At 66.1% G+C, this 56,996-nt stretch carries 44 protein-coding genes and 1 pseudogene; 15 read left to right on the forward strand and 30 right to left on the reverse strand.

What is annotated here, in order from left to right:
* The first annotated feature begins 27 nt into the window (after positions 1 to 27).
* Entirely contained in the window at positions 28 to 321 is a 294-nt protein-coding gene (locus HOP12_00950; GenBank protein ID NOT32715.1) for a hypothetical protein, read from the forward strand.
* Positions 322 to 353: 32 nt separating this feature from the next.
* On the opposite strand, the gene HOP12_00955 is transcribed toward HOP12_00950, so the two are convergent.
* Both HOP12_00955 and HOP12_00960 read right to left on the reverse strand, forming a co-directional pair.
* Positions 354 to 1,421: a DJ-1/PfpI family protein gene (locus HOP12_00955; GenBank protein ID NOT32716.1), complete on the reverse strand. Its 1,068-nt coding sequence runs from the start codon at positions 1,419 to 1,421 to the stop codon at positions 354 to 356.
* On the reverse strand, positions 1,418 to 2,461 hold the full coding sequence (locus HOP12_00960; GenBank protein ID NOT32717.1) for a GlxA family transcriptional regulator: 1,044 nt from the start codon (positions 2,459 to 2,461) through the stop codon (positions 1,418 to 1,420). Before HOP12_00960 ends, HOP12_00955 begins: the two co-directional genes overlap by 4 nt.
* Before the next feature lie 333 nt (positions 2,462 to 2,794).
* Here HOP12_00960 and HOP12_00965 point away from each other — a divergent pair, with 333 nt between their 5' ends.
* Positions 2,795 to 3,247, forward strand: a complete 453-nt coding sequence (locus tag HOP12_00965) for a hypothetical protein (protein ID NOT32718.1) — start codon at positions 2,795 to 2,797, stop codon at positions 3,245 to 3,247.
* 40 nt (positions 3,248 to 3,287) lie between these two features.
* Here the strand turns inward: HOP12_00965 and HOP12_00970 are convergent, their stop codons facing one another.
* On the reverse strand, positions 3,288 to 4,475 hold the full coding sequence (locus HOP12_00970; GenBank protein ID NOT32719.1) for a vanadium-dependent haloperoxidase: 1,188 nt from the start codon (positions 4,473 to 4,475) through the stop codon (positions 3,288 to 3,290).
* Positions 4,476 to 4,479: 4 nt separating this feature from the next.
* The gene (locus HOP12_00975; protein NOT32720.1) at positions 4,480 to 6,876 is read right to left on the reverse strand and encodes a hypothetical protein; all 2,397 of its coding nucleotides are present in this window, start codon (positions 6,874 to 6,876) and stop codon (positions 4,480 to 4,482) included.
* A gap of 195 nt (positions 6,877 to 7,071) precedes the next feature.
* Between HOP12_00975 and HOP12_00980 the strand changes: the two genes are divergently transcribed.
* From HOP12_00980 to HOP12_00990, 3 genes are all read left to right on the forward strand, one after another.
* Entirely contained in the window at positions 7,072 to 8,955 is a 1,884-nt protein-coding gene (locus HOP12_00980; GenBank protein ID NOT32721.1) for a hypothetical protein, read from the forward strand.
* Between the two features lie 19 nt (positions 8,956 to 8,974).
* Positions 8,975 to 11,089, forward strand: coding sequence for a hypothetical protein (locus HOP12_00985; GenBank protein ID NOT32722.1), 2,115 nt, complete (start codon positions 8,975 to 8,977; stop codon positions 11,087 to 11,089).
* 86 nt (positions 11,090 to 11,175) lie between these two features.
* Positions 11,176 to 11,778, forward strand: coding sequence for a transcriptional regulator (locus tag HOP12_00990; protein ID NOT32723.1), 603 nt, complete (start codon positions 11,176 to 11,178; stop codon positions 11,776 to 11,778).
* Between the two features lie 583 nt (positions 11,779 to 12,361).
* Here HOP12_00990 and HOP12_00995 read toward each other — a convergent pair.
* On the reverse strand, positions 12,362 to 12,880 hold the full coding sequence (locus tag HOP12_00995; protein ID NOT32724.1) for a T9SS type A sorting domain-containing protein: 519 nt from the start codon (positions 12,878 to 12,880) through the stop codon (positions 12,362 to 12,364).
* 179 nt (positions 12,881 to 13,059) lie between these two features.
* Here HOP12_00995 and HOP12_01000 point away from each other — a divergent pair, with 179 nt between their 5' ends.
* The gene (locus tag HOP12_01000; protein NOT32725.1) at positions 13,060 to 16,113 is read left to right on the forward strand and encodes a hypothetical protein; all 3,054 of its coding nucleotides are present in this window, start codon (positions 13,060 to 13,062) and stop codon (positions 16,111 to 16,113) included.
* Positions 16,114 to 16,270: 157 nt separating this feature from the next.
* Here the strand turns inward: HOP12_01000 and HOP12_01005 are convergent, their stop codons facing one another.
* Together HOP12_01005 and HOP12_01010 are read right to left on the reverse strand one after the other, a co-directional pair.
* A complete protein-coding gene (locus tag HOP12_01005; GenBank protein ID NOT32726.1) occupies positions 16,271 to 16,711 on the reverse strand; it encodes a hypothetical protein in 441 nt (146 codons plus the stop codon).
* 295 nt (positions 16,712 to 17,006) lie between these two features.
* Positions 17,007 to 17,366: a hypothetical protein gene (locus HOP12_01010; protein ID NOT32727.1), complete on the reverse strand. Its 360-nt coding sequence runs from the start codon at positions 17,364 to 17,366 to the stop codon at positions 17,007 to 17,009.
* Between HOP12_01010 and HOP12_01015 the strand changes: the two genes are divergently transcribed.
* Positions 17,365 to 18,198: a hypothetical protein gene (locus tag HOP12_01015; GenBank protein ID NOT32728.1), complete on the forward strand. Its 834-nt coding sequence runs from the start codon at positions 17,365 to 17,367 to the stop codon at positions 18,196 to 18,198. The genes HOP12_01010 and HOP12_01015 overlap by 2 nt on opposite strands.
* Positions 18,199 to 18,255: 57 nt before the next feature.
* Here the strand turns inward: HOP12_01015 and HOP12_01020 are convergent, their stop codons facing one another.
* Positions 18,256 to 20,403 (reverse strand): hypothetical protein, encoded by a 2,148-nt coding sequence (locus tag HOP12_01020; GenBank protein NOT32729.1) that lies wholly within the window; start codon positions 20,401 to 20,403, stop codon positions 18,256 to 18,258.
* A 211-nt stretch (positions 20,404 to 20,614) separates the two neighbouring features.
* On the opposite strand from HOP12_01020, the gene HOP12_01025 reads away from it, so the two are divergent.
* Both HOP12_01025 and HOP12_01030 read left to right on the forward strand, forming a co-directional pair.
* Complete coding sequence (locus tag HOP12_01025) at positions 20,615 to 20,791, forward strand: hypothetical protein (GenBank protein ID NOT32730.1); 177 nt, start codon at positions 20,615 to 20,617, stop codon at positions 20,789 to 20,791.
* Positions 20,791 to 21,346, forward strand: a pseudogene (locus HOP12_01030) (ATP-binding protein). Before HOP12_01025 ends, HOP12_01030 begins: the two are co-directional and overlap by 1 nt.
* A gap of 56 nt (positions 21,347 to 21,402) precedes the next feature.
* On the opposite strand, the gene HOP12_01035 reads toward HOP12_01030, so the two are convergent.
* The 15 genes from HOP12_01035 to HOP12_01105 all read right to left on the reverse strand — a co-directional run bounded on the left by HOP12_01035 (position 21,403) and on the right by HOP12_01105 (position 44,225).
* The gene (locus tag HOP12_01035; GenBank protein ID NOT32731.1) at positions 21,403 to 21,858 is read right to left on the reverse strand and encodes a hypothetical protein; all 456 of its coding nucleotides are present in this window, start codon (positions 21,856 to 21,858) and stop codon (positions 21,403 to 21,405) included.
* 75 nt (positions 21,859 to 21,933) lie between these two features.
* Positions 21,934 to 25,839: a DEAD/DEAH box helicase gene (locus tag HOP12_01040; protein ID NOT32732.1), complete on the reverse strand. Its 3,906-nt coding sequence runs from the start codon at positions 25,837 to 25,839 to the stop codon at positions 21,934 to 21,936.
* A gap of 51 nt (positions 25,840 to 25,890) precedes the next feature.
* Positions 25,891 to 26,121 (reverse strand): T9SS type A sorting domain-containing protein, encoded by a 231-nt coding sequence (locus HOP12_01045; protein NOT32733.1) that lies wholly within the window; start codon positions 26,119 to 26,121, stop codon positions 25,891 to 25,893.
* 50 nt (positions 26,122 to 26,171) lie between these two features.
* On the reverse strand, positions 26,172 to 27,722 hold the full coding sequence (locus tag HOP12_01050; protein ID NOT32734.1) for a TM0106 family RecB-like putative nuclease: 1,551 nt from the start codon (positions 27,720 to 27,722) through the stop codon (positions 26,172 to 26,174).
* Positions 27,665 to 28,513, reverse strand: coding sequence for a GIY-YIG nuclease family protein (locus HOP12_01055; GenBank protein NOT32735.1), 849 nt, complete (start codon positions 28,511 to 28,513; stop codon positions 27,665 to 27,667). Before HOP12_01055 ends, HOP12_01050 begins: the two co-directional genes overlap by 58 nt.
* A gap of 483 nt (positions 28,514 to 28,996) precedes the next feature.
* A complete protein-coding gene (locus tag HOP12_01060; protein ID NOT32736.1) occupies positions 28,997 to 29,941 on the reverse strand; it encodes an HNH endonuclease in 945 nt (314 codons plus the stop codon).
* 81 nt (positions 29,942 to 30,022) lie between these two features.
* Complete coding sequence (locus HOP12_01065; GenBank protein ID NOT32737.1) at positions 30,023 to 33,169, reverse strand: type I restriction endonuclease subunit R; 3,147 nt, start codon at positions 33,167 to 33,169, stop codon at positions 30,023 to 30,025.
* Positions 33,166 to 36,342 carry a DEAD/DEAH box helicase gene (locus HOP12_01070; protein ID NOT32738.1) on the reverse strand — a complete coding sequence of 1,059 codons (3,177 nt, stop codon included), beginning with the start codon at positions 36,340 to 36,342 and terminating at the stop codon, positions 33,166 to 33,168. Before HOP12_01070 ends, HOP12_01065 begins: the two co-directional genes overlap by 4 nt.
* The gene (locus HOP12_01075) at positions 36,339 to 37,028 is read right to left on the reverse strand and encodes a hypothetical protein (protein ID NOT32739.1); all 690 of its coding nucleotides are present in this window, start codon (positions 37,026 to 37,028) and stop codon (positions 36,339 to 36,341) included. Before HOP12_01075 ends, HOP12_01070 begins: the two co-directional genes overlap by 4 nt.
* Before the next feature lie 104 nt (positions 37,029 to 37,132).
* Positions 37,133 to 38,437: a restriction endonuclease subunit S gene (locus HOP12_01080; GenBank protein ID NOT32740.1), complete on the reverse strand. Its 1,305-nt coding sequence runs from the start codon at positions 38,435 to 38,437 to the stop codon at positions 37,133 to 37,135.
* Positions 38,427 to 40,013 carry an SAM-dependent DNA methyltransferase gene (locus HOP12_01085; protein ID NOT32741.1) on the reverse strand — a complete coding sequence of 529 codons (1,587 nt, stop codon included), beginning with the start codon at positions 40,011 to 40,013 and terminating at the stop codon, positions 38,427 to 38,429. The genes HOP12_01080 and HOP12_01085 overlap by 11 nt, the downstream gene beginning before the upstream one ends.
* Positions 40,014 to 40,528: 515 nt before the next feature.
* Positions 40,529 to 41,095, reverse strand: coding sequence for a plasmid pRiA4b ORF-3 family protein (locus HOP12_01090; protein NOT32742.1), 567 nt, complete (start codon positions 41,093 to 41,095; stop codon positions 40,529 to 40,531).
* Positions 41,096 to 41,642: 547 nt separating this feature from the next.
* Positions 41,643 to 41,996, reverse strand: coding sequence for a hypothetical protein (locus HOP12_01095; protein NOT32743.1), 354 nt, complete (start codon positions 41,994 to 41,996; stop codon positions 41,643 to 41,645).
* 33 nt (positions 41,997 to 42,029) lie between these two features.
* Complete coding sequence (locus HOP12_01100; protein NOT32744.1) at positions 42,030 to 43,421, reverse strand: hypothetical protein; 1,392 nt, start codon at positions 43,419 to 43,421, stop codon at positions 42,030 to 42,032.
* A 78-nt stretch (positions 43,422 to 43,499) separates the two neighbouring features.
* Entirely contained in the window at positions 43,500 to 44,225 is a 726-nt protein-coding gene (locus HOP12_01105; protein NOT32745.1) for a hypothetical protein, read from the reverse strand.
* Positions 44,226 to 44,430: 205 nt separating this feature from the next.
* On the opposite strand from HOP12_01105, the gene HOP12_01110 reads away from it, so the two are divergent.
* Entirely contained in the window at positions 44,431 to 45,231 is an 801-nt protein-coding gene (locus HOP12_01110; protein NOT32746.1) for an SDR family oxidoreductase, read from the forward strand.
* A gap of 53 nt (positions 45,232 to 45,284) precedes the next feature.
* Here HOP12_01110 and HOP12_01115 read toward each other — a convergent pair whose 3' ends face one another.
* Both HOP12_01115 and HOP12_01120 read right to left on the reverse strand, forming a co-directional pair.
* On the reverse strand, positions 45,285 to 45,761 hold the full coding sequence (locus HOP12_01115; GenBank protein ID NOT32747.1) for a VOC family protein: 477 nt from the start codon (positions 45,759 to 45,761) through the stop codon (positions 45,285 to 45,287).
* Positions 45,762 to 45,814: 53 nt separating this feature from the next.
* Positions 45,815 to 46,216 carry an SgcJ/EcaC family oxidoreductase gene (locus HOP12_01120; protein ID NOT32748.1) on the reverse strand — a complete coding sequence of 134 codons (402 nt, stop codon included), beginning with the start codon at positions 46,214 to 46,216 and terminating at the stop codon, positions 45,815 to 45,817.
* Between the two features lie 238 nt (positions 46,217 to 46,454).
* Here HOP12_01120 and HOP12_01125 point away from each other — a divergent pair, with 238 nt between their 5' ends.
* Both HOP12_01125 and HOP12_01130 read left to right on the forward strand, forming a co-directional pair.
* On the forward strand, positions 46,455 to 46,844 hold the full coding sequence (locus HOP12_01125; GenBank protein NOT32749.1) for a hypothetical protein: 390 nt from the start codon (positions 46,455 to 46,457) through the stop codon (positions 46,842 to 46,844).
* 24 nt (positions 46,845 to 46,868) lie between these two features.
* Positions 46,869 to 47,522 carry a hypothetical protein gene (locus tag HOP12_01130; GenBank protein ID NOT32750.1) on the forward strand — a complete coding sequence of 218 codons (654 nt, stop codon included), beginning with the start codon at positions 46,869 to 46,871 and terminating at the stop codon, positions 47,520 to 47,522.
* Positions 47,523 to 48,425: 903 nt separating this feature from the next.
* Here HOP12_01130 and HOP12_01135 read toward each other — a convergent pair.
* Both HOP12_01135 and HOP12_01140 read right to left on the reverse strand, forming a co-directional pair.
* Positions 48,426 to 48,716, reverse strand: coding sequence for an XRE family transcriptional regulator (locus HOP12_01135; protein ID NOT32751.1), 291 nt, complete (start codon positions 48,714 to 48,716; stop codon positions 48,426 to 48,428).
* Entirely contained in the window at positions 48,713 to 49,030 is a 318-nt protein-coding gene (locus tag HOP12_01140) for a type II toxin-antitoxin system RelE/ParE family toxin (GenBank protein ID NOT32752.1), read from the reverse strand. The genes HOP12_01135 and HOP12_01140 overlap by 4 nt, the downstream gene beginning before the upstream one ends.
* 869 nt (positions 49,031 to 49,899) lie before the next feature.
* Between HOP12_01140 and HOP12_01145 the strand changes: the two genes are divergently transcribed.
* Entirely contained in the window at positions 49,900 to 51,651 is a 1,752-nt protein-coding gene (locus HOP12_01145) for a T9SS type A sorting domain-containing protein (GenBank protein ID NOT32753.1), read from the forward strand.
* A gap of 520 nt (positions 51,652 to 52,171) precedes the next feature.
* Here HOP12_01145 and HOP12_01150 read toward each other — a convergent pair.
* Genes HOP12_01150 through HOP12_01160 form a run of 3 tightly spaced genes read right to left on the reverse strand, consistent with a single transcriptional unit; the run spans position 52,172 to position 55,424 of the window.
* Complete coding sequence (locus tag HOP12_01150) at positions 52,172 to 53,401, reverse strand: DUF418 domain-containing protein (protein NOT32754.1); 1,230 nt, start codon at positions 53,399 to 53,401, stop codon at positions 52,172 to 52,174.
* A 22-nt stretch (positions 53,402 to 53,423) separates the two neighbouring features.
* Positions 53,424 to 54,014, reverse strand: coding sequence for a TetR/AcrR family transcriptional regulator (locus tag HOP12_01155; GenBank protein ID NOT32755.1), 591 nt, complete (start codon positions 54,012 to 54,014; stop codon positions 53,424 to 53,426).
* Between the two features lie 45 nt (positions 54,015 to 54,059).
* Positions 54,060 to 55,424, reverse strand: a complete 1,365-nt coding sequence (locus tag HOP12_01160) for an aminoacetone oxidase family FAD-binding enzyme (protein ID NOT32756.1) — start codon at positions 55,422 to 55,424, stop codon at positions 54,060 to 54,062.
* 100 nt (positions 55,425 to 55,524) lie between these two features.
* Here HOP12_01160 and HOP12_01165 point away from each other — a divergent pair, with 100 nt between their 5' ends.
* Both HOP12_01165 and HOP12_01170 read left to right on the forward strand, forming a co-directional pair.
* The gene (locus HOP12_01165; GenBank protein NOT32757.1) at positions 55,525 to 56,052 is read left to right on the forward strand and encodes a hypothetical protein; all 528 of its coding nucleotides are present in this window, start codon (positions 55,525 to 55,527) and stop codon (positions 56,050 to 56,052) included.
* Positions 56,049 to 56,951 (forward strand): hypothetical protein, encoded by a 903-nt coding sequence (locus HOP12_01170; protein NOT32758.1) that lies wholly within the window; start codon positions 56,049 to 56,051, stop codon positions 56,949 to 56,951. Before HOP12_01165 ends, HOP12_01170 begins: the two co-directional genes overlap by 4 nt.
* Positions 56,952 to 56,996: the final 45 nt, after the last annotated feature.

Consider the following 56,996-nt stretch of genomic DNA (forward strand, 5'->3'; position numbering starts at 1 on the left):
GACTGGCTCAGGCGGAAGCGGGCGGCGGTGGCACCGCGCGGTGGTCGCCGGGCGGCGCGCGCGAAGGCGGCGGGCGTCGCCGTCGCCCCCCGACGCGCGAGCTTCAAGGAGAAGCGCGAGCTGGGCGAACTGCCGGCGCGAATCGAGCAACTCGAAGCGCGCAAACGGCAGCTGTTCGAACGGATGGCTTCACCCGAGTTCTACTCGGCACCCGGGCCCGAGATCGCGAAAGCGAAATCGCAAGTCGCGGCGATCGAGGCGGAGCTGCAAGAGGCACTCGCGCGCTGGGTCGAGCTGGAGGCGCTGGCGAGCGGCGACTAGTTCGCGCCGTCCGACGACTCGCTGCGCTTTCGCTACTCCTTCGCCACCCGGATCTCGGCAGTCAGCGGCTCTCCGGCTTTCGCGCCGCCCTCGATCGAGATCGAACCGGTCCACGGCTTGCCGTCGCGGCCCGTGAAGCGCCACTCGCTGCGCGAACCGGTCGCTTTGGCGGCCGAGGCCCCCGCGCGAGCGCGCTTAGACCACCCCGCCTTCTCGAGCGCCCGCTCGGCGCGCTGCGTGAACTCGACGCGCGTGATCTTGAGCTTGCCCTTCACACTCGCGTGCCACTGACGCGTGTCGCCTTCGGTGCGGACGAGCTCCCAGTCTCCGGTCTCGCTGAGCCCCAGCTCCGGGATCTCGCCGTCGGCGAGTGCCCCGCGCGCAAGGCGCGGCTCCGGCTGCCAGTCGTACTCCTCTCCCAATGCGACGGCCTGCGCGTAGCCGGTGCCGAACAGGCGCGCGATGACGTGCAGCGCGCCGTCCATGCCGGCCGAAAGGCCGCCGGTGGTGATGAGATTGCCGTTGTCGACGTAGCGCTGGTCGCGCACCACTTTGAGCTTCGGAAACTCGCGACCGAGCCGCTCGAGATTGCCGTACGTCGTGGTCGCGGAGCGGCCATCGAGCAGCCCGGTGCTGGCCAGGATGAACGCGCCGTTGCAAACCGACATCGTGATCGCGTCGCGCGACGAGACTCGCTTGATGTAGTCGAGCGTCGCCGAGTGCTTGCGGACGTCCGAGACGTGGCCGCCGGGAATCACCAGCACGTCCGCCTTGGGGGCACTCGTGAACGAATGACGCGGCACCACGGTGAGTCCCATCGCGGTGGTGACCGGCCTGGTGCTCGCGGCAACCGTGAACACGTCGCAGTTCGCCGCCCCGAACATCTCGTAGGGTCCCGCGAAGTCGAGGATCTCGGCGCCTTCGAATACCAGGATCGCGATCTGGTAGCGCGTGGTCGGCGGCGCCGCGGCAGCCGGTCGAGCGGTGGCCGGGAACAGCGTGGCGAGCGCCAGCACCGCGACGCGTGCCAGCACCGCGACGCGCGCGAACGGCTTGAAACTGCGTAAGGACCGCGCACGGAATCGGGCTGACGCGTTCATACACTCCTCCGGGTGGCGCGCGAGGCGCGCGGGTTGGGAATCGCAACAGATGCCGAGCGGCTGAAGCGTTCGCGATAGCGTCCGGGTGGGACGCCGAGTGCCGACAGAAACGCGCGGCGCATGGACTCGGGCGTACCGAGCCCGCTCTTCGCGCACACCGCCTCGAGCGGCTCGGTGGTCTCCTCGAGCAGTCGCCGCGCGGTCTCGACGCGCACCGACGTCACGAAGCGCGCAGGTGTGGCGCCAACCTGACGCGTGAAGACGCGCGCAAAGTTGCGCGGGCTCATCGAGACGCGGCGGGCGAGCCGTTCGATCGTCAGCTCGTGATCAGGGTGCTCCTGGATGTAGGCCTGAAGATCGCGCAGCGGTTCGTGCTCGGCGAGCTGCACGGCGAGCTGTGCGCTGAACTGCGCCTGACCGCCGGGACGCTTGAGGAACATCACCAGCTCGCGCGCGGTCGCGAGTGCCGCCTCGCGACCGAAGTCCTCCTCGACCAATGCGAGCGCCAGGTCCATGCCCGCCGTGACGCCGGCCGAGGTGTAGACGGCGCCGTCGCGCACGAAGATGGTGTCGTGCTCGACCCGCACCCCCGGGAACTCACCCGCGAAGCTCGCGCAGTAGCTCCAGTGCGTGGTGGCGCGCCGCCCGGCGAGGAGTCCGGCTTCCGCCAGCAGAAAAGCGCCGGTACAGATGGAGGCGAGGCGGCGCACGAAGGTCGATTGGCGGCGGATCCAACGCAACAACGCCGCGTACGACCGGTACCGCTTCACGCCGACGCCGCCCGCGATCAGCAGCGTGTCGATGCCGCGCCCGACCTGCGCGATGCCGTGATCGGCGTGGAGGCGCAGTCCCGAGGAGGTTCGAATCCAGCCGCGCGTGAGCCCGATGATCTCGACCTGGTAGGCGTCATCGACGCGGTGGCCGTGATCGCGCAGCCAGCGCGAGGCGCGGGCGAAGACTTCGAGCGGCCCGGTGACGTCGAGGATCTGTGCGTCCGGAAACGCCAGCATGGCGATGCGTCGTGGCTTGCGCGGCTTCATGAGCGGCAGAATGCCGGGGATCGCCGCTGGCCACAATGACAATTGACCCACGAATTCGGCCATGGGCAGGCGCGCCGACCGGCAGCCTGCAAGGCTCACGATCGGTCCAGTAAGCCTCGCGTCGTCCGGAGTCCTCGAGATCGAGCGCGTGCTATTCTTCCGATCCATGGAGTTCACGAATCCGAGAATCACCAGCACGCGAAAACTGACGCTCGGAATCGAGAGCGATCGCGCGGACCGAGAGTACTGGGCGGCGCTCACTCCTGATGAGCGGGTGCTCGAGTCGTGGCGACTCAGCCTCGAACTCTGGCAGATGATTGAAGGGGGCCACGGATGAACCCGGACTTCATCGCGCTACTACGAGAACTATCCGCGGCTGAGGCACGCTTCCTGGTTGTCGGCGCCTATGCGCTCGCCCACCATGCGCGCCCGCGGGCGACCGGCGACCTCGACCTGTGGATCGATCCCTCGCCCTCCAATGCCGAACGCGTCCATGCGGCGCTGAAGGCGTTCGGAGCGCCGCTCGGTGATCTGTCCGTCGCTGACCTCTCTGCTCCAAATCTCGTGTATCAGATCGGACTGCCGCCGCGCCGAATTGACGTGCTGACTTCGCTCACCGCACTCGAATTTCCGGAAGCCTGGAAGTCCCGAGTTGCGGGTCGAATGGGCGATGCCGAGTGCTGTTTTCTCGGGCGCGAGCAGTTGATCAAGAACAAGCGGGCCGTGGGTCGAGCGCGCGATCTGGCGGATCTCGAAGCACTCGGAGAAGCACCGCGAGACTCGTAGCGAGATCTCGGGCGCGCCGAAGGCGGTGGAAGCCGCTCGCTCACCGCTTCGCGCGCGGGAACTTCCCCATCACCAGTTCGGCCACCTTTTTGCCCTGCGCGGTGCCGACCTCGGCCGAGTTGCGATAGTGTACGCCGTCGTAGATGCGCGCCTCGGCGACTTCCTTCATGAACTCAGCAGGGGTGGCCCACTCGCGTTCGACTCCGGGTGCGGTGGGACTCGTTGAGCGGAGCCTGGGCGAGGCGGCACCTGCGAGATCGGATTCGAGCACCGCGCCCAGCGCGCCCGAGATCACACAGTGAGCGCACGGATACTCGGGGTGCATCGGCGTATCGATGAAGGGCTCCCATCCGGCCTCGCGCATGCCGGCCGGAGCGTTTCGAGTCGCGGTGATCGGGCGCCAGAAGTTGAAAGCGTACTTGGCGTCGAACACCGCGATCAGCGCGTCGTCCATGGCGATCGCTGCGGCGGCCAGCAGGCGCGCGCTCTCGGTGACGTCGGGCGTGCGAGCGCTCAGGTAGGCACGCGCGACCGGCCAGTAGATCGAGGGTGCGGTCGCCTCCCAGAACTTTGCGATCGCGGTCTGCTCGGCGGTGCGCGTCGTGCTCTTTGACGCACCGACCGCGCGGACTTCGGCCAGGTCACGCTTCCAGGCCGCGCTCTCGAGCGCGGGCGGCGGCGCAGGCCGAAACTGATCGCCGCTACGCATCGCCCACGGCTTGCGCAGTCCCCAGTGCGGCGTCACCGGCAGCGTCGTCGGCACGTAGACGCTGGGCGAGGTGCGCGGCAGGTAGGTGTTCGGGGCGGTCGCGCGATCGTCGGCGCGCGCAGCGAGCACGCCCCGCGCGGCCTGCTCGCCGACCGTCACGCCATCGAGCTTCGCCTGGTCGTCCGCGAGCGGCTTCAACGCAGCCTGGTAGTCCGCCTCGATCGCGGGCTTCTCGGCGGGCAGCAGTTCGAGCAACGCGGTGTGAGTGGCCGCCGCGACCGCGGCGTCGACCGACGCGCCGGGCTTCGCAGTGACGTTCGCTACGAACGACGGGGCGCGCCCGGTGATCGCTCGCACCGCCTCGAACACGGAGACCTGGACGATCGCCATGGTCCGCACCGCGGGCGGCGTGGGGCGTTGTCGGGAGGCGATCTCGGCAGCGCGCGCGTTGGCATCGGTCACGACATCGGCGAACGCCAGCGATGCGCAGGCGAGCAACGCGAGCACGAGCGACGTCACGAACCTAGTCAATGCGCACCACCCTTGTGATGAGTGCGTTCGATCCGAACTCCGCCCGCGCAAAGTAGACGCCGGCCGCGACGCGCTTGCCGTCTTCGCCTCGCCCGTCCCACTCGAGTCGATGCGGACCCGCCTGAAGGCGTCTCGAATCCAGCGATCGCACCAGTCGTCCCTGCACGTCGAACACGCTGGCGGTGACCTGCGCGTCGATCGGCAGGCTGAAGCGCAGCGTGACAGCCTCGCGCGACGGATTGGGCCACGCGGTCAGGAACTGAGATGACTCGGCGCTCGGCGCGTCCGACACCGCGACCACGCCGGCCGCAGCAACGGGCACCACCGCGAGTCCCTCCCAGCCGCTGTTGGTCGGCACGTTCGCGATCAGACTCGAAGAGCCGGTCGACGGGTCGATGCTCCACAGGTTGGCGCCACCACCGGGTGCCGAGTTCTGGATGCCGATCAGGCGAGCCGACACGGCGTCGAAGTCGAGGCCGGAGACACCCTGCGTCGGCCCGACCACCTGTCCGACTCCGGTATCGCGGTCGATGCGAATCAACTGCGCGCCGCTCACTCCGTAGACCTTCTTGTCGAGCGAATTGAACGCGATGTCCTGCAGACCGAATCCGATCACGCCGGGGCGCGGGTCGCTCACTCCGGTCACCGGATCGATCGCGATCAGACGCGGGCCACCCGAGAACTCGGTCGCGCCGTAGAACACATCGCGATCGGTGTCATAGGCGAATGCCCAGCTGTTCTCGACACCTGAACGCAGCGCGCGGCTTCCGGCGCCGGTGCTGGGAGTGAAGCGGAAGATCTCGGAGCTTCCGAAGTCCATGCCGTAGACGGTCTGATTGACGCTGCGATAGGAACAGCCGAACACCAGCGACGCATCGCTCGGCATGCCCTTCCACAGCGGGCGATTGCAGCCGACCGCGGGCAGTTGCAGGCGCGGCACGTTGAAGCCGGTGCCGACCGCGTAGTACGAAGCGCCGGCGGCCGGAATGCGCGTCCAGATCTGAGTGGTGCCGCCACCGTCGTTTTCGACCAGATACAGATTGCCGGTCAGCGGATCGATGGTGATGCCGGTGAACGCGAACAGCTTGAGGCCGGCCGGCACGTTGGCGTCGGTCCAGCGGAACTTGGCGACGAAGTTGCCCTCGGTGTCGATCACCTGCATGCCACTGTGCTCGAGCGGAATGATCAGCTTGCCCTTGAGAAACGGGGCGGTGAACGGCATGTAGAGCACGTCGTCGACGATCGCGTCGGGGCTCAGGTCGAGATTCGCGTGGAAGTTCGTGAGCTTGGACGACTTCACGGGCGTTCCCGTGCGCGAGAACTTGAACCACTCGTTGGCCTTGATCTGGCCCTGAACTCCCACATCACCGGCGTCGACCACGTAGACGAAGTTCGAGTCGACCGCGATGCCCTTGGGCGCTTCGAGCGTGTCGACGCCCCAGCCCGGCACCGAGAACGTGAGCGGGATCGTGAACAGGTTGCCCATGAACGCACCGGCTGCACTCCACTGCTTGACGACGCGCGCGTTGGTGATCTGCCAGTAGGTGTTGGTGCGCGGGTCCCACGCGAGCCCCGGCGCGCCATCGGGCCCGTTGCTGAGCGCCGAGCCGCACAGCGAGCGGATGATGCCGTTGGAGGCGAGGCGGCGGTTGATCGGATCGAACGCCACCGACTCGTTCGCCGAGTCGCCGGCGCACGCCACGAAGCGCTGACCCGCAAAGCTGATCACGGGACCCGCAGGGTTGACCGTCGGCTCCATGTTGACAGTCACGTCGAGCGCGATCACGTCGCCGGTCGCATTGCCGTCGCCGGTCCCGGCGACGAAGTCGACCAGGTCGCCCGCCGCCACCGTCAGGGTCACCGAAGTGGTGACCGAACCCGACACGTCCTTCACCATCCAGCGGCTGAACATGCGCGCATTGTTGTGGAGCACCGCGACCTGCGTGGCCTGGAACGAATTGGGGGAGCAGCGCGAGAAGCGCGCGATGACCGTGGCAGCACCCGCCGCCGGCGCCTTCCAGCGAATGACCGTGAACTTGTTGTTGAGCTTGGGCTCAAGCGTGATCGCGAGCGCCGGCACGATCACTCCGCCGCCGAGGTTCAGATCCGAGGCAGTCGCATTCTTCATGACCTGATCGCCGTTCACCGCACTGCGAAATCCCGGGCGCCCGAAACCGTCGGTGAAGGCGGCGAGCAGCGTGAAGGTGCCGCCCAGCTCGACCGTCGAGCCGTAGCACCAGCGGTTGCCGACCAGGTTCACGTTGGCGATGAAGTCGGCGGCGGCATCGTCGGCACGCGCCGGGGCGGTGAGAGTGGCGGCGAACGCCACGGCGAGCGCCGCCAGGGCGAGCCTCGAGGGGGCGAGAAGTGAGCGAACGGATGAGAGCATGAGCGGCCTCCGTGGCGGCTTTCGGGGTCTTGGCGAGGCACGCGGCGGCGCTCGAGGGCGCGTTGGCGGGACCGGTGGTCAATAGGGAGAACGTATGGGCGACCCCAACCGAACAAAGTGTTTGCCCGCCGCCCGTTCTCCCCCGCCCGCTCGGACGTAAGGAGCCTTCAGAGGTTCCACCCGGAGGGGCCGAACATGAGCCACACCCGCCACATCTGGACCCCGGCGATCGTGCTGGTGGCCGCGCTGTGCGTGCACACGGGCAGCGCCCGGGCATTCGATACCGCCCTGCACTTCGACATGACCGAGGACATCCTGCGCGCCGAGGGCTTCTCGCCGCGCGCGATCAAGACCATCCAGAGCGCCAACTTCATGGTGGACTTCTACGAGTTCATCGGGAACAAGGCGATCACCAAGGCGCTCGACACCGACTGCCGAAACAACGCGGCCGCGCTTCTCAAGGCCGCCGACGATCAGCACTTCGACGAGCTGGACTCGACCGCGAACGTGGCGCGCAAATGGGACGCGCTGCTCTACAACACCAAGCACCACGTGCAGAACCCGACCGGCAAGGGGGATCTGCTGCGGCGACTCGCGCTGCTCGGCATGTCGCTGCACAACGTTCAGGACTTCTACACGCACAGCAACTGGGCCGAGCTGGGCGCCGACAATCCGCTCGGCAGCGGCAAGCTCGCCGCCTATGGCACGCATCCGACCTGGTTGTCGGTCGACCGCTCGGTGCGCGAGAAGCTCCACGTCTACACCACCTGGCCCGGCGGCGGCGGGTTCCCCAAACGCACCCACGGCGACTGGAACAGCGACGCGACCTACTTGAACAAAGACTGGGAAGGCCGACCGCGCCACACCGCCGGCTACCTGTGCGCCTACTTCGCGACCCGTCAGTGGGTGCGGCTGTTCCGGACTTTCGTCACCGACGCAGAGTGGACTGCCATGAAGGCCGGCGACCCGAAGTTCAATCCCGATCACGACTGGGACCACGCGCGGCGGATCTCGTTCTACGGCGGCCACTGGAACGGCAACGGCGGCCCGACCGGGCTCGACGCGTTCAAGTCGAGCACTGCCGGGACCTCGCCCGATCTGCTGCTCGAATCGGTACTCAGCTACATCGGCGTGAAGCGCTGCGTCACCGCGAACGCGACGGAACTGCGCGAAGAGGCGCGGCGCCTGCTGCTGAGCTGGGGAACCATGGACTACCACGGGCCGGTGGATCCCGTACTGCCGAGCGCCGCGCCGGAGAACGTGGACTTCGTGCAGGTGCGCGTCCATCGGATCGACGCGATCGATACCGGCGACGGTCCCGCGGGCGGGCAACTCGACTGGTACAGCCGTGCCGTGATCGGCGGGCAGCACTTCTGGTCGGGATTGATCGACGAGCACGACAACTTCGACTTTGGCCGGTCGCCCTACGCGCCGTGGACCATGACCAAGTCTCTGCCGACGGCACCGCAGGAGGAGCTGCTCGTTTCGCTGATCGTGCAGCTGCGCACCGGCACGATCTCGGACGCGGGCACCGACGATGACGTGTTCCTGCGGCTCTCGAACACGCTGCGCCTGGAGTTCCCCTACCACCCCGGCAACGACTTCGAGAACGGGGCCAACGACACCTATTCGTTCACGGTCAAGCCCGGCACGCGCATGCGCGACATCACGAGCCTCGCGATCGAGAAGAACGGCACCGACGGCTGGCAACTCGGCGGCGTCACCGTGACGGCGAATGGTCGGACGATCTACTCCAACAACGCCGTGAACACGTGGCTCGACACCGACACCCGGCTGGTGTGGTCGGCAGCGGACTTCAAGCCGCTCGCTCCCGCCGCCACGCTCGACGTGCCGATCCTGTTCGAGCTCATGGAGCTCGACTACTCGGAAGACGACAAGGCCGACGTCAATCCAGTCCCCGGAGCCAGGGGCCTCGGCATGGTGTTCTCGCCCGCGAGCGGCAAGCTCCTCGGCGATGTGAGCGGCGCTTCGCCGTTCTCCAGTGAAGGCAGAGGCGATTCCGATCGCGCACGCGTCAACATGAGTGTGGTCCGCGTGTCGGCCTCGTGTCGCAAGTGAACCCGATCGGAGGCATGGCATGAACGCGACCCAGAGTTTCGCCCGCGTGGCGGCCGCGCTGCTGCTGCTCGCTTCGATCGGCGCCGCGCGTTCGGCGTGGGCACAGCAGATCCTGCTCGACAAGCCGATACGGGCCGGCGAGCTGGTGGTGTTCCCCGATCTGAACGACGCGACGACGTACTACTACGTGGTCGACAAGCCGAAGCTCGCGAAGGACGCCAGCGGGCGGCCGCAGTTCTCGTTCCTGCGCTACGTCGAGAACGTGCGCTCGGGCGCCGATCAGCCCGAGGCGCGTGAAGGCACCGGCGGAGGGATCGTGCACGCCGTCGTCCAACTGAGCGTGAGCCCCGAGCAGGTCTCGAACGCGCAGCGAGAACTCCAGCGCACGCGACCCGGCGCCAAGCTGGTGGGACCGGTGCTGTTCAAGTCGGGCAAGGTCGGGCTCGTGTCGTCGTTCAAGGACACCAAGGGCAACCTGAGCACGCAGGTCGTCGGACTCGGCAACGCGCCACTGCTCGACGGCGAGAAGGCCGCAGTGTCGATCCAGTTGACGAAGCTCGGCTCCAAGGTGCTGTGGGAGTCGTTCCAGACCGCCGCCCCCGACGTGACCTTCAGCTTCGAGATGGACCTCGGCGGCTATCGCTCACCGGCGCGCGCGACGATCGAGGCCGACTTCGATCAGATCTACCAGCACAAGTCGTTCGGCGCCGCAGTCGCGACCACGATGCTCGCGGGCGAGATTCAGACGGCGTTCGACGACCTGCGCAGTTCGAGCGCCATCAAGGTGACGCAGGTCGGCACCGACGCGCAGATGGAAGCCATCCTCTCCACCGCCTACAACAAGATCTCGGAGATGATGTTCGCGCCCGCGCCGGGCACGAGTGCACCCACCCTGGGCCTGCTCGGCACGACCGCGGCGCCGAGCCTGCTCGATCGCGCCTCCGCGATGCTGGCGCAGAATCGTGCGCGCGTGTCGGGCGAGAACGACAAGGTCCGCGCGGAGAATGCGGCAGCTCGCGAAAGTGCCCGCAAGGCGGACGAAGCGGCGCGAGCAGCTCGCGCGACGGCAGTCGCCGTCGCACCGCAAACCGCCGTCAGAGACACGGCCGCAGGCACGGCGAAGAAGCCCGCCGACTCGGCGGGCGAGAAGCGTGCACGTGAGCGCGACGCGCGGGCGGCCAGGACAGGCGACGACGTGTGGGGCTCGCCGATGGCGCTCAAGGCGCCGCTTCGCACCGAGGAATCCGCGGCCGCCGAGCGCGCGGCGGATCGTGCCGCCGAGGCGGCCGTCCCCGCGAGCCCTCCCCCGGTGCTTCGCGAAGAGTCCGAGATGCCGGGCATGGCGATCCTCGCGTCCTACGAGATGAAGACCGTGCGGCAGCGCGGCACCTTCAAGCTGGACTTGAACAAGTTCACGAGCGACCAGCTGACGTTGCGGTTCGACGAGAACATCGGCGACCTGCGCTCGCTCACCGGCGATGCCGCGCACTTCCGGCAGGTCAATCTCGACGACCCGCTGTTCAAGCAGCGGGAACTCGTGGTGTTCGTGGACGGGCTCAACGCCAAGGACTTCGGTGAGTACGTGAACTTCGCGGCGGTGCGCATGCGCAAGACGCATCAGGAGGGCGAAGCCTCGACTGACGAAGTGCGGATCGATCGAATCAACTTCAACAAGGAAGGCAACAACTTCAAGCTGCTCTACGGCTGGAAGGGCGACGAAGACCGCCGCAAGTGGATGGACTACGAATACCAGACGACCTGGAGCTTCTTCGGCGGCACCGAAATGGCGCAGCCGTGGAAGAAGGCCAGCGCCGGAGCACTCGCGCTGGCTGCCCCGTTCCAGCGCCGCTCGATCGAGCTGCAGGCCGACGCCGATGCGGTCGCGCGTGCCGAAGTGCGCTCGATCTCGGTCAAGGTGTTCTACAAGCTCGGCGGCGCCGAGCAGACCAGGACTGCGATGCTCAACGTGGGCAAGCAGCAGCTCTCGGAACGCATCGAGTTCATGCTGCCGGGTGATTCGCAGGACTACGACTACGAGATCGTGTGGCAGCTCAGGGGCAATCGCAGCGTGTCGTCGGGGAGGAAGCGCGGGAACTCGGCGATTCTGTTCGTGGATGAGGTGGTGGCGGGGTAGGAGAGCTCGCTCGTTCAGGCTCTTTGGCGGTCCAAAACGTCGGGGGTTGCGCATAACCCCCGACGTTTTGTATGGTCCCCCCTGCCATGACAGCGCCAGACAACGACCAAATCCTCAAGATTCTCAGACGAATGGGCATCGCACGCCCGGCCGACCTGGAAGCGCACGGAATCCCCAGGGCGCGGCTTCACCACATGGTGTGCGACGGGCTCATCGAGCGAAGGGCACGCGGCATCTACGTGGCCAGCGCGCACCCGGTGACCGCCGAGCACACCCTTGCCCACCTCGCGAAACGCGTGCCGGGCGGCGTCTTCTGCCTGCTGTCGGCACTGCGATTCCACGGACTCACGACTCAGGCGCCGGCCGAGGTGTGGATCGCACTGCCGGAGAAAGCCAGAAGACCACGGCTCGACTATCCGAGGCTGCGAGTCGCGCGCTTTTCGGGCGCAGCGCTGACCGAAGGCATCGAGACACATCGACTGGAGAAGGTCGAGGTGCGGATGTACTCGGCCGCGAAGACGGTCGCGGACTGCTTCAAGTACCGCAACAAAGTCGGAATCGACGTCGCCGTCGAGGCCCTGCGCGACTTCAGTCGACGCAAGCGCGGCGGTGCGGACGACCTGGCGCGCTTCGCGCGCATCTGCCGGGTCGCTCGCGTCATGCAGCCGTACCTCGACTCGATCGCATGACGCCGAGAAGCTTGGGCCTCGCTGCGTCAGTGAGCGCGCGACTCCTCAACCGTGCGAAGCAAACCGGCGACGACTACCAAACGCTTCTCACGAGCTACTGCTTCGAACGCTTTCTCTATCGGCTCGGAGTGTCCGAAGTCGGTGACCGCTTCGTCCTGAAGAGCGCAATGCTGCTGCGCCTGTGGGCCGACCAGCCCTACCGAGCCACGCGCGACTTGGACTTGTTGCGCAAAAGGGGACGGTTCGTTCGACGCGATCTCCCGCGACCTGCGCGCGGTCTGCGAAGTAGCGGTCGCGCCAGACGCGGTTGAGTTCGAGGGAGGCGCAATTCAGATCGAGGCCATCCGAGAGGGAGACGAGTACGCAGGCACCCGAGTGACACTGCCGGCGCGATGCGGCAAGGCGCGCTTGATCCTGCAGATCGAAATGGGTCTGGAAGACTCGGTGTGGCCAGTGCCACGACGGTCTGACTACCCAGCACTGCTCGGCGCGTTCCTGCTCCCAATCCTCGACGATCTGCGGCATGACCGCCGATCGAATGGCGCGTGGAATCCGGGAGGGCCGTGGCGGTCGTGAGGCCCCCTCACCAAAACCTCACCACCCGCCGCGTCACCGCCACCCCGTCCGCCGAGAGCCGCACGAAGTAGACGCCAGGCGGAGCCGTGCGGCCGCCGTCGTCGCGCCCGTCCCACGACACCGCGCGCGTTCCGCTCGTGACCGCGGCCGACTGCAGAGCCCGCACGCGCCGCCCATCGATCCCGAACACTTCGAGCGCCGCCGGCCCCGCTCCCGCAACCGCGAAGTCGATGCGCAGCGTGCCGCCGAACGGGTTCGGCCCCGCGCGCAGGCTGAGCGCCGGCATCACCCGCGCGCCCCCCCCCACCTCGCACTGCTCCAGCTCCGCACGGAACCACGCCGCGTTCTCCGCCGTGACCTCGACGTGCGGCTGACTCGCGGTCGGCACGTACACGGCGTCGAACGGCGTGTGCGACACCAAAGTGTGAGGGCGGAGCCGCGTGAAGGCGAAGGCTCGGCGCTCAGCGATACGCGCGGTCGATGCTCCGGCCAGGTCCGGCTCGGCGGGTTGGTAACGGTCGTCCATGGCGGCGAGTGGCGGGCCTCGCTCCCCTCGAGCTCGGAGACGCATGTCCGTTCCTGCTCGATTCCGTCGCCAGTACTCACGTCCCGCCGCTGCCGCTGGACCGCGTTGAGCCGCCCCCACGGGTTGGCTATTGGGTCCCGAGAAGTCGGACCACTCCCCATGCTTTGTAGGAGAGATCCGTGAAGAACTTTCGCCGCATCGCCTCAGCATTCGGCCTGGTGCTGAGCTTTCAGCTGCTACTGGCCGACTTCGTCCGGGCCGCCAACCTCGACTGGATCAACGTCGCCGGCGGGGCCGCGGGCGTGCAGAACAACTGGAATCCCGCTCAGGTCCCGGCGGCCATCGACCGGCTCCTGTTCCCGCTCAACAACACCTATACCGTGACGTTCGGCTCCGCGGTGCCCGCGTCGGACGAGCTCGGCCTGCGGGATGGCGTCGTAACGTTCCGATTTCCGACCGCGCACACGGCCACCACGCTGCTCGGTATCGCGCAGACCGGGGACACCGCGAAACTGACGATCGATACTGGATCATTGACCCTGCTTCGGAATCTCTATGTCGCGGCGCCGGCCGGCCACCAGGGAACTCTCACCGTGACCGGTTCCGGCACGAGTGTCACCGCAAGCTCTGCCACCGGCCGGACCTCGTTCGGGGACCAGGGCGCTGGCATCTTCAACATTTTGGACGGAGCTACGGTGACGCTCGCCAACCCACCTGAGTTCGGCATGCTTCCAGGCGGCCAGGGAACGCTGGTGGTCTCGGGCGTGTCATCGACGTCTCCGTTTCCGCGCTCGCGATTCATCGTCAACAACAGCAGCACCGACCCGATGGAGATCGGGACGAACGGCACCGGCCATGCGGGCGTGCTGTTCGGCGCCAAGATGGACGTCACTGGTTCGATGTTCATGGGCCAGAATTTCGGCGGAGTTGGAACCCTTGTCGTGGCTGGTCTGGGCGCATCGGACAGCGCCCGCCTGAATGTCGGGGGCAACCTCCACGTTGCACACAACGAGTTGGCAGGAACCGCAGCCAACTCGGGCCTGTTCTCGGTCCAGAGTGGCGGCGTCGCCGACGTCGCCGGCAGCACCTACCTTTTCGACCCCGATGGCAGCGCCGGTGAACTCGAGATTCGCGAAGGCGCGCGCTTCGAAACCGGCTCGCTGTTCGTGGGCAATCCCGCAACCGAGTTGGACTTTACGGGTGGCTACCTGCAAGTGCGAGGGGGAACGCTCGACTTGAACGGCAATCCGCTGACGATTGGCAGCGCGACCGGAGTCCCGATATTAGAGCTGCACGACAACGCGCAGGCCGTCATCAACAGCCCAACCGCTCCCGCCCTCAACGTGGGAGGCAACGGCTTGGGCGGGCTGTCGGTCCTCTACGGTTCCGATCTCACGGTGCATGACTTCAATGCCATCGTGGGTGACGGCGCGAACAACTTCGGCGATCTGACCATGAAACACGCGGGCAGCTCTCTCATCGTGGACCACGCGTTGCTCGTCGGCCGCGCGGGACAAGGCCAGTTCTCTGCCAGCGACGGAAGCCAGGCCACGGTCCATTCGCTCGGCATCGCCACTCAGCCCGGTAGCGAAGGAAGCGTGAACATCCTTGGCACGGGAACGTCCGTACACGTGACCGACACCTTTGAGCTGGCAGGGTTGTCCTCCGGTGCGAGCAACGCACCCGGAATCGTGCGCGTCTATAACAACGCCGACCTGTGGCTCGACCGCCCGGTAATCTCGGGCAACGTGTGGCCGACCGGCGAACTTTATGTCTCGTCGGACGCCGTGCTGCACCTGGCAGGTTCGCTCATCAATCGCGGAGTGATGGACCTCGACCTCGGCAACACGCTGGGCGGAGTGATCCAGCCGATCGCCGGTGGACAAATCGTCGGCTCCGGACAGGCGCTCTCCTCGATCTTTGCGGTGGCGGATACCACGGGCCGAATCACGCCGGATGGGTTCATGCATTTGGGAAGCGACACGTCTCCGCTGGGATTCCATTTCCTCGGCACTCTCGACGTGCCAGGATTCGTCGTGACCCTGCACGATGCCGATTCGGCAGTGGTCGGAAACGTGCAATTCACGGGGGGGTTGCTGAACGGCCCGCCAGGCGGGATTCACGTGGGTCTCGACAAACGCGTCACGGGCACCGGCAGGATCAGCGGCCCGATCCGGCCGGTCGGGCGAATCCTCTCCACCGGTGCGTCGGGAATCAGTTTCAGGGGCCCGGTGCTCGGTGTAGGGCAGGGCATGAACGGCACGCGCTTCCGTTTCGAACCCGGGAGCAGTTTCGTCGGCTTCGGTCGACTCGAGGCCAGCATTCAGGTGGACTCGGGAGCCGTCATTCTTCCGACCAGCGACGTGACGCTCGGCCGTGCACCGCTCGCCTCCGGCGTCACGATCGACGGCGCGCTCGTGATCGGACCCGGCGTCGAGGTCGACCTGAACGGCACCGACAGCACGCGCGTCAACGGTCTGGTTGCGATGACCCGCGGTTTCATCGAGAACGCGGTCACGAGCCCGCTCTTGATCCGGCCGCTCGGGCGGCTCGCTGGAAACGGCACGCTGGTCGGAACCGCGGTCAACAATGGCACAATCGACCCGGGTCCTTCGGTGAACGACCTTCACTTTGAGCGACTCGTGATGCAATCCAGTAGCCACACGCTGTTCGATGTCGGTAACTTTGCGGCCGGAGAGCGGGACACGATCACCTCCTCGGGCTCCATGACCATCGCGGGAGCGCTTCACCTCAACGCGCTGCCCAACTTCACCCCGGTCGTAGGTGACAGCTTTCAAGTGCTCGCTTACGCGTCGCATACCGGCACCTTCGACCTTCTCACGCTCAATGGTGTCCCGGTGATGAACTCCATGCAGATCGTCTATGGCCCAGCCAGCGCGTGGGTGAAGATCGTCCAGCCGATCGTGGACGTTCCCGAAACACCCGTTGCCTCGTCCGGGCGCGCCTTGCAGTTTTCGAGCCCCGGATCGCCTTCGCGCTCGCTCGCCTTTGCGTTGGAACTGCCGGAAGCGGCGCAGGTGACGATTGAACTCTTCGATGTGCGAGGTCGGCGACTCACGACGCTGCAGGACGGCAGTCTGTCCGCGGGGCAACATCGCTTCGATGCCAATGCGCCGAGCACCGCGGGCGCGGGGCTCTACTTCGCGCGAGCGGTCGTGCGCGGCGGTCATGAAACCGTCGTGCGCACCGTGCGAGCAGTGCGACTGCGCTAGTCGCGAATCTGCTCGGCACCGGCGGTTGCGCTGCGGCCGCCGGTGCCGCGTCGTTTGCCCGGACGCGTCGTGTTCCCGGCGAGCCTTGCGCGGCGCGGGTCGCGGGCCAGAACCGACGGGGGCCGCGGACGATCTCAGTCCGCGGCCCCCCGATGCTCTAGTTGGACGGAAGCTGCACCAGAACGGCACGGCCGGTCTTCATAGCCATCCGCGCCGCGTCATTGAAAGTCTCGCGAATCTCGCGATCGGAGGCGTTCACCTGGAGTGCGAAGTCGAAGGCCGGCTCCACCAAGGACGAGGTAGACTTCTCGGCGCAGGTCACCCGGATCGTCATGGGCGTGAAGATCCCGAAGGTCAGGTTGCCGACCACCATGTTGAGGAACGAGAGCTGCGTCTCGACGACTGCCACGCCGTTCGGGCAGTACGACGCCATCTGCAGCGTCGGAGGGGGCACGAGTCCGAACACCCAGCAGGCCGCCCAGTCCTTCTTGATGACCTGGGTCGACGGCGTCAGCCCCGTCTCGACGCGTGCGGCGTAGCAGCCGCTCATCGTCATCGCGAATGCGAACATCAAGACCGCCATCATCAGTCGTCTCATGACATGCCTCCTCGTGCATCGGCCCAACGGATCCCGGTCGAGGCGATCCGCGCGAAAGGACGAACAGGTCCCGCTCGAACACATTCGAAACCCCCGCCTCTCCTTGCACCACGTCACGCGCACCGAATTCCGGCCTGATCGGCAGCACCATCCAGAATCCGCGCGCGAGCCAGCCTAGCCCTTTCCCGGCGGACCGCTAGGAATTTCACTTCGCCCGCCCGCCGGGACCCGCCAAAGAAGCATGAGTGCCGTCCCATTGAGGTCTTGGACCTGGAGCGACCATCCGCTGGAGCGCCTACCGTTCCTCATCCTCGGCGTCACTTCCGACGAGCACGGCGCGGGCATGCCGCAGCTCGCCTTCGTCAATGCCGAGGACGACTCCCCCGCGATCGAGAATCGATTTTGTGGGCTCATGCGCGGCCCGCGATCCGCCGATATTTGTGTCGCCGGCGGATGCCCAGGCCCGACGAACGCCGAACCACGGGGAGCCATGCGAACTCATGAGTGAGCCGCAGCAAAAATCCCAGTTCGGCTTCGACCTCGACCTGCAGCTCGGGAAGGGCGGCAGCCCCGCCGATTCGTCGACGCCCAGCTTGAGCCCCGCACCTACCGGCTCAGCGTCCAAGATCGATGGGATCATCGTGGTCTGGAGCATGTTTCAGCTTTCCGTGTGGACGCTGGACGCCGTGTGGTTCTACCCGCACCTGCTCGACTACGTGGGCGGTGCACAAGTCGCGAACTGGATCGTGGACCACGTTTGGGTGCGCTTCGTGACCGCGCCGCCACTCGGAATCCTCACGATCCTTTCGGTGTTCTCGCCGATCAACACCCCGCGTCAACGCGCCGCGAGCGAAGAACTGGCGACGCGACTCGGCGCCACAGTAGTCGAGCACCGAAAGCTCGATCCGACCTACGGCATCCCCACCGCACCGGGCTTGCGTATGCCGATCGACCGCTGGTCCATGGAGATCGGCACATGGTCCAAGGACCAGGATGTGCGAACGGTGGCGCGCGTGTTCGTTGACGTACGGACCTCGTTCAGCTTTGCGGCACGCGGTGCGGGCCGGGAGCCCGACGTGTTGCGCGGCCTGCAGCAGTTCGCGATGAAGCAGGCGATGAAGCACGCCGCGGAAGGCGCGGGCGACTCACGCGCGCAGACGGCGGCCGCGACGATGGCCTACCTCGCCGAGCCGCCGATCACGACCGGCAACGACCTGCTCGATCGCTCGATGGTGTTGCGCGCCAATCAACCGGATGCCGCGCGAGCGCTGTTCAGGTCGGGCGGCATGATCTCGGCGCTCCAGGTGCTGAACGCCAAGTCGCAGCTGTGGGACTGGACGTTTTACCCCGGCACTCAGGCGGGACTCGCCGAGATGCAGCTGGCGCTCCCAGGTGCGAAGTGTGACGAAGCGTCGGTGCGCATGGCGGCGGATGTGCTGCGGGCGGCGCTCGAGGCGATGGTGAGTGCGGAGTTGGTCGGCGCGTAGCGGCCAGGTGTGAAGTCGCACGAGGTTGTGCACATCTCCCGACACTTTGTCGCGCTCTCACCGCAACCGAACCACCCGCCGCGTCACCGCCACGCCATCCGCCGCGAGCCGCACGAAGTAGATCCCGGGCGGGACCTCGCGCGCATCGGAATCGCGACCGTCCCAGAGGATTGCGCGCGCTCCAGCTACACCGTTCCCGGCGAGCAGCGTCCGCACGCGCCGCCCGTCGAGCCCGAAGACCTCAAGGGTTGCGGGTCCCGCTCCCGACATTGCCAGCTCAATCCGCACCGCGTCGCGGAACGGATTGGGCGCCGCGCGCAGCGCCAGCCCCGGTGCGACACGCGGTGCAACCCCCACCGCCGACTGCGCCAGCTCGGCCCGGAACCACAACGCGTTCTCCGCCGTGACCTCGACGTGTGGCTGATTCCCTACCGGCACATACAACGCATCGAACGGAGTGTGCGACACCAGATCGGGGTCGCCGAGCACGTCGTAGAACGGGTTGGTGGTGCTGAGCGCGAGGGCGCTGACGGTGGGGATGAAGCAGTGGTTGCCGTGCAACGCGATGATGTCTCCGAAGGGAGCCGTAACCGAATCCATCTGCGCCATCGATGAGCGCCAGCCGCCCGGTGCGCCGTCCCAGGCCGGCGAGCCCGACACCGTGACCTGCCTGGTGGTGGTCGAGAACAAGATGCGGATCCGGCCATCGAAGATCATCTGGCTGGTCTGGTCGCGCAGTGCCCACACGTTGCCGGTCGCTGCGAACAGGAAGTCGCTGTACTCGTAGCGCACCAGCTGATCGCCCGGCAGGAAGCCCTGCGACTGTTGAGCGCCGCTGCCGTTCACGACCGCGACCGTGCGCGGCAGTGCCGGGTAGTCACCCACCGCCGCGAAGTCCGCGAGCATCGTGGCGCGCAACGGGTCGGGTGCCGCAGTCGAAGTGGCGGGCGTGGTGTAGTGCGAGAGCAGCATCTGGCGCGCGGCGGGGCGATTGAGCTGATCGCGCAGCAGTGCGGCGTCGGCCGACTGACCGGCGAAGAAGTCCACCCAGTACTGAATGCCGAGCGGAATGACGGCGCCGCCGTGCGGTGAGTCGAACGCGATCCAGGTGCGCACGCGATGCGGAAGTGCGTTGGCCTCCATGTAGGCGAGCGCGTAGCGCGAGCACAGCCCGCCCATGCTGGCGCCGATCATGCCGAGGGTGGCCGACGGATCGATCGCCGCCTGCACCTGCTGGATCAGCTCTGCGACCACGAACGCATTGCGCTGAATGGGCTCCGTCGAGTCGGTGAAGTTGAGCACCACCGCATCGAAGCCGTCGGCCGCCAGGCTGTCGGCGAGACCCTGCTTGTTCATGAGCGTGTAGAGCTCATCCCAGTTCATCGAGTTGTCGAGATCGAAGCCCTCGACGAGCACCACCGGATTGGTGAGCTGCGTGTGGCCGGGTGCCAGGCGCACGTAGGCATCGGCGGTCGCCGCGATACCCTGGTAGGGAATGCTCGCGGTGATGTGCAGCGTGTCGTCGGGGGTCGGCGATGCGAGGGCCTCGACCGTGAAGGTCGCGCGAGCGATGCGAGTGTCGCCGGCGGCGGTCTGGTAGCGCAGTTCGAGACGCTTGGCGCCGGTGGCTGCGTAGCGAACGCGAACGAGTGCGTCGGGCGTGATCGTGCGCGCGCCGAGTCCGTCGCCGGCGTCAAAGGTGAGTTGCTGCGGAAGTGGCGCGTCGTTCGAGAACCAGAGCGCCGGATCGAGGCGGAAGCTCACGTCAGCCCGATAGGTACGATCGACAAGCGGCGAGAACGCGAATGCCCGGCGAGTCACTGGCGCGGGCGCGGGCGCTGCAGACGTGGCGTTCGCTGCTGCCGGTTCGCTGCGCTCGTAGCGGGCGTCGATCACCGCGAGCGGGATCGCCGCGCGAACCTGCGCCGCGCGCTCGAGGCGCGCGATCTCGGCAGCACCCGGCGTGAACGGCGTCTCGGTCGCGCGCTGCAACTCATCGGCGAGCTGACGCCACGTGGCGAGGTCGATCGCTGCGGCATCGCCGGCACCCGAGAACCGCTCGATGCCCGAGAGCGGCAAGACGCGCTCGTAGCGGACCGTCGAGGCCGTTGCAACCAGCGGCGAGCAAAGCAGACTGACCAGCGCGAGCATCGCGCCGAATCGTGGAGCGAGTCTGATGACGGGTCCCTCGGGGCGAGCGTGCATGCCCGCATGCTACTCGACGACGACCACCCGAGTAGTGCTCTGTTTCGCGCTCTGCGTGAGACGGACCCAGTAGATTCCGGCCTCGCACTCCTTCAGCAAGGCGACGATCTGCGCTTCGCTGAAACGAGTCTTGCGTGATCAGCGACAATTAGAACTCCCGTTGGGAGCGCAACTTGGTGGTCGTCTAAGTTCCCCGTGAGGGGGGACTTGCATGGTCACCGACGGGCAGGTGAGGCGTCTGATGGCGTGCATTCAGAGGGAGAAGTCCCTTTCGGTGGCGGCCGTCTCAAGGATCGTTCACTCCGGCGATCCGCTGCCGCAGGTGACGGCGGTGACCATCGCCGAGGTGAACCTGTCGTCTTACGACGCGCTTCTGGTCGGTGCCTGATGACGCTGAGCGGCGCGCTGAAGACCGAGCTCACGCAGCATCTGAAGGATCTGCACCTGCCGACGATCCGCGAGTGCTACACGGAGCAGGCGGACAAGGCCCCGCAAGGAGGATCTCGCGCACGAGCGCGACCTGCTCGAGCTGACGCGACGCGAAAGCGAGGTGCGCCGGGCAAACCGGATCGCGCGGCTGTTGCGCGAGTCGCGTCTGCCGCTCGAGAAGAACCTCGCGACGTTCGATCGCAAGCGCCTGCCCGCCCGCGTGCTCAAGCGGCTGGCCAGCCACGACGCGATCATCATCGACGACATCGGCTACGTGCAGCAGAACCGCGAGGAGATCGAGGTGCTGTTCGCGCTCCTCGCCGACCGCTACGAGCGCGGCAGCGTGATCCTGACAAGCAACCTGCCGTTCTCGAAGTGGGAGTCGATCTTCAAGGACCCGATGACGACGGCGGCCGCGATCGACCGGCTGGTCCATCACAGCGTCATCCTTGAACTGAATCTGGCCAGCTACCGCTTGGAGGCATCGAAGAAGGGCAAGGAGAACAAGAGCTGACGCTCAAACGACGGTAGAAATAGTTGTCGCCAGCCGGAAGGAATGGTTGTCGCCGATCAGAGAGCGAATCGGTGCAGGAGCGAGCGGTTGTACTGCCAGAATCCGTTGGGCTCTCGCACTCCCACATAGGGCAGCACCGCGGCGATCGCGTGCACGAGCACGAGGCACTGGACGAACGCGCGCACCTGAAGCGACTGGTTCCAGTGCGGCCACTGAAGAGCGAAGGCGACGAGGCCGGCGAGTGAGAGTACGAACAGCAGCGGCGCGACACCTCGCGAAGGCGCACCGGCATCACTTCGGCGCCGCTCGCTCCACAGCTCGATCGCCGCGAAGAGCGGCAGGCCGAGCATCGCCGCGAAAGCCGCCGCCATCCAGCCGGGATGCTGGCCATTCCAGAGGATGATCGCCACGAAGAACGCGGCGCAGGCCCACGCGCTCGCGAGCGCAATCGGGAAGCGACGGATAGCCGCGGCGGCGGCGGTTCCCACGGTATCGATCGAAGCCAGGGGCATGGGCGGGAATATCGACGCTTCGCCGGCGCGGCCGCAGTGCAAAGGGGCGAGAGGTTCGGCGGGAGAGCCGGGTTCCTACTCTTCCGCAAACAGATACTCCAGCGATTCCCGGTCCAGTCTGCGCGCAAAGCCGTCTTCGCCGAGCAGACTGCTCGCGAGTTCGGCCTTGCGCTGTTGCAGCTCCCAGATTTTCTCCTCGATCGTTCCTTGCATGAGCAACCGATAGGCGATGACGGTGCGATCCTGGCCGATCCGATGCGTGCGATCGATGGCCTGCGCTTCGACTGCCGGATTCCACCACGGGTCCAACAGCACTACGTAGGACGCGGCGGTCAGGTTTAGCCCGGTCCCTCCTGCCCGCAGTGAGATCAGAAACACGCACGGCGCCCGGTCGTTCTCGAACGCACCCACGACGCGCCCGCGATCAGTCGTACTTCCGGTGAGCAGGTGGTGCGGAATGCGGTGCGTGCGCATCTCCGCACGCACCAGCTCGAGAGCCTTTACAAACTGGGAGAACAGCAGCACTTTGTGTCCCTCGGCGAGCAGCGGCTCCAGGAGTTCGAAGAGCGCCTCGAACTTGCCGGAGCCGACCGAGCGCGTGGCCCCTGCGAGTTGCGGGTGGCAGCAGATCTGCCGGAGCCGCGTAAGCGCTGCGAGAATCTGAATCTTGTGCTGCTTGACTCCCCCCTCATCCGCCAGCGACATGACCTCGCGCCGCGCGCGAGCCAGCTCGGCCAGGTAGTACTTCCGCTGGGCGGGCAACATCTCGCAGCTCCGAAGCTCCTCGATGCGCTCCGGCAATTCCGGCGCGACTTCCTTCTTGAGTCGGCGCAGCAGCATGGGCCGAAGCTTGGCGGCCAGCAGGCGACGCGCATGGGGCGGCGCGTCGGCGCGATCAAAGCGACGCGAGAACTCCGCGCGGGTCCCAAGGTAGCCGGGATTCGCGAACGACACGATGCTCCACAGGTCGAGCGCGCGGTTCTCGATCGGCGTGCCCGTGAGCGCCAGCCGATGCGTGGCCTGAAGCTGCTTCACCGCTCGCGCGATGTCAGAGTCGGGGTTCTTCACGTGCTGCGCTTCGTCGAGAATCCCTGCGAGCAGCGGAATCGTCCGCCAGGATTCGATGTCGCGCCGCAGCAGCGCATAGTTGGTGATGACCAGGTCGTAGTTCGCAAGCTCGTGAAATCGTCCTTTGCGGTCAGTACCGCGGGTCATCAGCAAGACTCGAAGGTCGGGAGCAAATCGCGCGGCCTCGCGCTCCCAGTTGTGCAGGACCGATGCCGGACACACGACCAGCGTTGGCGCAGCGGGCGTGCCGGCTGCCCGCAAGTGAAGCACCCAGGCGAGCGCCTGAATCGTCTTGCCAAGTCCCATGTCGTCCGCGAGCACAGTGCCGAGCCCAAGCGACGATGCGAACGCCAGGAAGTCGAGCCCACGGCGCTGGTAGGGACGCAGCTCCCCCTGGAAGCCCGGCGGCAACTCACACGTCGGCAACCCCTCGAACGCCGCCACACGTTCACGTAGAGCACGAACCGCGGCGATCGCCTCGGCATCGGCGCCCATCTCCTCCAACGCCGCCAGCGTCTCTTCGCGCGCCTGCGCGAGTTGCCACACCGAGAGCTGTTGCTCGCCCGCCCCCAGCTCGACGCCGAGATCTGCGAGAACCTCACTGACGCGATCGTTCACATCGAGGGTCTCCCGCCGCGTCCACCCGCCGCTCAGCTTGACCCACGGAAGCGCCGACGAGCGAAGCGCCGCAAAATCCTCATCCGTGACGCGCAATCCTTCGGCTTCCCACTCGGCGGAGACGGAGAGCAAGTCGACGCCATGTCGATGCGCATGAACCCGCGGCGTCAACGAGCGATGGCCGCCGAGGAGTCGGTCGATCGCGGAGTTGCCGTACCAGCGAATGTCGCGAGGACGACTTCGCCATGCCTCCTCAAGCGCTGGAACCGTTCGGGAGCCGAGTCGCACCCACCAACCGAGGTGCGGATCGGGCGCCGCCGGCCCGCGCCCACGCGGTGCCGCAGCCGACCCGGGCTTTGCTCCGAGCGATTCGAGCCATCGCATCGCGGGCTCCACGCACTTCTCATCCGGCTCATGAAACCATGGCTCGTCAACCGGCCGGGCACCCGCAGACTCGGAACCGGTTGCCAATGACTCGAGCGTGGGCGCTTCGCCATCCGTTGGGTGAGGCAATGCCTCGACGGGCAGCGATTCGATCGGCAATGCCGTGGCTGCGAGCGAGCGTCGCTCGCTCGGGGTGCTCGGTGCCCGCTCCCACCGCCCGGTCGGCGTGTACTCGAACGACGGAGTCGAGAGATCTGAGGGCGAACCGGGCGTCCACACCGCTTCGCCGCCGTGCGCCAGTAATCGGAGCTGCAGCCAGTCGTCCGGATCGAGTCGCATGAGCACCGTGGGCTGAGCGCGGTGGCGCTGCGTGAGCGTCTGGACGGCCTGACGGGCGGTGGGAATCGCGTCCGCGAGTGCTCGGATCAGAGGCTCGCCGAGCTTGCGATCGAGTCGCAACGGAGTTTCGCCTCGCAACACGTTGATCACCTCGGCGGGAGGCGAGTCCGACACCGGATGCAAGATCCCGCCGGAGAGCACCACTCCCAGCGGTGGCTCCGACTCATGACCACGTTCGGCGAAGTGCAAGACCTCCGTTAGCTTTCGTCGGCGCCCGTCGGGCCACTGCACCTCGAGCCGTATCACTGCTTGATCCCGGTCGAGCTCGAAGCTCGGCACGATACGCACCGGGGTCGGTTCGAAGCGCACCGACTCACCCGGCACGATCTCGCACCGCGTCGCCACCGACTCCGTGATCGCGTCGCTCCAGACGACAGCCGAAGACGGCATGACTTGCAACAGGAAGTCCGCGAGCGCCCCGCGCGGAGAGGCCGACCGGCCTCGCGAGTACCAGGCACCGCCCGACACGTCGTTCATCGCGATCAACGCGTCGAGTAACTCCGCGTGCTCCCGCGTGAGGAGTTCAGAGCGGCGACGAGCCTCCGATTGCAACGTGCGGAGTTGATCCAGTGTGCGCGGATCGTTGCGGAGGCGGGGCGAATTCTGCTGTGCTTGAATCGAGAACTGGATGTCGCCGCGAGCCGTGACGCCGAGGCTCATGACGACTCGAAGACTACGCTCTGCTCGAGCAGCACGCCGACTCGCCCAGTTCCGCAGTGCTTCGTCGAGCACGGGTAGCTGCGATCTCGACTGACGATCCGCGAGGTCCGGCCGCTCACGAAATGGTTCGAGCGCCGGTGGCAGCTCGCCGAGTGTCCATCTCAGGAGTTCGCGCGCCAGCAACCAGGCTTGCAGCTCGGGATCGCGCTCGTCGAAACCGGGAATGAATGCCGGATGCGACGGATCCACGCCGGAGATTCCGGCCTCGAAGAGCATGCGTGACAACACCTGCGCTCGATTTGTGCGGCCGAACGCGCGTCGAAGCTCGGCGAGCGACGCGGAAGGCGGTGGCTCGGCGGGTACGGGCGGAGCAGAAGCTTCGATGCGCTTCGACTTCGGCGCGCGCGACGAGAGCGCGCGGGTGGGTGGTCGAGCCGGAATCGCGGCATCCGCCCCGCCGCGGTCGTCGATCACCGAGAACAGCCGGTCGATTGCGTCCAGCCCGAGCAGGTCCTCGTCGATCAAACCATTCATGAGACTCAGGCCGAGCGCGTAGGCATGCTTGCAGCGTGGTGCGACCGGGCATGAGCACGCGGGAGTCCAGCCGGACTGATGGACGGTCCAGCTCGTGCGGTAGAGCCGCTCGCCTTGAACCGCGGCCAGCACGCGCCCGGGTTCGATCGCGAGTGGCCCCACACGACCCGCGCGATGGTAGCGCCGCCCGCGGTCCTGGATGCCCTGCCGAAAGCGAGTCAGCTCGCGATGAAACGAGTCGAGAAGTTCGTGTGCGATTGAGTCCGCATGGGGTGAACCAAGCTTGGTGGGCACGAGTCGCATGGTGCCGAAACGCATGCGCAGGGTCCAGTGGGTTCTTCGACCAATGACTCCTTCGAGCGCAGCCCCTCACCGCAACTTCACCACCCGCCGCATTGCCGCAGTCCCGCCCGCCACCAGTCGCACGAAGTAGATCCCGGCAGGCGCATCGCGCCCATCAGCATCGCGCCCGTCCCATGACACCGAGCGCTCGCCAGCCGCACCCGGCGAAACGAAGAACGTCCGCACCCTTCGCCCGTCGACGCCGAACACCTCGAGCTCCGCAGGCCCCGCCCCCGCCATCGCGAGATCGATCCGCACCGCGCCGCGAAATGGGTTCGGTGCGGCGCGCAGCGCAAGGCCGCGGACTGCTAATGGGTCTTAACGGGAAGCTTCCGAAGCGCGTCCAGCACCACCTCCATCGCCCGACAGTCATCCTCGTTGTAGTCGAGGATTCGCTGGAGCTCGGCAGGGTCACCGCTCTTCAGCCAAGCTTGGAACCACTCAATACTCGCGGCCCCTGATGGATGCCTGTCGCGCCACGAAAACCCGAGGTGTTTCGCCACTGACTTGATCGAGTAGTCGCGCGTAGGCCAGATCGTGTGTGGTCGGATCGCGCCGTGATAGAGATCAAACGCACGAGGTGTCGACAGGAGCGCCTGCGCCTCGTCGGCGGTGGCGACATCAGGGTAGCGCTCCCCCAGCCCACGCCAAGTCACACGCTCGTACGGCGCATAGTGAACGATCGGCGCGGTGGGCAGCGAGCGGACGAAGTCGACTGCACTGGCGAACGCGCTTCGCTCTTCCGCTCGAGTTGCGTCGGCCGCGTGAAACTCGACGAAACGTTTACCCGCCACGTCCACCACCCAGAATCCGTGGAGGTAGCAGAAATCGAGCATCGGGTCGGTCTCGACGTCGAAGTAGAGGATCGTCTCGCCGAATGGGAGTTCCAACTCCGTGACCGAGTAGGGGTGAGCTGCAGGGTCCAATTGAAGTCGGGCCCGCGCCTGCCATCTCAGTGCCTGCCCCACCCCGATGCCCTTGAGCACTTCAGACTCAGCCGCTGCGATCGCCGTGAGGTCAGCCGCGGCGAAGGCGCGAATGTTTGGAAAGCGCCTGCCGAGCCTGTCGCGCCGGCTACGGCCGACTTCAGGAATGAGCGAAAGATCGCCCACTTCCTCGGCCTTACGAGAACAAGCGGACATCCAGTGACACATCTTGCAGTCGCCACAAAGTGCCGGGGTCGTCTTCTCGACTCCATTGGCAATTCCGCGAGCGAGCTCGAGATGACTCTGGTACGCGTCCCACCATGTCCCCGGAGTCTTCGGGCTCTGCTGCAGCTCGAAGTCGTACGAGACTTCGCGTGACTCGACGTCCCAAACGAATGCCCGCCGTGCAACGGACCAGCCCAGCCGTTCCAGGAGGTCGGTGTAGAGCCCAAGCTGAACGGCGTAGTGAAGCTTGAGCCGGCCTCCATCGCCCTCATCACCGCCCTCCAAGCCCCGCCCGCTCTTGATGTCGCCCGCGATGTAGCGATCGCCCTCTCGACGAAGCAGATCTGGTTCGCCCAAGAGGTCGTCTGACTCCAGCCGCCCGCCGATGATGAGAGGCACGCCTTCGCGCATGGCCGTGAGCGTCGCGCGAACCCGAGCCTCGTCATTGCCAGCTCGCAGGTTCAGCGGCTCAGGACGAAGCGCCTCGACTACTGATGACTCAAAGGCGCTGCCGCGCTCCCAGAGCAATTCGACGAATGCGTTCGGCGGATCCTTCTCGATGGGGTCCGAGAACATGTCGCGTTCAACCCGATGAGGGCAGAGGACCAGGTTGTAGAGCAACGAGGCCGTGATTCGATGCTGCATGTCGCTCAGTCGCTGCTTCCTTCCCGCAATTCCTTCAGCGTTCGACCGTCGGTCGTCATCCATGCATCGAGTCCGTTCCACGAGCAGCCGAGTAACACGCCAGCAGCTGTGGACGGCGAAGAGAAAACGTAATCCGTCGAAAGGACCCACTTTTCGCCGCGGGCTTGAAGCGCTCCATTTCGAAGCAGCTCATCGCGAAGCTCGATTAGAGATGCTGGACAGGACGGCGCCACATCGCTGGTGGCTCCGGAGTCGGCGAACACAACGAAACCGCTCGCCGTCTCCGCACCTTCGGCCTGAATCCCGCGTCCCTTCAAGAACAGCCGCTGCGCTTTCGCAACCTTGGGAGCGCCGACCTCAATCTGGGTGTACCCAATCGCAGGCAAGCAGAGCCGGACGTCATCGAGGAACGCCTCGACTTCGGCGACCTCCGCTTCCGACATCGATGGGGGCTGCGGCGTATTGCCGTTCTCCAGCTCGCAGCGCTTCGCCTTGTCCGCGAGTTGCACGAGCCGCGCTTCGAGCATCTGCACCTGCGCCTTGTTGAGCGGGTCGCCCTTGCTGGTGAAGACGACAGCGTGCGTCCAGAAATCCTTCGCACGCGCGTGACTCTCGAGCCTCGGCCTCACGGGGTCGCCTTCGCCGATGTACAGCCGGCTCATCGGGCCGCGCTCCGATTCGCCGACTAGCAGGTAGACGCCGGCGCGATCCAGTTCTGCGCGGGCCTTGGCCTCCGAGAAAAGCGCTCGCGGAACCACGAGACCGTGCCCGGTCCAGTTGGTCTTTTCGACGATGCGCAGCCCCGCAGGATCACCGCTCGGCAGGAAGATTCGGAGCGAGAACGCTCTACTCACAGTTGCTCCCCCCGCATCGTTTGCATGGTTCGTATCCGGCTGCGACCGCGACGGCCCGCTTCATGGGCCGTCGGCTCTGCCGTAGGTACCCGCACTCGGACTGATGGTACTTGGCGCCGGTTCTTGTCACCCAGACGGTGCACTCTTTGGTGGCGAGTCGCGTCGGAGCCATGAAGTTGGAAGGCGAGCGAGACGCGAATGGAGTCGATGTGACTCCGACGAGCGAGCCGATCAGCAGGCAGGCAATCAGCAGCCCTCTCATGGGGGCTTCCTCGCGTGTGGGTCGCGTGGCGACGGGCGTGGATCCGCGCGTCCGTCCAGCAAGTAACTCGCCACGAAGTCGCCGTCGAAGTGCGCGGGGCATGGCACCCTGAGAAGTTCGCCACGACGATCTCGCAATGAGTTATCGGCGATCACTCGCGGCGGCGGCACTTCTTTCCGTAAGGCGCAGGCAACACTTTCGCGGGGGCCCGCCTGCAGCCGCTAGCCCCTGAACCGCTCCGCCAGGTGCCACTCCAGCCACTCCGCGTTCGGCTGCTCGTGAAGCGCGGCGGGCAGCCGGATCTCCTGGTCATGCAGCGGGTAGTAGCTACGCCCGTTCGAATAGTCGCTCCGCAGCCGATCGCTCACCACGAAGCGATAGTCGGGCGTCACGCCGACGTAGCCCTTGTCGAAGAGTCGGTGTATGTCGCTGCGAAGCAGCAGACCGTTCGCGACCTCGTGCGCGCCTCCGTCGCCGTAGGGCCGAATGTGCGCGGCCTCGAGCGCGGGCAGCGAATGCTCCCCCGTGACCGCGCATGCACGCTCGTAAGCACCGGTGACCGACAGGCGAAAGATCCCCTGGCCGAGACGCGGGCGAATGAGCACGGGTTCGCCGTATCGATCGGCTGGCGTTTGCTGCTGGCGTTCGCGATCGGCGATGTGTCCATGCCGAGCGCCAGCCGCGAGGCATTCCGCCCAAACGCGAGCGCCTTCGCCCGATTCGAGGTCGTATGACTTCCCCTGCACGGCATTCTCGGGCCAGCCCTCGGGCGGGCGGATCCACGAGTCGCGCGGCAGGAAGACTGGCTGCGCCAGCATGAGGCAGCCGATGTCGTAGTCGCCCGCGTTAGCGGTTGAGCCGCCGCGATCGCGGCGCAGACTTTCAATGCGCGCCCGCATGTCGGCGAAGCTCGCGGCGCCGTTCTTCAGCTCGAAGGCGTCCCAGGCGAGCCATGCCGGCAGCACATCGTGTTTGGCGAACAGTCCCCAGCCCACGATCCAGCCACCGTGCTGCTTGCGGAGCTTGAAGATCGCGGGCATGCCTGGCTTGAGCTGCTGAGGCGTGCGCGTGTCGCTCGGCCGCCAGAAGTTGACCTCGTCGAGGTCGGGCTGGCGACTGAGGAACTGGAACCAGTCGTGGTCGGTGACGAGGATGACGCCGCGCATTGTGCCTGGAAGCCTAGTCCGAGCGACTCGTGGCGGCATGCAACAAAGCGGCCTGGCTCGCGGCTTGTCGATGGGAGTGCCTCAAGCTGCAGCCCACCCTTCCGACAACAACGCTGCCTGCTCCAACACAGTCTCTGTCGCCTTCTCCTGTTTGTCTGGCGGATAGCCGTGCTTGCGCAGGATGCGCTTCACGAGCACACGCAGCTGCGCCCGCACGTTCTCGCGCAGGGTCCAGTCGATCGTCACGTTCTTGCGGACCGTCTCGACCAGTTCCCGGGCGATCACTCGCAGCGTGTCGTCGCCCAGGACCTTCACCGCGCTGTCGTTGGTCTCCAGCGCGTCGTAGAACGCCAGTTCGTCTTCGCTCAAACCCAGCGCGTCGCCCCGAGCACTTGCTTCTCGCATCTCCTTCGCGAGCCCAATCAACTCCTCGATCACCTGCGCAGCTTCTATCGCACGATTCTGATAGCGGCGGATCGTCTGCTCGAGCATCTCGGCGAATGACCGCGCCTGAACCACGTTCTTGCGCCGCCGACTGCTCAGCTCACCCTTGAGCAGCTTCTGCAGCAGCTCCACCGCGAGGTTGCGCTGCGGCATGCCTCGCACCTCCGCGAGAAACTCGTCGGAGAGAATCGAGATATCCGGCTTCGCGAGCCCGGCCGCGGCAAAGATGTCCATCACGCCTTCAGGAGCCACCGCACGCGAGATGATCTGCCGCACGGCGTGATCGAGATCCTCCTCGGGTCTAGCATCGCCCGGCGCACGCTTCGCGAGCACGGCCTGCACGGCCTGAAAGAACGCGACGTCATCGCGGATGCGTAGGGACTCGGCATGCGGCGCCGCCAACGCGAAGACCTGCGACAGCTCGCGCACCGAGTGCACGCACCGGTCCTTGCCATTCTCCTGACTCAGGATGTGTTCCTGTGCGAGCGGCAGCAGGCTCAGCCGCTCCTGCGCGGTCCCGGTTGTCCACTTCGCCCAATCAATGCCGTGGAAGAGACTGCAGCAGACCTCGTATTTCTCCAGCATGACGGCGACCGCCTCGTCCTGATCGAGCGCCGTGCGACCCGTGCCTCCACTCTCGGTGTAGGTCGCAAGCGCTGCCTTCAGCTCCTGCGCGAGTCCGAGGTAGTCCACGACCAGGCCACCAGGTTTGTCTTTGAACACGCGGTTTACGCGTGCGATCGCCTGCATGAGCCCGTGCCCTCGCATCGGCTTGTCGATGTACATGGTGTGCAGGCTCGGCGCATCGAAGCCGGTGAGCCACATATCACGCACGAGCACGATCCTCAATGGGTCGGCCTCATCGCGGAAACGATCGGCCAGCTTTTCGCGTCGCGGCCTGTTGCGGATGTGCTGCTGCCAGTCGGTGGGGTCAGTGGCCGAACCGGTCATCACGACTTTGATCGCGCCTCGGGCATCGTCGTCGCTGGCCCACTGCGGACGAAGCTTTACGAGCTCAGCGTGCAGCTCCACGCAGATGCGTCGACTCATGCACACGACCATCGCCTTGCCGTCCAGCGCCTCGCACCGCGTCTCGAAGTGGTCGACAATGTCGCGCGCGACGATGGCGAGCCGCTTCTCCGCGCCAACGACTGCTTCGAGCTGTGCCCACTTAGTTTTGAGCTTCTCTTTGCGATCGACTTCTTCGCCTTCGGTGGCTTCCTCGAATTGCGGATCGATCTTCGGCCGCTCGGCTTCATTGAGCGCGAGCTTGGCCAGGCGGCTCTCGTAAAAGATCGGCACGGTTGCGCCGTCCCGCACGGCGCGCTGGATGTCGTAGATGCTGATGTAGTCGCCAAAAACGGCGCGCGTGTTGGCGTCGGCCAGCTCGATCGGCGTGCCGGTGAAGCCGATGAACGAGGCGTGCGGCAGCGCGTCGCGCATGTGGCGCGCGTAGCCGTCGATGAAGTCGTACTGGCTGCGGTGCGCCTCGTCGGCGATGACCACGATGTTGCGGCGCTCGGAGAGCGTCGGGTGGCGGTCGCCTTTTTCTTCGGGGAAGAATTTGTGGAGCGTGGTGAAGACCACGCCGCCCGCCGCCACGCTCAGCAACTCCCGCAGGTGCACGCGGCTCCCGGCCTGGACCGGCGGCTGGCGCAAGAGATCCTTGCAGCGCGAGAAGGTGCCGAAGAGCTGGTCGTCGAGATCGTTGCGGTCGGTGAGCATGACGATGGTCGGGTTCTCCATCGCCGGCTCGCGGATGATGCGGCCGGCGTAGAAGGCCATCGTCAGGCTCTTGCCCGAACCCTGCGTGTGCCAGACCACGCCCACGCGCCGGTCGCCGGGCTTGCCGCCCGGCTTCTTGCCGGCCTCGTAGCGTCCAGCAGACTCTGCGACCCGATCGCCCGAGCGGTGCAGTTCGGCCGCCCGCAGCGTCTCGCGCACCGCCACCTGCACCGCGTGGAACTGGTGGTAGCCCGCCATCTTCTTGGCGACACGGCCGCCGCCGTCGTCCTCGTAGACGATGAAGTCGCGCACCAGATCGAGGAAGCGTTGCGGGGAACAGAGCCCCTCAATCACCACCTGCAGCTCCGGCAGGTGCGAATCGGCCAGGCCCTCGCCCGCAATGGTGCGCCAGGGCTTGAACCACTCGCGCCCGGCGGTGAGCGTGCCCACCCGCGCTTCCACTCCATCGGAGATGGCGAGCAGTGCGTTGGTGGAGAACAGCGATGCGATCTCCGCCTTGTAGGTTTGCAACTGCTGCCAGGCGCTCCAAATGGTCGCGTTCTCGTCCGCCGCGTTCTTGAGCTCGACAACCGCCAGCGGCAGGCCGTTGACGAACAGCACCACATCCGGTCGGCGCGCGTGCTTGTTCTCCGTCACGCTGAACTGGTTCACCGCCAGCCAGTCGTTGGCCGAGGGCTTGTCGAAGTCGATCACGCGCGCCTGCGCACCGCGAATCTCGCCCTCGGCCGTGCGGTACTCCACGGTCACGCCATCCACCAGCAGCCGATGCAGCGCGCGGCTGCGCGCCACCAGCTCCGCTCCATCCGGCCGCGTCAGCTTGCGGAAGGCGTCGTCCAGCGCATCGGCTGGAAGCTGTGGATTCAGCCGGGCGAGTGCATCACGCAGCCGCTGTGCGAGCACCACCTGCCCGTAGTCATCGCGCTCGGCGGCGGACTCGCCGGGGGCGATGTCGGCGCCGTTCCGGACCGACCAGCCGCTGCTTTCGAGCCAAGCGAGCGCAGCCTGTTCGACCACGGATTCGGAGAAGGTGCCGCTCATCCTTCACCTTCAATGATTGACCAAACGCGGTGATAGCTTTCGCCTCGGTCGCCAAGCGCGGTTCGCCACGTGCTCACATTCGACGCCCGAAGCTTGGCTCGCACGTCGTTCAGGGGTTCAGACGCGCCAACCCCCAACGACTTGGCCAGTGGCGCGGCAGCCGAGCGCGGTACACCCAGAAGCCGCAGGGCAACGGCCTCGTCCGAGTTCACGCCGTAGTAGACGCGTGCTGGCAGATTGCGAAGAACGCGCTGGTCGTCCGCGGACATCCCGTCGAAGGAGTCGCCGAGCGTAAGCGATTGCAGGGCGGACAGGCCCCACGAGGCCGTCTGCGTGAGCCGACCGAAGACACTTCTGCAGCAGCGGGTCATCGCCGCAACCGGATCTCGGTCGCCCGTGCTTTCCTCGTCTTCACCCGACTTCGTCGAAAAGTACGTCGTCGCCATTTCGGTGAGCGGGCGTCCCTGCACCCAGTCGCAGATGATCCGTGCGAGCATGTCGCCGTCCGGCTGCTCGCCGCCCGTAACCTCCTTGAGCGGCTCCCGCAGTTCGGGCACCTGAAGCAAGACTCCCATCATGCGCCGGAGGTCGTCGCGGCGAGTGCCGAACAGCTCGGGTGACCACACCTCGCTTGTCAGGTTCGCCTCGTTCACGCGGACCAGCGTGTTGCTAACGGACTCCCATGAGAAACCGGTCGCGTCGACGAGCTTCAGTGGCTTGCCCTTGATGCGCTCCGCATAGTTGTAGACGCCCTGCACTAAGCGGTCGGCCCAGCCCTTGTGGCTCTTGCGTAGCGCCTGAAAACCAAGAGTTCCGCGAAGGACCTGCTCGACTTCTGCGGCGAAGCGCTCGTGGTTCCCAATCTGCCGATAGGTGTGCGCGAGGTACTGCACAAACGACGACCATCCCGGCTGGTAGGAAAGCGTCTCGAGTTGGAGCAGCTTTCCTTCAGCATCGGCGCGCTGAACCATCTCAATCAGCGTTGAGTTCAGAGCGCCGACAGACCGGCCGATGAACTCCTTAAGCTTCTCCGCCTTGGCGTCATTGTGCCCGGCAAGCGCAACGATGCCGAGGTCGCCTTGGTCGACGCGCCCGGCACGTCCCGCGATGTTCCAGAAATCCTCCGGCGGCATGTCTTGTCCATACGGATATTGGTGGCTCGCGAAGACGACACCGGAGACGGGAAAGTTCACGCCCTGAGCAATTGTCGTGGTCGCGACAAGCACGCGCAGTTTCGACTGCTCCGTCAGCCACTCAACAAGCGTTCTTGTGTCTTCGGAGAGTCCGGAATGGTGAACACCAACCCCGTACTCGAGCAGCGATGCGAGGGGGAAATCCTGCCCCATCTCATCGACAAGGAACCGCTGAATGTGCGTGAGGTCGGCGCCGCCAACGTCGGAGTGATCTCCCTCAACCTTGAACGCCGCGGCAACTCCCCAGCTGTTTCGGGGCTTATCGACAAGAACGATCACCGTCCCACGCCGCTGCAGGATTTGCGCGGTTGCCGCCGCCAACTTTCCCGGTGAGGTTGAAACCTCAGACCACGACAGCCCCAGCGGGCGCCGATCCCCAACGTCCAGTGCCTCTGGCACGTCGATGGTGTTCCGCGTCGTGTGCTGAGTAACAAGCCGCACCCCGAAGTCACCGCGCCTCTGGCCCTTCTGGGGTCGAGCGATAGCGATCACGCGATCATTGGGACTCCAGTCAACGCCGAGTTCTATGCTGTTGTTGCTGTCGGGAGCCAGCCACCGCGCTATCTCAGCGGCGTTTTGGATGAACGGCGTGAGCATCAGGAATTGCGCGTGTCGACACTCCCGGTTGATCGTGGCAAGCAGGAGCTCCAACTTCAGGCCGCGCGCTTGGGATGCGAGCCCGTGTGCCTCGTCCACGACCACAAGAGTCAACGGCCGACCTATCTTTTCTTCCCAGCCACCACGAAGCATGAGGTCGAGCTTCTCTGGCGTCGTAACGAGGATGCGAAACTGCCGTTCGGCATCAGTGTCGGTCAACATTCCGGCTTCGAGCCCATCAATCTCGAGCGCTGGGCTCACCTTCTCTACGATGCTGCCGAGGGTGGCCAAGTCCCGTCGAAGGCGAAGTGTGAGCTGGTTGACGAGTGCGCGGGTCGGCGCGAGGTAAGCGACCCAACCGCGCTCCTGGTCGAACTGGTTGAGCGCTTGGAGAATGCGGAACTCCGCGATGAACGTCTTTCCGCTCGACGTCGGAAGGCTCACGACGACGGAGCGATGAGCCGAGCCGAGCAGGCCCTTCTCGCGCAAAGTGCGACGCTGCGGCGGGAGCATTTCGAAGATCGGCTGCTTCCGATCGCGCGAAGTCAACGACTCCACGAATCTCGTTACGCGGCTATTCACCGCCCGGGTCACAGTCCAGATGCTGTTATCGACGAGGGCCCGAGCGGTTCGAGCGAGCAGACGAGCCAGAGATTCGCGCTCCATGAGTTGGCCACGCCCGGCAGCACCGATAGCGCGGTCAAACTGCGCCTCAAGCTGTTCCCGCACGTCGAAGTGACCGTCCACCGAGCCCTGAGTGAGAAAGATGCTGAGAATCTCGGCCGCCTTCGCGAGGTGGTACTCCGAGATGAGCTCCCACGCGGGCCGCGCGTCCTTTCGCGTTTCAGCCTGGACGAGGAATTCTGGTTCGTGCTCGAGCTGGTTGGTACGTAATGCAGCCACACGCTGCTGCACCAAGTCCAGATCCCCCCAACCGTGCTTTCGGAAGAGCCGCAACCAGATGTCGAGGATGCAAGCCCAGACGCGGATGCCCCAGTCTTCCGAGTCCAGCGGGAGTTGCGGCAGGTCTTCTTCGATGAGAAGACGCCGAACGTCGGCCCCACGGTCGCCGAGTACGCCGAGGCAACCGAGGCGCACGAGCCATTCCGCCGCATCAATGGGCGCCCGGGGACACGCCAACGCGCGTGCAACTTGGAAGGCATCCGTGGCAGCGGATTGAAGGACCTCGGTGTTGTCTCCGTCGAGCAGCTCAAAGACGCGCAGTTCAAGGCCGTTCGCTACGAAGCGAAGCTGGTCGTCCGGAAACTCTCCGGCACCTTCAACCCCGAGCGCGCTGCGAAGGCGCCGCCGGCCAGCCTCTTCGACGGCCTTACGGACCTTCTCGGCACCGAGGGACTGAATGATCCAGGAGTCGGCGGTCACGATGCCTCCTCCTTCAACAGCTTCGGCCACTCCGCGATGGGGATCGGCAGATACCAAGCGATCAGCTCGATCCGCGTCGGCTTGCTGAGCTTCTTCGACAGCGCCTGCCCGCGGCTCTTCAGATCGAACTCGCTTGGCGCGGTGTCGCGTATCAGGATGCCAACGAGCAGCAGCTCCTTGCCCTCAGACTTGAGGTAGCGGCCCACCGCCTTCTCGTACAGGTCGCGGTACGGCTCAGACTGGCATCGTGAATGAAGCCACTTCAGGAGGGCGTGCTGAATGTCGAGGCGCGTAGCGCTTTGCTCGAGCTGCCACGCCATCCCACTGCCACCGTACATCACGTTGGGCGGGGTGTTGGCATCTGATGATGTCTTCACTTCGCCAAACAGGAGCAGGACGGAATCGCCCTCTCCGTAGAAACCGACGAGGTCGCTCCCCGGAAGACTCGCTCTCGGCGTGCGCCTGTCCCGGACGGTGTTCCAGGGCCAGTGGACCTTGCGGCCCGAGTCCTGCCGAAGCGCGCATTCCGCGAGCGCTTCCCCCACCTCCCAGCCTTCGGGCTCCGGCACTGCATTCAACAGGTGCTCGACGAACCCCGTCGCCATACCGGTCGTCGCAAGCCCGCGGAGGTCGGACTCGAACGTTGAGGCAACATCGGCAACACGCGGGCGCACTACCTCTTGCACGAAGCGTTCGAACTGCTTCGCGTCGGCAACGTGGCGTCCTTCCCAGCTCGCCGACGTGGCGCGCCCCGCGTAGCAGATCGCGGAGCTGAGCGTCGCAGTGCCTGTCATGCCACGCCCGCTGGAACGAATCGCTCGGTGTCCTTCACCCGTAGCTCGCCCGAGATGAGCTTGGGCAGCAGCGTGTCGCGCAGGGCGGCGAGGGTGCGGGAGTCGCGCTTGCCCGCGACGATGCGCTCATACCATGGCTGACAGTGCGCGTTGAAAGCAGCCAGCACTTCATCGGACGGCACAACCCCCACAAAGCGATCGATGTCGCCCTTGCCCAGGTGGATCACCGTAGTCGCCGTTTCGGTCGCCTCAATATGTGCCAGTGGCTCGATAATGCTGTTCCGGACAAAGGCGGCTGATGCACTTCCCTTTGGAACGAACACACACACTCGCTGGTTCAGCCAAGCCTCTGCACCGCCCCACAGGTAGGCACGAAACTCGCCGTCCATGCCGACAACGACATCACCTGGGCGAACCACGTAGCCCTTCGGGTGCACCTCGGGCGTCCATACGCCAGGGCTCTCGTCCGCAAGGTCTCGAATGCGAATCAGTGGTTTACCAAGTCCCTCGGTGTTGAACTGCGACGAAGCGAACGGCGCGCCGTAAACAACATCGGCGATCTTGTAGATCGTCCCAACTTCCCACCCCGTCGGAATCTCCCCCAGCTCCGAGTCCTCGAAGGAATCCGGGAAGAGGTCGGCGAGGGGCTTGGGGAGGCCGGGGTCGCGGCCTTCGGCCTTGGCGCGGACGGGGTCGAAGTCCACGAACCACGACTTGAAGAGCGCGCGCGCCATCGCCTCCAGCGTCTCGTTCATCCGCCGGTTCAGTTCGATCTTGTCGTCCAGCGTGCCGAGGAATTGGGCGATGGCACGTTGTTCCTCAACCGGCGGAAACGGCAAGCGCAATGACTTGATCAGAACGCCGCTCAGGTTCTGCTGCGCTGCGCCCGTTGCGAGGCTCTTGAGCTGCGAACGAACCTGAAGCAACTGAAAGTAGAGGAATCGGTAGTCGGCTTCTGCCGGGTTCACGATCAGTGCGCTGCATGCCTGATTGCACGTCATCGGGCGTCGCAGAATTCCAAGCTGGCCCACGGTGGCGCCGTACATCGCAACTAGGACGGTGTGCGCCGGAAGCACCTTCGCTGACGATGACGCCACCGCTTCTTCAGTAATGTGCTCTTCGGTGTCATCAATCCACTTGTCCTGCAACTCCTGCGTCTTGACCCATGGCCACGTGCCGTCGGCGTAGTAGGCTGGTTCGCGTCGGCTGGGTGTGCCGCCACTCGTCACGCGAACGCAGATATCTTCGACCGACCTGATCTGCCAGTCCGCCGGCGCAATCGCGCAGAGCTCAGTCTCCATACCCAAGCTCCCTTAGATTCGCGGCAATCGCAGCATCGAGCTTCGCGGCCTCAACCTGCTGCTCGCGCAGCGTCGCGGTGAGCCGCCGCATCTTCTCCTCGAACGGCTCGCCGTCGTCCTCCTGCGCCTCGGCGCCGACGTAGCGGCCAGGCGTAAGCACATGGCCGTGCTTGCGCACCTCGTCGAGCGGCGCGCTCCTGCAGAAGCCGGGCACGTCGGCGTACTCGCCGGCCTCCTTCTCGCCGCGCCAGGCGTGGTAGGTGTCGGTAATGCGGGCGATGTCCTCGTCGGTCAGCTCGCGGTGGGTGCGGTCCACAAGGGGGCCGAGCTTGCGGGCGTCGATGAAGAGCACGTGGCCGCGGCGATCACGGAACTTCCCGTTCTTGCGGTCGCGCGCGAGGAACCACAGGCACGCGGGGATCGGCGTCGAGTAGAAGAGCTGGCCCGGCAGCGCGACCATGCAGTCCACGAGGTCGGCCTCGATCAGGCTCTTGCGGATCTCGCCTTCGCCGGACTGGTTGGACGACATCGAGCCGTTGGCCAGCACGAAGCCGGCCACGCCCGCGGGCGCGAGGTGGTGCACGATGTGCTGCACCCACGCGAAGTTGGCGTTGCCCGCGGGTGGAGCGGCGTACTGCCAGCGCTTGTCGTCGCGCAGGCGCTCGCCGCCCCAGTCGGAGATGTTGAAGGGCGGGTTGGCGAGGATGAAGTCGGCCTTGAGATCTGGGTGGCGGTCGTTGTGGAAGGTGTCGCCCTGCGCGATCTGGCCGCTGTCGATGCCGCGGATGGCGAGGTTCATGCGTGCCAGGCGCCAGGTGGTGTAGTTCGATTCCTGGCCGTAGATCGAGATGTCAGCCTTGGCCTTGGCGCCGGTGTTGCCGCCATGACCGTTGCCCTTGGCGTGCGCGCGGATGAACTCCACCGACTGCACGAACATGCCCGACGAACCGCAGCACGGGTCGTACACCCGGCCGCGGTAGGGCTCGAGCATCTCGACCAGCAGCTTGACCACGCAGCGCGGTGTGTAGAACTCGCCGCCCTTCTTGCCCTCGGCACTGGCGAACTGAGAGAGGAAGTACTCGTAGACGCGGCCAAGCACGTCCTTGGCGCGGCTGGCCTCGTCGCCGACGCGGATGTTGCTGATCATGTCGATCAGCTGGCCCAGGCGCTGCTTGTCGAGCGCGGGGCGGGCGTAGTCCTTGGGCAGCACGCCCTTGAGCGCCGGATTGTCGCGCTCGATGCCGGCCATCGCGTCGTCGACGAGCTGGCCGATGGTGCTCTGGCGCGCCTGCGCCTTCAGGTGCGGCCAGCGCGCCTCGGGCGGCACCCAGAAGATGCTCTGCGCTCGGTACTCATCCGGGTCTTCAGGGTCGCCGCCCTTCGACTTCTCGGCAAGCAGAGCAGCGTGGCGCTCCTCGAAGGCATCGGAGATGTACTTGAGAAACAGCAGGCCGAGGCAGACATGCTTGTATTCGGCCGCGTCCATGCTGCCTCGCAAGGCGTCGGCCATCTGCCAGAGCTGAGCTTCGTAGCCGAGCGGGGCGGCGGCACTGCTCTTCTTCGCCCTCTGTGCCATGAAGTTGGCGGCCTCGTGGGGAGCCGCGCTCAATGCGTCGCGAGCTCGAGATTGGTCAACAGTGCCCGAAGGAGTGAAGCGGGTTGGGAAACCTGATCGAACGCATGCGGGGTTTCAAGTCGCGACTCTAGCCTGTCAGTCACTCGTCACGACGTATGGATCGCGGCGAAGCCCGAGGTCGCATGTGTCGCACTCGGCGACAGATCAGCGAAACGTGTCGCACGAATCGCGATTTCGCGACACGTTAGCGCCGAGAATCAGCCCCGTCCAATTCTGCAACGCCACGCGCCCTCATCTATACGCGTTGCCGCCTCGACTGTCTGACGGACTGTCGGAGGCACTACCGCATCGGTAGCTAAGCTAGTTAAGGATTCTTTCTTTCGCGTCGCCGCTATTAAAGCTTCGCCCCTCCCCCTGCATCACCATCCCGGTCGGCGCGATCGCCGCCAGAGAGAGCGCCCCGAGCATCAGCAAGCTCGAGTTGAAAACCAGCCACGCCCACTGCATGGCCGCGACTAACGCCTCGTTTGCCTCGACGCACTCTGAAGCGCGCGATTCCGCTCGACCAGGTCGAACGCCTCCGCGTCGAACGCGCCGCCCACCCACTCGGTGAGCTCGCGATGCTCCGGGTGCATCGGGTGCGCGAGCGCCGTGAGCAGGTGCTCGTATCCGGCCGCCCCGCCGCAGTCCTCCGGCGGGCAGGCGCGCGCGCCATCCGTCAAGCGCGGGTAGAAGGCGTCCCGTTCGGATCCGAGCACCTGCTCGAGTACCACCTCGTGCCGCCAGCAATCACCGAAATCGTACTCGTACTCGAGCCGGTCGCCGGGCTCGCTGAGCAGCTCGCCGATCGAGACCTTGTTCTCGTTCTCGACCTTCGGGAACTCAGGGTCGACGCGGCCGAACCGCCTGCCATTGGCGACGAACTGGTGCAGGTGACTGTCGCTCCAGCCCATCGCCCGCTGCAGCGTGTCGTGCAGCTCGGCGAGCGTCACGCTGCTTCGCACGCGAATGCGTCGCCAGATCGGCGGATCAATGTCGCGCAGCGTGACCTTGAGCTCGCAGATCCGCATGACCGCGGCCATGAGCGCGGCCACGCGGGCTTCGGAGGCACGCGGGCGACCGGGTTCGACCGCGATGCCCAGCGCGTGCTTTGCCTCGGTGTCCGGAAAGCTGTAGCGGAGCGGCGAGACCGGCGTGCCGTTGAGCATCATCGCCAGCTCGAGATGGCTCATGTCTTCGTGAACCGATCCACGCGTTTCCAGTTGAAAGATGAAGTCGTTCATCGTGCCGAGCACACTGCGGCTCGCCGTCTTGGCGAACGCAACCTGCGCCATCGCCCCGCGCTCTTGCGCGATCACCTCGGGCGATGCGCCGAGTGCCGTGAGCACCTCGGCAATCGCGTCGGGAATCCGCTTCGCGAGCGTCGAGAGTTCCCGCGCGGGAAGGATCGCCGTCAGCCGCGTCGACTCGTTGACGAGCATCACGAGGTGCGCGGGCCGCACCACGAGAATCGTGGCGTACCAGTCGCCGAGACGCGTAGTGGAGGACGCGGGTTGCGGCTCGGGCCGGGCCTTGAGTCGGGTGAGCAACTTGGCGGTGCAGCGCAGGGTGAGCATGGAGCGAACCTGACTACGACGCCAGCTTCCACACCTGATTCCGCGACTCCAGATCGAGCCGAGTGATGGACGCTCGTTTGGTCCCGGAACCTTCCACGTGGCGGGCGAAGTCCGCTCCCGACCACCCAAGACTCTTTCGCAGGAAGCGGATCTCGTCACCAGTGAAACGAGTCGCCTTGTCGATCAGGATGCGGGCAATGAGCCGGTGCAGCCCTTCGATCTGCGGGATCGAAATCTCGTAGTTGGCGCACTTGGAACAGCGACTCACCTCAACGCCGACCAGGGTGACGTACTTCAGGCCGCACTCGTCATAGCGGTAGTTCTCTTTTCGGGTCTTCACGGTAGTGCCGCATTCGGCACACTTCATGGGCTCGCTCCCTTCTCTCAGCGCTGGCTCAGCCTACCTCACCAGCACCACCCGACACGTCTCCACTCGCCCGAAGGCGCTCAGCTTGCACAGGTAGCTCCCCGGCGCCGCCGCTCGCCCGCTGCCCGTCGCCCCGTCCCACACCACGTCCTTCCACCCCTGCTCCATCGCGCGATCCACCAGCGTCGCCACGCGACGACCGGCCGCGTCGAAGATCTCCAGGCGAACCTGCTCCGCGCGCGGCAGGTAGAACTGGATCGACACCGAGCCTCGGAACGGATTCGGCCACGCTTTGCTGAGCGTGCGCGCGATCGGCGGCAGCAGCTCGTTGACCGAAGTGCTGGCCGGCAGCGGCCAGCCTTCGGCGTCGAACAGTTCCGCCGGGAACGCCTGCGGGCTGTCCTGATCGGCCGCCGCCCACACGCTGTCCATCACTGCGACCGCCGCGGTCATGCCCGGGTCGCTGTTGATCCACGCGACGAGCGAGTTGAAGTCCATGGTGCCGGCGGGTCGTGCGGGCGGCGGCCCTGCGGCCACCATGCCTTGCGCGAGAGGCGGGAGCTGATAGACCGTGCAGCCCGACTGCAGACACTGCCACGCCTTGATCGTGTGCCGCGGCGCGAGGCCGGTGTCCTTGTACGAGCCGCCACTCGCACCGTTCTGACCGGACGCGATCTCGTAGTAGGTGCCGATCAGGCCGAACGGGAAGATGCGATTGACCACCTTCTGCGACTGCGCGGTGTTCGCGTGGTCTTTGTTGAGCGCCGCGTGCGTCACCGAACCCGACGGTGTGGGGAGGCGTTCGAAGCCGGTCTGAACCCCGGCGACTTCCACTCCGCCCACGTCGGCTGAGCCGGTGCCCCAGTTGTCTTCGCCGTTCCACAGCGGCGCGCTGTCGATGTGACCGCCGATGCGGATCAGGTCGTGATTCAGTTCGACCCAGGTCGAGTGCGAGTAGAAATCCTGGATCGCGTGCAGCGCCACGCCGAAGTAGATGAACGCCAGCCCCAGCTCGCGCCGCCCGGCATCGGTGGTGGGCGGCGTCGCAATGCTGAGCCCATCGCGCGCGATCTGCATGAAGATCTCGACGTGCGACATGCCTTCGAGCAACTGGTTGTTGTCGTAGTGGAACTGACTGAAGTAGATCACCGTGCTCGGAGTGGGATCGCAGTAGAAGACGATCTCGGGGCAGTAGCAGCCCGACACGCACTGATTGATGTCGGGCCGCCGCACCCCCTGCTTGATGAGCGCCAGCGTGTTGCCGGTCACTCCCTGCCGGGCCAGCACTTCCCCGGTCATGTTCGAGTGGCGGAACACCTGGAACGCGTGGGCGGGGGTGGCCGCGATTGTCGCGAGGAACAGTGCGACGATTGCGAGGATCGAACCAGCTCTCTTCGAAGCGCTACCGATGAAGGGGGAGTTCATGGCGCCATCCGTGTGAGAGGGAGAACCGCGCGGCCGCGGTGGGGTGCTCGTGCGACGTGCGGCATCGTAACGCTGCTCCTACCGCAGCACACTAACGCTCGCGACGCGCACTTGACCGCCCTGCCTCAGTTGCACGCAATAGATGCCCGGCCGCAGCCGCAGTCCCTGGCCGAGCGTGACGTGGTGCGAGCCCGCGGCCAGCGAACCGAGCTCGCGTGAGGCGACCCGCCGGCCCGCCGCGTCGATCAGATCCAACGTCGCGATCCCGGTGCCGTCGAGCGTCAAGTCGACGCCGAACGACGAACCACGCACAGGATTCGGCCGCACGGGCAACAGCGCCAACTGCGATGCGCCACGTGGCGCGACCGCGACCGCGTCGCCAATCTGCCCATCGCCATGAACCCGTTGCGCGTACACGTCGCCACTGACGCCTCGCGCGTCTCGCCATACCGCGATCGCCCCGCCCGCTCCGTCGGATGCGATGGCGGGAAACGTCTGAGCGCCCGACGCGAGGCACACGGTGAGGCCCTTCGCGGGCCAGGCTGGATCGAGGGTCCCGTCGGATCGGACGTGATGCGCGTAGATGTTCGAGTTGCCAGCGACGCGATTGTCCACCCACGTGACGATCGCTCCGCCGGCGCCGTCTGTGGTCATCCGCGAATTCAGCTGGTTTCCGCCCGCGGTACAGAGCGCGACATTCACGGTGGGGTCGGTGGGCCAGGCGGCGGCCGCGAGACGCGACGAGAGAACCGATGCGGCAAGGAACAGGAATGCAGAAGGCAGGAGCAGAACTTTGCGGTGCATGGGCGGCCTCTCGTGGAATGCGGGACTTGATCTTACGAAGCAGCCCGTCCAGGTCCTAACCGATTCTGACATTCGCCGGGATCTGCTCTGCGCGCATGGACGCGGCGGCCCACGCACCGCGATGCCGTAGGATGCCCGAGGATCGGATTCCTTCGCCGTCGAACCGTTTCACATCCGTTGTTCCGACTCCTGGAGAGCCCGCTTCATGAGCACACCCAGATCCGCCGTGATCACTGGCGCCGCGCAGGGAATTGGGCGCACCACCGCCGAGGCGTTCGCGCGGGCCGGCTGGCGCGTGGCGCTCATCGATCTGCGCGAGCCCCAGGCGACGCTCGAGTCGCTGCACTCACTCGGCGCCGAAACCTTCGCTCGCGCCGGTGACATCACGGACGAGCGCGTGGTCGACGCGTTCGCGAGAGAGACGCACGAGCGCTTTGGCGGAGCCGAGGCACTCGTCAACAACGCGGGCATCGCGTTGATCTCGCGTGCCGAGCTCACGTCCGCCGCCGACTATCGTCACGTTCTCGACGTGAACCTGGTCGCGCCCTTCCTGCTCGCAAAGGCATTTGGTGCGCGCATGCTCGAGGCGGGCCACGGCAGCATTGTGAACGTGGCGTCGGTGGCGGGGCTGGTCGGCGTCGCCGAACGAGCCGCCTACAACGCCTCGAAGCACGGACTGATCGGACTGACGCGCACGCTCGCCGCTGAGTGGGGCGGGCGCGGCGTTCGTGTGAACGCCGTGTGCCCGGGTTGGGTCAAGACCGAGATGGACGTGGCCTCCCAGTCCGAGGGCCACTACTCGGACGCCGACATCACCGGCCGCGTGCCGATGGGCCGCTTCGCTGCGCCCGAAGATGTGGCGCAGGCGATCCTGTTCCTCGCCGATCAGACGAAGAGCCGCTTCATCAACGGCGCCGTACTCCCGGTCGATGGCGGCTGGACCGCGGACGGCGGTTGGGAATCGCTGCGTCGCAGTCACCAGAGTCCTGCGCCGCCTGCACGGTGAACGGACCCGCGCGAAGCTGAGCGACTGATCGCAGCGGCCGTGCCCGCTTCCTGTCAGCCCCGCCGCGCCGCCTCGATGGTGGCGACGTCGATCTTCGTCATCGGCATCATCGCCTCGAACGCACGCTTGGCTTCGAGGCCACCCGCCGCCAGCGCATCGATGAGCACGCGAGGCGTGATCTGCCAATTGAGACCCCAGCGGTCCTTGCACCAACCGCACGCACTCTCCTGGCCCCCATTGCCGACGATCGCGTTCCAGTAGCGGTCCGTCTCTTCCTGATTGTCGGTCGCGATCTGGAAGGAGAAGGCCTCGCTGTGCTTGAACGCCGGGCCGCCGTTGAGTCCGAGACAGGGAATGCCCAGAACGGTGAACTCCACCGTCAGTTCATCGCCCTCTCTGCCGCCCGGGTAATCACTCGGCGCCTTGTGCACGGCGTTCACCCTGGAATCCGGAAAGGTGGCCGCGTAGAAGCGCGCCGCTTCATGCGCGTCGTGGTCGAACCACAGGCAGATCGTGTTCTTTGGCGTCATGTTCGTGTGCTCCTCAGTTGCGGCGTAACTCCGTACTGCCGAGAACGCCCTCTTTACGATTTCGGTTCCTCGACCGGGGACACCGTATGGGCATCGCGGGCCAGGAGCCAGCGGCCGTCGGGCTGTTTGCGGTACACCGTCAATCGATGACCGGCGAGCTGCGTCGCTTCCCCGCCGGCGCGCGGGGTCACCGACAACGCGTCGCGGCTCCGCGTGTACGCGACTTCACCGACGACGACGACCTCTTCCAACTCGCTGCTGCAGCTGATGTGAAACTCCCGGTGCCCGGCCGTGAAGTTGGCGGAGAGTCCATCCTGGCCGGACGGCGCTTGGCCCGGATTGATGAACACGACATCGTCCGCCATCAACGAATGCAAGCGAATCAGATCGCCGGCATTGACGGCAGTGATCCAGGTCGAGTGAACCTCTCTTATTTCTCGTTCATCGGGCCCCATCGGGTGCCTCCGCTTGCCAGTGTTGCGTCGTGGCACGATCCGGTATTGGCAGACTTCAGGCGCTCACCCATGAGACCGGACGTCCAGCGCGCCTGCCTGCGACCGTCTCGCTCGACCAGCATCGTTGAAAGTTGAATGCTAGATCGACTCGCGCGCTCCGCCAAAGCCGAGACCCGTCTTCACCGACTGAGGGCGACGGAGTGGTAACTTCTCCCGCATGTTCACCGCACCGGCACTCATCGGCATCGCGCTCGCGCCGGTCATCGTCGTGCTGGGTCGGCTGTCGGGCCTCGACCGTGACCGCGCGATGTACCCGATCACGCTCATCGTGATCGCCGCGTACTACGTCCTGTTCGCGACCATGGGCGGAGCCCAGTCACTGCCGGCCGAGTTGATCGCGGCGACGATCTTCATCGTCATCGCGATCATCGGATTCCGCACCAGCCTGTGGTGGGTCGCAGCCGGAATTGCCGGTCACGGCATATTCGACTGGGTCGTGCACCCCCGCCTGATCGCGAATCCCGGCATGCCGGTGTTCTGGCCGACGTTCTGCGGATCGATCGACGTCGCGCTCGGGGTGCTCATCGCCATCCTGCTGATCCGCCGCGCCATCCCCGCGCGCGGCTGAGCGCTGCGGCTCCGAAGAAACCCTTTGAATCGCAACCGCGCAGGCCGGACAATCGCCGCGTTCCTCGACCCTCTGCCTTCGATCGGCTTCACCGGAATCGACGACGACATCGACGGCAAGGTCGGCCCTCCCGGTGGGCCGAGCATCTGCTCGGGCGGTCCGACCGACGGCAACTTGATCACGGGGTTCGGCAGCTACGCGCAGGACGAGACGGTGAACGACGGCGATTCCGGCCTGCTCGCCAATCAGGTGCTGCTCTCGTGTTTCGCGGTTCCACTCTTCTATCGAACCGCGAACTGCGGCAACGAAACCACCGCGTACTTGAACGTGCTGGTGGACCTGAACTTCGACGGCGACTGGAACGACAACGCCAACTGCGGGGGTGCCAACGGCTGCACCCACGAGTGGGCGGTGAAGAATGTCGTCGTCCCGATCGGCACCGGTTGCCAGACCTACGCCACACCTCCGATCGTCGCCGGAATAGGGGTCGGAGAGACCTGGATGCGAATCACGCTGACCGACGGCCCGGTGGACGATGACTTCCCGTGGTCAGGCTCGGCGAATCGTCCCGACGGCCAATACGCCGGCGGCGAGACCGAGGACCATCCCATCTTCATCACGCAGGCCGACCCAGTAGAGAAGCGGTCGTGGGGACAGGTGAAGCAGACTTATCGGTGACGCGATTCCATAGCCGGATTCGGAGGCCACTCTCGCCTAGGAGGGTGGCCTCCGTGCACGGCATCGTGCCGTACGCCGGGACGCTCGAGGAGTAGAACCAGTCGCCGGCCCGTCGCCGTGTGCGTGATCACCGCACTGCACTCCTCCCCGCCACCGTTCCGCTCGACCAGCTCCACTGGAAGTTGAATGCTGGCTCACGAGCGAGACTACGTTTCGTAGTCGGGCACTATGTGTTGCGATCGGCGAACATCGCCGAGGTGGCGATTGCCGTTTGCGACCGATGGTGGCCGATGTTTGCCAATGGTTCTCGCACAGTTCTGACACAGCCAACACCCTTGGCTCTCGGGCCCTGGACTGCACGAAGTCGTCTCATGGCCGATGGCCGTTTCAATCAACGTCGGCGTGAAGGGCTTCTCGTCGCGTGCCGAAAACAGATTGGGCGACGGCCATGTTGCGTTTGACGCCCACGACGACTCCAACCTTGCCGGGGGTAAGTGTCGTTCCCTCGAAGTGTTCTGATGGTGGCATGCTTATGCTCGGTTGGCTCTCGGTCGATCGCGAAAGCTCGCGGCACCACGATGCGGGCGATCAAGATCGTCGGTCTTGTTGCGGCTGTCGTCGCCTTCTCCGGATGTGGGGAGCCAGCGATGCAGAGGTGCGCCGAGCGTTCATGCGAGAGCACCCCGGCTGCACGGTCACCCAAGTCTACGTTAGTGAGGGTGACGGCAGCGCTGTCTACTTCTCAATCCACTATCGCGACGCCGAGTCACAGGTGGACCGACGGGCTTGCTGGCAATACCTCAACCAAGGAGAGCAGGGCTGGCGACTGAATCACATGGACTCGGTGGATGAACCAGCACCCTCAGGCTACTGCCAGTAAGCAGTAAACCCTCCTTGTCGGGATCAGGCCGCCCGTCTCACTCTGACACTGGCCTCGAGTCCAGCTGCCTCGAGGAGGCGTAGAACCCGGTCGATGGTCACCTTCTGAAGGCTGCCCGAGAGGATGCCCGTCACCGCGCTTCGAGGAAGCCCTGAGCGATTGGCCATGTCCGCGTGGGTGAATCCGCGGCGGCCAACCTCGTGAAGGATTGCCGCGATGAGCTGTGCCTTGAGCACGGCCTCCAGACCCCGGCTCTTCGGGATGCTCAGCTGTCTCGCCAAGCGCGCCGGAGAAGTCTTTCTCAACTGTTTCATGACTGCACCTCCTTCAGCCGCGTTCGCGCCAGCTCCATGTTTCGAGCTGATGTCGCCTGTTTGGTCTTCTTGAAAGCATGAAGCACATGGACGGCGCCCCGAGTGCCCAATGCGTACACCACCCGATACACGCCTGATCGATCCCTCAACCGGAGCTCATGAACGCCGCGTCCGATCGCAGGCATTGGACGTGACAGCGGAAGCGCGAGCGTCAGCCCCGCTTCGAGTCGGGCCAGCGCGTCCGCCAAGTCGCCGCGGATCTCCTCCGGAAACGCCTCGATCTCCTTGCGGCACGGCTTCAGGATGATGATCACGATTCATGGTCTCACTTATGAGACTAGCCGTCCACCACTTCTACCCGCCACCGTCCCGCTCGACCAGCTCCACTGGAAGTTGAATGCTGGCAAGAAGGCAAGACCATGTGTCGCGATCGGCACCATGTGTCGCGAGCGGCGAACATGGCCAAGAGGCACGAACCCGATCGCGAACCATGATGGCCAGCGTTTGTCGATGGTTCTCGCACAATTCGGACACAGGCGGAGCCCAGTCTCGGCGCTGACAAACGCCGCGATGGAGCACGCTCGCTTGCAGCGCTGACCCCTAACGCGAAGTGACCCGGGGAGCAGATGCTCCCCGGGTCGTTCACTCTTGCGGCGGGCCGATGCTGCCGGGCTCCTGCTTCGCCGCCAGCGTCAGGGCTCCTGGCTGCCTGCTCGATCAGATGTGCCGCGTCGCGCAGCTGCGACAAATACACGGCGTGGCTACCCTTGACCTCGACGACCGTCGCTCCCGTCCGCTTGGACATGGCGCGCTGCGCATTGGGTGGGATCATCTTGGCGTTCGCCGCGACCAGGTACCAGGTCGGATTCGACCTCCACGCCGGCTCCGTGACCGCGCCATTCAGAGCTTCGAGACCCCAGGGAACCTGCGCGTCGGCCATGAACGCGGCGGCATGATCGGCGGCACCGGCGCGCCGGCGGACAGGGCCAGTTGCGTCGTGGCGCCTGCCCCTGCGGCGAGCATTAGGAGACGTGCGTGCACCGGCTCGAGCGCCGCGACGCCGCGGGGCGTGACGACCATGGTCCTTTTCGCGCCCCGTTTGCGCTTTTAGGCCGGAGGGCGGGTCGCCGCAGGTCCGCGAACCCGTCCCGTATCGGGAGCGACGCCGGGAGGAGAGAGCGCCATGCAGGATCACCGACACATCATCCGCACGAGGACCCCGCAGCGTTGGATCGGGCTGGCCGCCATGCTCGCTTGCATCGTGGTGGCACCCTACCCCGCAGTCGCGTCCTGGCCCACCGATCCCACCGTCAACCTGGGCGTGTGCACCGCAGACTTCGACCAGGAGTTCCCCGCGATCCTCCCCGACGGATCCGGCGGTGCATTCATCGTCTGGCAGGACTACCGGAACGAATCCAACTACCAGATCTTCGCGCAGCGCGTCTCGGCCGACGGCGTCGCGCAGTGGGGCGCGAACGGAATCCCGATCTGCACGGGGACTGGCGATCAACTGGCTCCCCACATCACGACCGACGGCACGGGCGGCGTGATCGTCACCTGGAACGATACGCGCGCTCTGTTCTCCGACATCTACTGCCAGCACCTCTCGTCCAATGGCGAGATCCTCTGGAACCCGGACGGCGTGCCGGTGTGCACGGCCGCCGGGCCCCAGCACGACGAGGCTGTGGTTCCCGACGGGGCGGGTGGCGCGATCATCACCTGGTGGGATCGCCGCGACGATGCCAGCCAGGTGATTGGAGACATCTACGCCCGGCGGGTCACCGCCTTGGGCGATCCGATCTGGGACGCCGACGGTGTGCCGATCTGCGTCGCCGCCGGGAGCCAGCAGTATCCGATGATCGTTCCCAACGGCGCCGGTGGCGCCGTCATCACGTGGACGGATGCCCGCAATGGAGATTCGAACCGCGACATCTACGCGCAGGGCGTCGACGCCGGCGGCTTGCGGCTGTGGACGACCAACGGCGTCGTGCTCTGCAACGCGGCGAACGATCAGACCAGCGCGGCGATCGTCGCCGACGGATCGGGTGGGGCCATCGTCGCATGGGACGACCTGCGCTCTTCGGAGAAGATCTACGCGCAGCGGATCTCCTCCGCGGGCAGCGTCCAGTGGACGCCCAACGGCGTGGGCATGACGAACTCCGCCGGTGAAACGATTCCATCGATCGTCTCGGACGGAGCCGGCGGAGCCATCGTCGCGTGGATGGACTTCAGCCACTTCCCCACCAGCCAGGCGGACATCCGCGCCCAGCGGATCTCGTCGGCGGGTGCGGCCCAGTGGTCCGCGTCGGGCGTGGCGGTCTGCGACTTCGCCGGGATGCAACAACTTCCGGTGGTGACGACCGACGGCGCGGGCGGGGCGATCGTGACGTGGGCCGACTACCGGGCAGACGGCCTCAACCCCGACGTGTACGCCCGTCGCGTCACCTTCGCCGGCTCCGTGCTCTGGAGCGCGGCCACCAAGGGAACGCCGGTCTCGACGGCGCCCGAAACCCAGTACCTGCCGATGATCACGACGACCGGATCGGGCGGTGCGATCGTCACCTGGCAGGACATGCGGAATGGCACGACCGACATCTACGCCCAGCGCATCCGGTCGGATGGCGATCTCGGCGGCGGCCCGGTCGGCGTTGGGCCGGACGCGCCCGCTTCCGTGAGTCTGGATCTGGTGGGTCCGAACCCGGCCCGCTCCGGACGAATCCCGGTGCGGTTCTCGCTCGGTTCGGGTGGCTCCGGCTGGCTCGAGCTCTTCGACGTCACCGGACGCCGCATCTGCGCGCGCGCGTTGAATGGGTTCTCCGCCGGAACCCATTCGCTCGACCTCGCGGAAGGCCGGCATCTCGCCCCTGGGCTCTATCTCGTTCGGCTGCGCCAGGGCGCGGGCGTGCGAGTGATGCGGGTGGCCGTCCTCGACTAACTCACACGTCGAGCACACACGAGAACGGACCAGGCGGAGAAGCCGCTCACGTACACATCGCCGGCCGCGTCGAACGCGACATGATCCGCACGAAAGCCGGGTGTCGGCCACGAGATCAGGAAGTTGCCCGAGGAGTCGAACTACTCGACCTCTTGCGCACAGGGGAAGTTCTGGTCGAGCGTCCGCGCGAGGGATGTCGGGAGCATCCCACGGCTCACTTCGGCGCGGCGGCTCGGCCTGCAACCGTCCCGGAAGACCAACTCCATTGGAAGTTGAATGCCGGCCCTGGGGCGAGGCCATACGTTGAGATCGAGCACGGTGGGTTGCCACCGACACATATCGCGAACGTCGTCATGACCGATTGCGACCGATGATCACCGCTGTTGCGCGATGGTTCTCGCACAGTTCTGACACAGGAGCCCGTGGTCGGCGCCGAGCCTCGAACTCGGCTTGAAAGGCGTCGGCGTGGCTCTGCGCGCGTGATGCGGAGCGAAGCGGGAGCGCGACGGGACCGGTCAGCCTATTCGTGGCGTGCTCCCCCATACACCATCCGGCGCCACAACCACTCCGCCGGCCCCATCCGGAACCGCGCAAGCCACCACTCGCTGCTCCACACCTGAAGGGGGAAGAACGCGATCGTACCGAGGATGCAGGCGTTGATCGAGACCTTGCCGAAGAGGCCGAGCCCGTAGCCATTGAAGACCAGCGTGCACACCACGGACTGGAGCAAGTACTGAGTCAGCGCCATTCGTCCGAGGGGTGCGATGTGGGCGAGGGCGCTCCGCCACCCGGGTCGCTGGAGCAGGAGCAGGATCCCGGCGGCGTAGCCGAGAGTGAGCAAAGGGCGGCCGAGGAAGCACACCATCTTGATCAGGATTCTCAGCGGCCGAAACGGAATGTGCACGGTCAGCCAGCCGCCGAGATTCTCCCACGGGACGGCGTTCGCGAGCACTCCGATCAGCGAACAGACGGCGAGGATCCGCACGAGTGCACCGCGATGCTTCGTCGGCTCGGAGAAATAACCCTTCTTCCAAAGATAGGCCCCGAGGACGAAGAACGGCGAAAGGATCGGCAGCCGGTTCGCCGCCCGCATCGGGCCCAAGGCGTGGACGAACTCCCACGTCCGAAATCGGAGCGCGTCCATCCAGGAACCGGCACCGTAGTGTTGCAACTGCATGGGATAGGAGAGCTCGGACTCGGCCAGGTGCAGGAAGGGCACCGTCAGGACGATGGTCGCCACAATGAGTGCCGGGATCGCCCACAGAATCCGCGAGGCGCGCAGGCGGAGGAACGGGATCATCAGAAGGCTGATCACCGCGTAGTCGAGCATGATGTCGCCGTTCCACAGCAGGAGCGTGTGAGCGAGCCCGACCAGCGCGAGCGCGCTCGAGCGGCGGAACGCGAAGCCGACGTAAGAGCGGCCTCGCTGCATGACTCGCTCGCACTGGATCACCAGGCCCGCTCCAAACAGCATTGCAAGGAGGGCGGCGGCCTTGCTCTCGATCAGCGCGCTCCGCAGATAGCTGGGCCATGCGCCGCCCCAGCCCCAGGGAAAGGGTAGCTTCTGCTCGAGCGCCAGGTCCGAGCCGCTGAACACGGCGACGTTCACGAGGAGCACTCCGAAGAGCGCGACGCCGCGCAAGACGTCCAGTTCGAGACGCCGTTCCGAGGGCGCGACGGGGCGCAGCTCGTTCGGGATCGCCGTCGATCCGTCGTCAGCGGAAATCGCGATGGATTCGCGTGCGGCCACGGGGTCTCCGGGAGGTGGCGGTCTAGCGACGAGTCGTGCCCGGGCGCTTCTGGATTCGACGGGGCTCGAGAGTGCCGAGCAAGAGGGCAGCGATCCGCTTGGCCCGGTGCGCAGGCTCGGCCGTTCCCTGGCGAACTGCGGCAGCCGTCGCGCCCTCAAACAGGAGGAGGAGGTCTGCCGCGCAGATCTCGTCCAGCCCCGCTTCGCGCAAGAGCTTGGCGAGCCAGCTCTGGAAGCGCAGCTTGTGCGCCGCCGCGGCGCCGTGCGCGTCGCTCGCCGGGTTTGCAACCTCGGCAATCGCGTTGATGAAGCCGCAGCCCCGGTACCCCTTGGATCTGAAACGCAACGCCAGCACGTCGAAAACCACTAGCGGACGGTCGCGGGGATTCGGCGCGAGCCGGCGTACTTGCTTCTCGAACCAGACCCGAACCGCCTCGTCGCGCCGCTCCAGATAAGCCACGACCAGCCCGTCCTTGGAGCGGAAATGGCGGTAGAAGCTCATGCGCGCCACGTCGGCCTGGGAGATGATCGCGTCGACTCCCACTGCCTTGATTCCGTGGCGGTAGAAGAGGTCGGAGGCAACATCGAGGATTCGTTCGCGGACTTGGCTCACGGCTCGAATGGTATAGACCGATCGGTATCATTTCAAGGGAAAGCGTCATCGGGTTCGGGTCCCCGCGGCCCTCCCCGCCACCGTCCCACTGCTCCACGCCCACTGGAAGTTGAACCCCCCGAGCCTTCCCTCGACGTCGAGAATTTCGCCGCACAGGTACAGCCCCGGGCACACGCGCGATTCCATCGTCGCGGTGTTCACCTCGGCGAGCGGCACTCCCCCGGCTGTGACCTCCGCCTTCTCGTAGCCGAGGGTGCCCGTCACTGCCAGATCGCGCGCAACCAGTCGCTCAATCAGCATCGCGCGTTGCTCGCGCGTCACCTGGCCCATCGCGGTCCCCGGCGTGACGCCTGCTTCCTGGCAGAGCCGCGCGAACAGCCGCTCTGGCACGCGAGCGGCGTAGTGCTTCTTGACCGTAACCTGCGGGTTGAATTTGGCGACCTTCACCCATGCGTCGGTCAGCGACTCGCGTGTCTCGCCCGGCAACGAGTTGAGCGTCACGCGGCGCGCGCCGGCCGCTGCACCCTCGCCCGCGCGATGCCAGTGCCGCGACAGATCGAGTGCGGCGGGCCCCGAGAATCCGAAGTGCGCGACCAGCAGCGAGCCGCTCACGCGCTCGACTACTCGTTCGCCGACCCACAGCGCCAGCTCGGCCTCGTAGGTCAGCCCCTGCACCGTCGAGCACAGCGCATCGGTGGACGTGAGCGGCGTGAGTGCCGGCACCGGCGCCACCAGCGTGTGACCGAGTGAGGTGACGAGCGCGTAGCCCACGCCATCGCTTCCGGTGCGCGGGAACGAGAGCCCTCCGGTCGCGAGCATCACGCGGTCGGCTTCGAGCCAACGCGACGGCTCGACGGCTGGAAGCTCCCATGCGTCGCCGCCGTGTGCGGCCACGCGCCCGTCATCGAATGCCGCACTGGCGCCGACGTCCTGGATGCCGATGCGAAAGTGCGGGGCGGCGGCCGTACTCGCCGCGGAAGTCGGCGACGCGCCAGTCGTGCGCCCCAACCGCACTACCCGTGCCCCGCTCTCCACCTCCACGCCCGCACGCTCGACCGCGCCCAGCAGCGCATCGAGCACGGTCTGCGCGTCGTCGGTCGCCGGGAAGTACTTGCCGGTCTCTTCGAGCTTCAGTCCCACGCCCAGCGACTCGAACCACTCACGCGACTGCTCGGACGTGAACGCGCGCAACACCCGCGCGATCGCATTGCGCGAGCTGCCGTGGAAGTCGCGCTCGGTGACCTCGCGATGCGTCACGTTGCAGCGCGTCCCGCCGCTCATCAGGATCTTCAACCCGATCTTCGGGTGCGCGTTGAGCAGCACGACGCGCGCCCCGGCTTCGCCGGCGCGAATCGCGGCGGTCAGCCCGGCAGCACCGGCTCCGATGACGACGACCGAATGAGGGGACACCGGCGCACACTAACCCGGCGTGGGCTCGAGACAGCAACGCCGAGCGGCGCGAGCTCGGGCATTGACGCGATGTTTCTCATACGCTAGCATTCGCTACGCAATGAACGAACAGCCCGGAACGCCAACCGACTCGTCCTCCCTCATCTATCTGGCCAAGGTCGATGGGTTGGCGTACGCGCATGCGTGTCTGGGAGTGCTGCTGATCCCACCCACCGTGTGGCGCGAGGTGGTCCTAAGAGGGGAAGAGCGTGCCGCTCCGGAGCTGAAAGCAATTCGAATTGCAGTCGAGTCCAGGCAGGTGGTGGCGCTGGGACTCGAAAAGCCGGACCTGTTGCAGGCGGAGAAGCTGCGTCAGGCCCACCGACTCGATGCGGGCGAGTGCGAGGTTCTGGTTCTGGGTGCATCGCGCTCGTTGGTGCTCATGGATGAACTCCGCGCAACCAAGGCAGGCATCAGCATGGGGCTGAGAGTGATTCCAGCGCTGATCCTGCCCGCGCTCGCATTGCAGGCGGGTGTGCTGGACGAGCCTCAGGCGCTCGCATCTCTCCAGCGCCTCGCTCGGGTCAGTACGGCAAGGGCCGACGACGTGAACAAGATCGAAAGCCTGATTCGGGAGGGCACATCATGAAGACCGTGCAGGTAAATCTTCGACTCGAACCCTCGCTGGTGCGTGAACTCGAGGACGCTGCGCGCGAGGAGTCGCTCGAGCGTGGCACGCTCATGCGCAAGCTCCTGATCGAAGCCTTGCGCGAGTGGCGCCTCGAGCACGCGCTCAAGCTCTATCAGCGCGGCGAGATCTCGCTGGGTCGGGTCGTGCAGGACAGCGGACGCTCCTATTGGGAGCTGCTCGAGATGATCCCGGCACGCGGAATCGCGATCCCGTTCGATGCGGATCTGGCAGTCGCGCAGGCACGCGTCGTGATGCAGAAGCTCGGCCGCGTGGCCGAGCCCACACTGGCGTACGACGCGCCGTCCTCCAGGCCCGAGAGCGCTACACGTGCAGCCGGGTCGAAGCGGGCGCGCGGCGGTGGCGACTCCAAGACGCTCCCCGACTTTGCTCCGCGGCCCGGGGGCGTGTTGCTCGTCGGCATCAATCCCGCGACGCGGTCCGTCAAACGCGGTCACTACTACCAGGGCAAGCTCGGACAGCGGCTCTGGAAGCGACTCGGAGCACTCGGCCTGCTGAAGGACGCGATGCCCGGACTCGAAGATGAGGCGTTCGTGGCCGCGGGTCACGGACTCACCGATGTCGTCAAGCGCGCGACCGACAGCGCCGATCAACTCGCGCGCGACGAACTGCGCGCGGGCGCCGAGTTGCTGCGCGCGAAGGTGCGCGAGTGGAAACCCAAACTCGTGCTGTTCGCGTTCAAGCAGGCGGCGGTCGCAGCGCTGGGCACGCGAGAGGTCACCGCGGGTGCGTGTGGCAAGCTCGAGGGCGTGCCGGCGTTTCTGCTGAGCGGGCCCTACGCGGCAGCGGCCGACGCCACGCGGATCGACGCGGAGTTGAAGCGGTTGCTGGCGCGGTAGGGGCCGCGCACGCGCGCGCGCCCCCCACCCGCGCCTCGGCCCTAC

This window comes from Candidatus Eisenbacteria bacterium, assembly GCA_013140805.1.
Taxonomy (GTDB): Bacteria; Eisenbacteria; RBG-16-71-46; order RBG-16-71-46; family RBG-16-71-46; genus JABFRW01.

Coding starts and splice junctions, on each gene's coding strand:
- HOP12_00955 (NOT32716.1), bottom strand. CDS start 1,421: ATGAACGCGTCAGCCCGATTCCGTGCGCGGTCCTTACGCAGTTTCAAG.
- HOP12_00960 (NOT32717.1), bottom strand. CDS start 2,461: ATGAAGCCGCGCAAGCCACGACGCATCGCCATGCTGGCGTTTCCGGAC.
- HOP12_00965 (NOT32718.1), top strand. CDS start 2,795: ATGAACCCGGACTTCATCGCGCTACTACGAGAACTATCCGCGGCTGAG.
- HOP12_00975 (NOT32720.1), bottom strand. CDS start 6,876: ATGCTCTCATCCGTTCGCTCACTTCTCGCCCCCTCGAGGCTCGCCCTG.
- HOP12_00980 (NOT32721.1), top strand. CDS start 7,072: ATGAGCCACACCCGCCACATCTGGACCCCGGCGATCGTGCTGGTGGCC.
- HOP12_00985 (NOT32722.1), top strand. CDS start 8,975: ATGAACGCGACCCAGAGTTTCGCCCGCGTGGCGGCCGCGCTGCTGCTG.
- HOP12_00990 (NOT32723.1), top strand. CDS start 11,176: ATGACAGCGCCAGACAACGACCAAATCCTCAAGATTCTCAGACGAATG.
- HOP12_00995 (NOT32724.1), bottom strand. CDS start 12,880: ATGGACGACCGTTACCAACCCGCCGAGCCGGACCTGGCCGGAGCATCG.
- HOP12_01005 (NOT32726.1), bottom strand. CDS start 16,711: ATGAGACGACTGATGATGGCGGTCTTGATGTTCGCATTCGCGATGACG.
- HOP12_01015 (NOT32728.1), top strand. CDS start 17,365: ATGTTTCAGCTTTCCGTGTGGACGCTGGACGCCGTGTGGTTCTACCCG.
- HOP12_01010 (NOT32727.1), bottom strand. CDS start 17,366: ATGCTCCAGACCACGATGATCCCATCGATCTTGGACGCTGAGCCGGTA.
- HOP12_01020 (NOT32729.1), bottom strand. CDS start 20,403: ATGCACGCTCGCCCCGAGGGACCCGTCATCAGACTCGCTCCACGATTC.
- HOP12_01025 (NOT32730.1), top strand. CDS start 20,615: ATGGTCACCGACGGGCAGGTGAGGCGTCTGATGGCGTGCATTCAGAGG.
- HOP12_01035 (NOT32731.1), bottom strand. CDS start 21,858: ATGCCCCTGGCTTCGATCGATACCGTGGGAACCGCCGCCGCCGCGGCT.
- HOP12_01040 (NOT32732.1), bottom strand. CDS start 25,839: ATGCGTTTCGGCACCATGCGACTCGTGCCCACCAAGCTTGGTTCACCC.
- HOP12_01050 (NOT32734.1), bottom strand. CDS start 27,722: ATGGATGACGACCGACGGTCGAACGCTGAAGGAATTGCGGGAAGGAAG.
- HOP12_01060 (NOT32736.1), bottom strand. CDS start 29,941: ATGCGCGGCGTCATCCTCGTCACCGACCACGACTGGTTCCAGTTCCTC.
- HOP12_01065 (NOT32737.1), bottom strand. CDS start 33,169: ATGAGCGGCACCTTCTCCGAATCCGTGGTCGAACAGGCTGCGCTCGCT.
- HOP12_01080 (NOT32740.1), bottom strand. CDS start 38,437: ATGGAGACTGAGCTCTGCGCGATTGCGCCGGCGGACTGGCAGATCAGG.
- HOP12_01085 (NOT32741.1), bottom strand. CDS start 40,013: ATGGCACAGAGGGCGAAGAAGAGCAGTGCCGCCGCCCCGCTCGGCTAC.
- HOP12_01090 (NOT32742.1), bottom strand. CDS start 41,095: ATGGCCGCGGTCATGCGGATCTGCGAGCTCAAGGTCACGCTGCGCGAC.
- HOP12_01095 (NOT32743.1), bottom strand. CDS start 41,996: ATGAAGTGTGCCGAATGCGGCACTACCGTGAAGACCCGAAAAGAGAAC.
- HOP12_01100 (NOT32744.1), bottom strand. CDS start 43,421: ATGAACTCCCCCTTCATCGGTAGCGCTTCGAAGAGAGCTGGTTCGATC.
- HOP12_01105 (NOT32745.1), bottom strand. CDS start 44,225: ATGCACCGCAAAGTTCTGCTCCTGCCTTCTGCATTCCTGTTCCTTGCC.
- HOP12_01110 (NOT32746.1), top strand. CDS start 44,431: ATGAGCACACCCAGATCCGCCGTGATCACTGGCGCCGCGCAGGGAATT.
- HOP12_01115 (NOT32747.1), bottom strand. CDS start 45,761: ATGACGCCAAAGAACACGATCTGCCTGTGGTTCGACCACGACGCGCAT.
- HOP12_01120 (NOT32748.1), bottom strand. CDS start 46,216: ATGGGGCCCGATGAACGAGAAATAAGAGAGGTTCACTCGACCTGGATC.
- HOP12_01135 (NOT32751.1), bottom strand. CDS start 48,716: ATGAAACAGTTGAGAAAGACTTCTCCGGCGCGCTTGGCGAGACAGCTG.
- HOP12_01145 (NOT32753.1), top strand. CDS start 49,900: ATGCAGGATCACCGACACATCATCCGCACGAGGACCCCGCAGCGTTGG.
- HOP12_01165 (NOT32757.1), top strand. CDS start 55,525: ATGAACGAACAGCCCGGAACGCCAACCGACTCGTCCTCCCTCATCTAT.
- HOP12_01170 (NOT32758.1), top strand. CDS start 56,049: ATGAAGACCGTGCAGGTAAATCTTCGACTCGAACCCTCGCTGGTGCGT.